General features: G+C 71.5%; 50 protein-coding genes (1 of these 50 cut by a window edge). 17 read left to right on the top strand and 33 right to left on the bottom strand.

Annotation, left to right across the window (positions count from 1 at the left end):
- Positions 1-222: 222 nt before the first annotated feature.
- On the top strand, positions 223-2,334 hold the full coding sequence (locus ACWDY5_RS27765) for a hypothetical protein (RefSeq protein ID WP_449725093.1): 2,112 nt from the start codon (positions 223-225) through the stop codon (positions 2,332-2,334).
- Positions 2,335-2,432: 98 nt separating this feature from the next.
- Positions 2,433-3,053: an FKBP-type peptidyl-prolyl cis-trans isomerase gene (locus ACWDY5_RS27760; protein ID WP_449725092.1), complete on the top strand. Its 621-nt coding sequence runs from the start codon at positions 2,433-2,435 to the stop codon at positions 3,051-3,053.
- 7 nt (positions 3,054-3,060) lie between these two features.
- Here ACWDY5_RS27760 and ACWDY5_RS27755 read toward each other — a convergent pair whose 3' ends face one another.
- Together ACWDY5_RS27755 and ACWDY5_RS27750 are read right to left on the bottom strand one after the other, a co-directional pair.
- Entirely contained in the window at positions 3,061-4,143 is a 1,083-nt protein-coding gene (locus ACWDY5_RS27755; RefSeq protein WP_449725091.1) for an isoaspartyl peptidase/L-asparaginase family protein, read from the bottom strand.
- A gap of 87 nt (positions 4,144-4,230) precedes the next feature.
- Complete coding sequence (locus tag ACWDY5_RS27750; protein WP_449725090.1) at positions 4,231-5,667, bottom strand: alpha/beta fold hydrolase; 1,437 nt, start codon at positions 5,665-5,667, stop codon at positions 4,231-4,233.
- A gap of 142 nt (positions 5,668-5,809) precedes the next feature.
- Here ACWDY5_RS27750 and pgl point away from each other — a divergent pair, with 142 nt between their 5' ends.
- Both pgl and ACWDY5_RS27740 read left to right on the top strand, forming a co-directional pair.
- The gene (gene pgl / locus ACWDY5_RS27745; RefSeq protein ID WP_449725089.1) at positions 5,810-6,556 is read left to right on the top strand and encodes a 6-phosphogluconolactonase; all 747 of its coding nucleotides are present in this window, start codon (positions 5,810-5,812) and stop codon (positions 6,554-6,556) included.
- 3 nt (positions 6,557-6,559) lie between these two features.
- Entirely contained in the window at positions 6,560-7,066 is a 507-nt protein-coding gene (locus tag ACWDY5_RS27740) for a hypothetical protein (protein WP_449725088.1), read from the top strand.
- Between the two features lie 54 nt (positions 7,067-7,120).
- Here ACWDY5_RS27740 and ACWDY5_RS27735 read toward each other — a convergent pair whose 3' ends face one another.
- Genes ACWDY5_RS27735 through ACWDY5_RS27725 form a run of 3 tightly spaced genes read right to left on the bottom strand, consistent with a single transcriptional unit; the run spans position 7,121 to position 9,021 of the window.
- On the bottom strand, positions 7,121-8,179 hold the full coding sequence (locus ACWDY5_RS27735; RefSeq protein WP_449725087.1) for a WXG100 family type VII secretion target: 1,059 nt from the start codon (positions 8,177-8,179) through the stop codon (positions 7,121-7,123).
- A 7-nt stretch (positions 8,180-8,186) separates the two neighbouring features.
- The gene (locus ACWDY5_RS27730; RefSeq protein WP_449725086.1) at positions 8,187-8,495 is read right to left on the bottom strand and encodes a type VII secretion target; all 309 of its coding nucleotides are present in this window, start codon (positions 8,493-8,495) and stop codon (positions 8,187-8,189) included.
- Between the two features lie 37 nt (positions 8,496-8,532).
- The gene (locus tag ACWDY5_RS27725; RefSeq protein ID WP_449725085.1) at positions 8,533-9,021 is read right to left on the bottom strand and encodes a YbaB/EbfC family nucleoid-associated protein; all 489 of its coding nucleotides are present in this window, start codon (positions 9,019-9,021) and stop codon (positions 8,533-8,535) included.
- A gap of 503 nt (positions 9,022-9,524) precedes the next feature.
- On the opposite strand from ACWDY5_RS27725, the gene ACWDY5_RS27720 reads away from it, so the two are divergent.
- A complete protein-coding gene (locus ACWDY5_RS27720; protein ID WP_449725084.1) occupies positions 9,525-11,258 on the top strand; it encodes a histidine kinase in 1,734 nt (577 codons plus the stop codon).
- A gap of 84 nt (positions 11,259-11,342) precedes the next feature.
- Positions 11,343-12,224, top strand: a complete 882-nt coding sequence (locus ACWDY5_RS27715) for an alpha/beta fold hydrolase (protein WP_449725083.1) — start codon at positions 11,343-11,345, stop codon at positions 12,222-12,224.
- Here ACWDY5_RS27715 and cutA read toward each other — a convergent pair.
- The 6 genes from cutA to gap all read right to left on the bottom strand — a co-directional run bounded on the left by cutA (position 12,191) and on the right by gap (position 16,833).
- A complete protein-coding gene (gene cutA / locus ACWDY5_RS27710; RefSeq protein ID WP_449725082.1) occupies positions 12,191-12,505 on the bottom strand; it encodes a divalent-cation tolerance protein CutA in 315 nt (104 codons plus the stop codon). The two genes, ACWDY5_RS27715 and cutA, sit on opposite strands and share 34 nt — an antisense overlap.
- 477 nt (positions 12,506-12,982) lie before the next feature.
- Positions 12,983-13,327 carry an RNA polymerase-binding protein RbpA gene (locus ACWDY5_RS27705; protein ID WP_252481650.1) on the bottom strand — a complete coding sequence of 115 codons (345 nt, stop codon included), beginning with the start codon at positions 13,325-13,327 and terminating at the stop codon, positions 12,983-12,985.
- Between the two features lie 110 nt (positions 13,328-13,437).
- The gene (secG, locus tag ACWDY5_RS27700; RefSeq protein ID WP_449725081.1) at positions 13,438-13,686 is read right to left on the bottom strand and encodes a preprotein translocase subunit SecG; all 249 of its coding nucleotides are present in this window, start codon (positions 13,684-13,686) and stop codon (positions 13,438-13,440) included.
- A gap of 123 nt (positions 13,687-13,809) precedes the next feature.
- Positions 13,810-14,595, bottom strand: coding sequence for a triose-phosphate isomerase (gene tpiA, locus ACWDY5_RS27695; RefSeq protein WP_252481648.1), 786 nt, complete (start codon positions 14,593-14,595; stop codon positions 13,810-13,812).
- Positions 14,595-15,815: a phosphoglycerate kinase gene (locus tag ACWDY5_RS27690; RefSeq protein WP_449725080.1), complete on the bottom strand. Its 1,221-nt coding sequence runs from the start codon at positions 15,813-15,815 to the stop codon at positions 14,595-14,597. The genes tpiA and ACWDY5_RS27690 overlap by 1 nt, the downstream gene beginning before the upstream one ends.
- A gap of 13 nt (positions 15,816-15,828) precedes the next feature.
- Complete coding sequence (gene gap, locus ACWDY5_RS27685; RefSeq protein WP_252481646.1) at positions 15,829-16,833, bottom strand: type I glyceraldehyde-3-phosphate dehydrogenase; 1,005 nt, start codon at positions 16,831-16,833, stop codon at positions 15,829-15,831.
- Between the two features lie 193 nt (positions 16,834-17,026).
- Between gap and ACWDY5_RS27680 the strand changes: the two genes are divergently transcribed.
- Positions 17,027-17,413 carry a hypothetical protein gene (locus tag ACWDY5_RS27680; RefSeq protein ID WP_449725079.1) on the top strand — a complete coding sequence of 129 codons (387 nt, stop codon included), beginning with the start codon at positions 17,027-17,029 and terminating at the stop codon, positions 17,411-17,413.
- A 113-nt stretch (positions 17,414-17,526) separates the two neighbouring features.
- Here ACWDY5_RS27680 and whiA read toward each other — a convergent pair whose 3' ends face one another.
- The 11 genes from whiA to ACWDY5_RS27625 form a co-directional block, all read right to left on the bottom strand.
- Positions 17,527-18,507, bottom strand: a complete 981-nt coding sequence (gene whiA, locus ACWDY5_RS27675) for a DNA-binding protein WhiA (RefSeq protein ID WP_252481644.1) — start codon at positions 18,505-18,507, stop codon at positions 17,527-17,529.
- Positions 18,498-19,499: a gluconeogenesis factor YvcK family protein gene (locus ACWDY5_RS27670; protein ID WP_449725099.1), complete on the bottom strand. Its 1,002-nt coding sequence runs from the start codon at positions 19,497-19,499 to the stop codon at positions 18,498-18,500. Before ACWDY5_RS27670 ends, whiA begins: the two co-directional genes overlap by 10 nt.
- A 32-nt stretch (positions 19,500-19,531) precedes the next feature.
- On the bottom strand, positions 19,532-20,410 hold the full coding sequence (rapZ, locus tag ACWDY5_RS27665) for an RNase adapter RapZ (protein ID WP_449725078.1): 879 nt from the start codon (positions 20,408-20,410) through the stop codon (positions 19,532-19,534).
- A complete protein-coding gene (gene uvrC, locus ACWDY5_RS27660; RefSeq protein ID WP_449725077.1) occupies positions 20,407-22,422 on the bottom strand; it encodes an excinuclease ABC subunit UvrC in 2,016 nt (671 codons plus the stop codon). The genes rapZ and uvrC overlap by 4 nt, the downstream gene beginning before the upstream one ends.
- An 87-nt stretch (positions 22,423-22,509) precedes the next feature.
- A complete protein-coding gene (locus ACWDY5_RS27655; protein WP_449725076.1) occupies positions 22,510-22,809 on the bottom strand; it encodes a hypothetical protein in 300 nt (99 codons plus the stop codon).
- A gap of 292 nt (positions 22,810-23,101) precedes the next feature.
- Positions 23,102-23,518, bottom strand: coding sequence for a Rieske (2Fe-2S) protein (locus ACWDY5_RS27650; protein WP_449725075.1), 417 nt, complete (start codon positions 23,516-23,518; stop codon positions 23,102-23,104).
- A gap of 32 nt (positions 23,519-23,550) precedes the next feature.
- Positions 23,551-24,603 carry a hypothetical protein gene (locus ACWDY5_RS27645; RefSeq protein ID WP_449725074.1) on the bottom strand — a complete coding sequence of 351 codons (1,053 nt, stop codon included), beginning with the start codon at positions 24,601-24,603 and terminating at the stop codon, positions 23,551-23,553.
- A 72-nt stretch (positions 24,604-24,675) separates the two neighbouring features.
- Entirely contained in the window at positions 24,676-25,644 is a 969-nt protein-coding gene (locus ACWDY5_RS27640; protein ID WP_252481639.1) for a M28 family metallopeptidase, read from the bottom strand.
- Positions 25,645-25,845: 201 nt separating this feature from the next.
- Positions 25,846-27,066: an SPFH domain-containing protein gene (locus ACWDY5_RS27635; protein ID WP_449725073.1), complete on the bottom strand. Its 1,221-nt coding sequence runs from the start codon at positions 27,064-27,066 to the stop codon at positions 25,846-25,848.
- 55 nt (positions 27,067-27,121) lie between these two features.
- On the bottom strand, positions 27,122-27,550 hold the full coding sequence (locus tag ACWDY5_RS27630; protein WP_449725098.1) for an NfeD family protein: 429 nt from the start codon (positions 27,548-27,550) through the stop codon (positions 27,122-27,124).
- A 100-nt stretch (positions 27,551-27,650) separates the two neighbouring features.
- Complete coding sequence (locus ACWDY5_RS27625; RefSeq protein WP_449725072.1) at positions 27,651-28,472, bottom strand: DUF3097 domain-containing protein; 822 nt, start codon at positions 28,470-28,472, stop codon at positions 27,651-27,653.
- A 47-nt stretch (positions 28,473-28,519) separates the two neighbouring features.
- Here ACWDY5_RS27625 and ACWDY5_RS27620 point away from each other — a divergent pair, with 47 nt between their 5' ends.
- A complete protein-coding gene (locus ACWDY5_RS27620; RefSeq protein WP_449725097.1) occupies positions 28,520-29,293 on the top strand; it encodes a hypothetical protein in 774 nt (257 codons plus the stop codon).
- Positions 29,294-29,300: 7 nt separating this feature from the next.
- Here the strand turns inward: ACWDY5_RS27620 and ACWDY5_RS27615 are convergent, their stop codons facing one another.
- The 5 genes from ACWDY5_RS27615 to asnB form a co-directional block, all read right to left on the bottom strand.
- Positions 29,301-30,350, bottom strand: a complete 1,050-nt coding sequence (locus tag ACWDY5_RS27615) for a ferrochelatase (RefSeq protein WP_449725071.1) — start codon at positions 30,348-30,350, stop codon at positions 29,301-29,303.
- A 67-nt stretch (positions 30,351-30,417) separates the two neighbouring features.
- Complete coding sequence (fabI, locus tag ACWDY5_RS27610) at positions 30,418-31,185, bottom strand: enoyl-ACP reductase FabI (RefSeq protein WP_252481634.1); 768 nt, start codon at positions 31,183-31,185, stop codon at positions 30,418-30,420.
- 60 nt (positions 31,186-31,245) lie between these two features.
- The gene (fabG, locus tag ACWDY5_RS27605) at positions 31,246-31,947 is read right to left on the bottom strand and encodes a 3-oxoacyl-ACP reductase FabG (protein ID WP_252481633.1); all 702 of its coding nucleotides are present in this window, start codon (positions 31,945-31,947) and stop codon (positions 31,246-31,248) included.
- 215 nt (positions 31,948-32,162) lie between these two features.
- Complete coding sequence (locus ACWDY5_RS27600) at positions 32,163-32,831, bottom strand: chitinase (RefSeq protein ID WP_308202813.1); 669 nt, start codon at positions 32,829-32,831, stop codon at positions 32,163-32,165.
- Between the two features lie 264 nt (positions 32,832-33,095).
- Positions 33,096-35,030, bottom strand: a complete 1,935-nt coding sequence (asnB, locus tag ACWDY5_RS27595) for an asparagine synthase (glutamine-hydrolyzing) (RefSeq protein WP_449725096.1) — start codon at positions 35,028-35,030, stop codon at positions 33,096-33,098.
- A 167-nt stretch (positions 35,031-35,197) separates the two neighbouring features.
- Between asnB and ACWDY5_RS27590 the strand changes: the two genes are divergently transcribed.
- The 7 genes from ACWDY5_RS27590 to ACWDY5_RS27560 all read left to right on the top strand — a co-directional run bounded on the left by ACWDY5_RS27590 (position 35,198) and on the right by ACWDY5_RS27560 (position 42,223).
- Positions 35,198-36,535 (top strand): MFS transporter, encoded by a 1,338-nt coding sequence (locus ACWDY5_RS27590; RefSeq protein WP_449725070.1) that lies wholly within the window; start codon positions 35,198-35,200, stop codon positions 36,533-36,535.
- Between the two features lie 141 nt (positions 36,536-36,676).
- On the top strand, positions 36,677-37,723 hold the full coding sequence (locus ACWDY5_RS27585; protein WP_449725069.1) for a trypsin-like serine peptidase: 1,047 nt from the start codon (positions 36,677-36,679) through the stop codon (positions 37,721-37,723).
- Positions 37,724-37,725: 2 nt separating this feature from the next.
- Positions 37,726-38,640 carry a hypothetical protein gene (locus ACWDY5_RS27580; protein WP_449725068.1) on the top strand — a complete coding sequence of 305 codons (915 nt, stop codon included), beginning with the start codon at positions 37,726-37,728 and terminating at the stop codon, positions 38,638-38,640.
- Positions 38,641-38,654: 14 nt separating this feature from the next.
- Positions 38,655-39,212: a DUF4333 domain-containing protein gene (locus ACWDY5_RS27575; protein WP_449725067.1), complete on the top strand. Its 558-nt coding sequence runs from the start codon at positions 38,655-38,657 to the stop codon at positions 39,210-39,212.
- Positions 39,213-39,222: 10 nt separating this feature from the next.
- Positions 39,223-39,888 (top strand): response regulator transcription factor, encoded by a 666-nt coding sequence (locus ACWDY5_RS27570; RefSeq protein WP_449725066.1) that lies wholly within the window; start codon positions 39,223-39,225, stop codon positions 39,886-39,888.
- Complete coding sequence (locus tag ACWDY5_RS27565; RefSeq protein WP_449725065.1) at positions 39,888-41,291, top strand: sensor histidine kinase; 1,404 nt, start codon at positions 39,888-39,890, stop codon at positions 41,289-41,291. Before ACWDY5_RS27570 ends, ACWDY5_RS27565 begins: the two co-directional genes overlap by 1 nt.
- On the top strand, positions 41,288-42,223 hold the full coding sequence (locus ACWDY5_RS27560) for a TAXI family TRAP transporter solute-binding subunit (RefSeq protein WP_449725064.1): 936 nt from the start codon (positions 41,288-41,290) through the stop codon (positions 42,221-42,223). The genes ACWDY5_RS27565 and ACWDY5_RS27560 overlap by 4 nt, the downstream gene beginning before the upstream one ends.
- 2 nt (positions 42,224-42,225) lie before the next feature.
- On the opposite strand, the gene ACWDY5_RS27555 is transcribed toward ACWDY5_RS27560, so the two are convergent.
- Together ACWDY5_RS27555 and ACWDY5_RS27550 are read right to left on the bottom strand one after the other, a co-directional pair.
- Positions 42,226-43,065, bottom strand: a complete 840-nt coding sequence (locus ACWDY5_RS27555) for an SDR family NAD(P)-dependent oxidoreductase (protein ID WP_449725063.1) — start codon at positions 43,063-43,065, stop codon at positions 42,226-42,228.
- Positions 43,062-44,018, bottom strand: coding sequence for a quinone oxidoreductase family protein (locus ACWDY5_RS27550; protein ID WP_449725062.1), 957 nt, complete (start codon positions 44,016-44,018; stop codon positions 43,062-43,064). Before ACWDY5_RS27550 ends, ACWDY5_RS27555 begins: the two co-directional genes overlap by 4 nt.
- A gap of 80 nt (positions 44,019-44,098) precedes the next feature.
- Between ACWDY5_RS27550 and ACWDY5_RS27545 the strand changes: the two genes are divergently transcribed.
- Complete coding sequence (locus ACWDY5_RS27545) at positions 44,099-44,788, top strand: TetR/AcrR family transcriptional regulator (RefSeq protein WP_449725061.1); 690 nt, start codon at positions 44,099-44,101, stop codon at positions 44,786-44,788.
- On the opposite strand, the gene ACWDY5_RS27540 is transcribed toward ACWDY5_RS27545, so the two are convergent.
- Entirely contained in the window at positions 44,785-46,083 is a 1,299-nt protein-coding gene (locus ACWDY5_RS27540; protein ID WP_449725095.1) for a helix-turn-helix domain-containing protein, read from the bottom strand. The two genes, ACWDY5_RS27545 and ACWDY5_RS27540, sit on opposite strands and share 4 nt — an antisense overlap.
- Positions 46,084-46,394: 311 nt before the next feature.
- Between ACWDY5_RS27540 and ACWDY5_RS27535 the strand changes: the two genes are divergently transcribed.
- The gene (locus tag ACWDY5_RS27535) at positions 46,395-47,600 is read left to right on the top strand and encodes a cytochrome P450 (protein ID WP_449725060.1); all 1,206 of its coding nucleotides are present in this window, start codon (positions 46,395-46,397) and stop codon (positions 47,598-47,600) included.
- Positions 47,601-47,637: 37 nt separating this feature from the next.
- On the opposite strand, the gene ACWDY5_RS27530 is transcribed toward ACWDY5_RS27535, so the two are convergent.
- The 3 genes in view from ACWDY5_RS27530 to ACWDY5_RS27520 are tightly spaced (at most 32 nt apart) and all read right to left on the bottom strand, a layout consistent with a single transcriptional unit that may run on beyond the window.
- The gene (locus tag ACWDY5_RS27530; protein WP_449725059.1) at positions 47,638-47,823 is read right to left on the bottom strand and encodes a hypothetical protein; all 186 of its coding nucleotides are present in this window, start codon (positions 47,821-47,823) and stop codon (positions 47,638-47,640) included.
- A gap of 32 nt (positions 47,824-47,855) precedes the next feature.
- Complete coding sequence (locus tag ACWDY5_RS27525) at positions 47,856-48,827, bottom strand: VWA domain-containing protein (protein ID WP_449725058.1); 972 nt, start codon at positions 48,825-48,827, stop codon at positions 47,856-47,858.
- A protein-coding gene (locus ACWDY5_RS27520) for a DUF58 domain-containing protein (protein ID WP_449725057.1) crosses the window boundary here: on the bottom strand, positions 48,827-48,959 show its 3' portion. 842 nt of this gene lie beyond the right edge of the window; the window shows 133 of its 975 coding nt (coding positions 843-975); the start codon falls outside the window, past its right edge; its stop codon occupies positions 48,827-48,829. Before ACWDY5_RS27520 ends, ACWDY5_RS27525 begins: the two co-directional genes overlap by 1 nt.

The raw sequence follows: 48,959 nt of genomic DNA, 5'->3' as shown, positions 1-48,959 counted from the left end.
AGGCATCCGGCAGCACGCACAGCCACACCCGGGGATCGCGGCGCAGGTTCTTCACCTTGAACGCGGTGGTCCGGCTGCTGACCACGATCGCGCGCCGAGGCCGCCGCCCGGCGGGCCGCCACCGCGGCCACCGAGGCCGATCGCGCCGCCCAGCAGGCGAAGTCGGCCGCCGATCAGGCGCACCAGGTCGCCGCGACCGCCAGGGCCGCCGACGACGAACGCGTGAAGCAGCAGGAGTCGCAGGCGGTCCGGGACGCCGAGGAGGCCGCCCGCGCCGAGGCCGAGGAGCAGGACCAGCGCCGCTGGCAGGGCGGTCAGGCCGAGACCTTCGACCAGGAGACCCAGCGCCTGCTCACCGAAGCCGCCAAGCAGGGACCCAACGCCCTGCGCGACGGCCGCGCGGCCGCACTGCGGCTGCTCGCCCGGGGCGGCCCCTGGGCGCAAACCGCGGCCGTCACCGCGCTGAGCGGCCCCGACCCCGCGGTGCGGCTGTTCGTCAGCACCGCGCTCGGCCAGGCCGTGGAACAGGACGACCGGGCCGGGCTCGGCATCATCGCCGGGTCCACCGACCGGCCGGCCCAGCAGGCGGCCGCCTTCGCCACCCAGACCGGAACGCACCAGCAAGTCAAGGAGTTCCTACGCCTGCGGAACTACCCCGGAAAGGTGAACGACGACCGCAAGCAGGTCAACCAGGTGATGGCCGCGGCCGGACCGGACTCGCTGGTCCACACCGCGGGCAACGAGGCCCTCAACGCCGACTCCAGGGGCGATGCCGAGGCGCTGCACCGGTTCCTGGAGACCGGCCGGTTCACCGCGGCCAAGGCCGATGACCGCAGGCAGGTCAACAAGATCCTGGCCGAGGCGCAGCGGGACGGACTGCGCGAGGTGGCCGCGGGCGCGCAGGCCGCGCTCTCCGGCCCGGACAGCTACGTCACCCGCTTCCTGCACGTGGAGCTGCCCCAGGCCAGGCTGCGCGACGCCGACACCGCCACCCACCGCGCGCAGATCGACAGCTACCTGGCCAGGGCCGACCAGTCCTCGGCACTGGCCAGGCAGAACGCCAACCTGGCCGCCGAGCACGCGGCGATCGCCCGCCAGGCCGCTGACGAAGCGGCGCGGTGGGCGGCCAAGGCCCAGGAGTCGGCCGAGCAGGCGAAGATCGCCGCCGACTCGGCCAAGGCCTCCGCCGAGGCCGCCCAGCGCTCAGCCGACCAGGCCGCGCAGTCGGCCAAGCGGGCCCGCGACGCCGCCGCCAACGCCGCCAAGAGCGCCCGCAGCGCCGACGCTTCGGCAGCCAGGGCCTCCGCCTCGGCGACCAGGGCGAACACCGCGGCCGCCGCCGCCCAGCGCGCCGCCGAGGCGGCCCGCGCCGACGCGATCCAGGCCGGCAAGGACGCCGAGGCGGCCGAACGCGCCGCCCAGGAGGCCAAGGACGCCGCGGCCCGGTTCCACCAGGTCAGCGAACAGCGGGAGAACGTCGGCGAGGTCCCCAAAGAGAAGGACGTCAGCCCCTTCGGCATCGAGAAGGTGCCGGAGAACATGAAGGACACCCCGACGGTCGACCCCAAGTCGGCCCGCTGCTGGGGCAGCGGCCTCGGCTTCGGCGCGAGCTCGGCGACCTGTTTCTACAAGGTCGACCACCACATCACCGGCACCCTGCGGTTCTTCACCTTCGACTGCCCGCCGGGGGCGACCGGCAAGGGACAGTGCCGCCGGGTGGAGGTGGGCACCAGCCCGATCGACTTCCACTACACCACCGAGCAGATGTTCAACACCGCGGTGGTGGCGGGCCAGGTGCTGCTCGCGCTGGCCAAGGGCATGATCGACGACTTCATCCGGTGCGCCACCGACACCGGCTGGGGCCAGGCCGAGGCGTGCGCGTGGACCGCGGCCGCGCTCTTCCCGCCTGCCCGGATCCTCCGGTTCGGAGAGATGCTGGCCAACTCGGCGCGGGCCACCGTCTGGAACTACCGCGAGGCCGCGCTGTTCCTGCCCGACGGCAAGACCGGGATCCACGCGACCCTGGACAACGCGGGCAGCATGTCGGTGGTGGTGGAGAACGCGACCGGGGTGGAGGCGGTCGGCGGCAAGTTCTTCAGCACCGTGATGGACCACTTCGGTTCCAGGGTCAAGGCCGTCGAAGGCAACTGGTACAACGGCGACAACCTCAGCACGTTCAACAAGCTGATCAGGGAGAAGAAGACCCCCGAAGACGCGGCCCGCGGCACCTTCACCGGGAAGATGGCGGGCAGGTACGGCTTCACCAAGGTCGAGGTGCTGAAACGCGAGGGCACGCCCGGCGAGTACACCAAGGTGGAGGTCCGGTTCTCCTGACCGGCGAGCGCTTGGCCCGGCTGCTCGCGCCGTGGATCTGAGCAGCGCACGGCCCCGGTCCGCCACCCGGCGGGCCGGGGCCGTCTAGGCTGCGTGCCGTGTCCACTTCTCACACGACCTCCCGGGTCCGGCTGCTCGCCCTCGGCGCGGTGACCGCGCTGGGCCTGCTCGCCGGCTGCACGCCCAGCGAAGAGCCCGCCTCGCCGGAAGAGCTGGCCAAGGCCAACCAGACGCCGACCTCGGCCACCAGCGCCGCGGCCCCGAGCACCAGCGCCGCGCCGAAGCCCACCGGCCCGGCCTGCGCGCTGGACGCGTTCAAGGTCGAGGGCGCGGCGAACGCCAAGCCCACGGTGACCGTGCCCACCGGCTGCTCCGCGCCCGCCGAGCTGCTGTCCAAGGACATCACCCCCGGCAACGGCCCCGCGGTCAAGGCTGGCGACTCGATCGAGGCGCACTACCACCTGACCACCTTCTCCGACCGCGCCTTCAAGCAGTCCTCCTACGACGCGGGCAAGCCGTTCCCGGTGCAGGTCGGCGCGGGCCGGGTCATCCCGGGCTGGGACCAGGGCCTGATCGGTGTGAAGGCGGGCGCCCGCCGCGTGCTGGTGGTGCCGCCGAACCTGGGTTACGGCGAGCGTGGCCAGAGCGACATCGGCCCGAACGAGACCCTGATCTTCGTCATCGACGTGCTCAAGGTGACCCCGGGCTCCGGTTCCTGACCTGACCTCAGCGGTTGGCCGGGGTCTCGTCCAGGAACACCTTTGTGACGACCCGGCCATCCGCGGTCAGGTAGCCGTGCAGCATGCCCGGCGTGCTGTGCGGCGCGTCGAACTCCCCGGCCCGGTTCAGCGCGATCACCCCGCCCTGGCCGCCGAGCGCGGGCAGCCGCTTGACCACCACGTCGAAGGCGGCCTCGGCCAGTGACCGCCGCCCGAACTCGACCAGGTTCGAGATGGTGCCCGCGGCCGCGCCCCTGATGAACACCTCACCGGCGCCGGTCGCGCTGACCGCGGCGGTGTCGTTGCGCGCGTAGGTGCCCGCGCCGATCACCGGCGAGTCCCCGAGACGACCGGTCATCTTGTTGGTCAGGCCGCCGGTAGAGGTGGCCGCGGCCAGGTCGCGGGACCGGTCCAGCGCGACCGCGCCGACCGTGCCGTGCGCCTGCGGGTCGGCCAGGTCCCTGGTCGCCGGGTTCTTGGCCTTCATCAGCGCGTCCCAGCGGGCCTGGGTCCAGTAGTAGTCCTGGGTGACCGTGGGCAGGCCGTTGCGGGCGGCGAAGTCGTCCGCGCCCTCACCGGCGAGCAGCACGTGCTTGCTCTTGTCCATCACCAGCCGCGCCGCCGAGATCGGGTTGCGCACGTTGCGCACCCCGGCCACCGCCCCGGCGGCCAGGTCCTTGCCGCGCATGATCGAGGCGTCCAGCTCGTGCCCGGCGTCCTCGGTGAACACCGCGCCCCGGCCCGCGTTGAACAACGGGTCGTCTTCCAGCACCTTGACCGCGGCCTCCACCGCGTCCACGCTGCTCCCCTTGCCCTGCAACACTTTCTGCCCCGCCCGCAGCGCCGCGGCAAGGCCGTCCCGGTAGGCCTTCTCCACCTCGGGTTTGGTGTCCTTGCGCACCAGGCCGCCGCCGGCGCCGCCGTGCACGGCCAGCACCACGTTCCGGGCGTCCGGGGCCGGCCTGCGGCCCTCGGCTTCGGCGACCTCGGCCCCGCCGGGTGCGGCCGGCTGCTCGGGCAGGGCGCTGCTCTGCGGCCCGACCAGCAGCAGCGCGGCCGCGGTCAGCACTACGGTGGCTCGTCCTCGCATGACGGTGTCCCCTCCTCGTCCAGGCTGTGGTGCTTCCTGCCTAGATCCAGCGAGGGCGCGGCGGCACCGGCCGTTGGTCGGTGCCGCTCACTCGACGGCGGCGCAGCGCGCGCCCTCGGCGGGCAGCCTGTCGTGGAGCAGGTGCTCCGCCAGCGCGGCCCTGGTGCAGGCGCTGCGCCGGTAGACCCCGTGGCCCCAGCCGTCATAGGTGAGCAGCGCGGTGCCGCCACGGGCCTGCCGGTGCAGGTTGACCGCCCACGCGTACGGGCTGATCGGGTCGTGCGCCGCGTGCAGCAGTAACAGCCGGGGCGCGGTGGTCAGCCGGGGCTCACGCTGCGGGCTGGTGGCCGCGGGCGCGCCGAGGCAGCCGGTCACCGCCAGCTGCCCGGCCAGGGAGCCCCGCAGGCGCGGCGCGATCCGCCGGGTCAGCTCGGTGATCCGGGTCAGGTCGGCGAGCGTGCGCACCGCCATCCGCCAGTCCTGGCAGAAGACGAACGGGAACGGGTTCGGCGCGGTCTCCGGCGGCGCGGCCAGCGTGCGCGGCCGCTGGTCCAGCACCGCCCTGACGTAGTCGGCCAGCTCCGCCCATGCCGGGTCGCGCAGGTGCATGAACGCCCGCTCGGTCAGCTCAGCCGAGGTGAGCATCCGGCCGGGATCGGCAGGATCCCTGACCTCGCCCCGGTCGGCCCCCGCCAGCAGGTCGTCCCACTCCCGCAACAGGTTCCGGCCGTGCAGGGCGCAGCCGGGGGTGCGCTCGCACCAGCGGACCCACTCGTGGAAGGAGTCCTCGGCCGCGGCGGCCTCGGTGGCGGCGAAGGCGGTCGCGCCCAGGCTGTGGTCCATGCCCGAGTCCAGGGCCATCGCCCGGACCCGGTGGCCGTACTCCTCGGCGTAGCGCTGGCCGTACAGCGAGCCGTAGGAGACCCCGAAGTAGCTGATCTGCCGCTCACCGAGGGCGGCGCGCAGCGCGTCCATGTCCCTGGTCACCGCCTTGGCGTCGACGTGCCCGGCCAGCGGCCCGGTCCGCGCCCGGCAGTCAGCCTGGACCTCCCGGTTGAAGGCGACCAGCCGGTCGAACTCCGCCTGGGTTCCCGGGTACCGCGAGGGCTGGCGCTGGAGCAGCTCCGCCGAGCAGCGCACCGGGTGGCTGCGCGCCACACCCCTCGGGTCGAACCCGACGATGTCGAAGCGCCGCAACACCTCCGGGCTGAACGTCGAGTCGGCCCGCAAGGCGAAGCTGACGCCCGAGCCACCGGGGCCACCGGGGTTGACCAGCAGCACGCCGATCCACCGCGCCGGATCCGAGGCGGCGCGGCGGGCCACGGCCAGGTCGAACTTCTCCCCCGCCGGATCGGCCCAGTCGACGGGCAGCCGCAGCGTGCCGCACTCGACGGTCTTGTCCTCAGGGCACGGCGTCCAGGCGATGCTCCGGTCCGGGCCGGGCCGCGCGGCAGCCGTGCCGGTGGCCAGCAGCAGCGCCGAGCCGGTCAGCAGCACGCCCAGCGCTCGGGTGGTCGACCGCATCGAGTCCCCCTTCCTCGTGGTGACCATGACCGCACCGACGCTCGCGCACCGGCCGGGTCCCCGTCTGCCACCCCGGGGATGATCCGCGACCCCGGTCCCCTACGGGCTCGCTCCGTAGGCCGATAGGGCAGGATGGATGACCATGAGCCGAGCGCAGGTAGTGGTGCACGCCAACCAGGAACTGCTCGCCGCCGCGGCCGCCGCGCGCCTGGTCACGGCGCTGGTGGATGCCCAGTCGGCGCGCGGCTCGGCCTCGCTGGTGCTCACCGGTGGCCGCACCGGCAACGCGGTGCTGGAGCAGGTGCGCCACCTGGCCGCCAGGGACGCGGTGGACTGGGGCCGGGTGGACCTGTACTGGGGAGACGAAAGGTTCTTGCCGGCCGGCCATCCGGACCGCAACGAGACCCAGGCCCGGGCCGCCCTGCTCGACCACATCCCGGTCGAGGCGGCCCGCGTGCACGCGATGGAGCCCAGTGACGGCCGCTTCGGCGACGACCCGGACGCCGCGGCCGCCGCCTACGCCGAGATCCTGGCCAAGGCCGGTGACAGCGCGGTGCCCGCCTTCGACGTGTGCCTGCTGGGCGTCGGCGAGGAGGGCCACACCGCCTCGATCTTTCCGGACTCCCCCGCCGTGCACGAGACCGAGCGCACCGTGGTCGCCGTCCGCGACTGCCCCAAGCCCCCGCCCACCAGGGTCAGCCTCACCCTGCCCGCGATCCGCGCCGCCCGCCAGGTGTGGCTGATGACCACCGGCGAGGCCAAGGCCGACCCGGTGGCCCAGGCCCTGACCGGCGTGTCCGAGGTCGACATCCCGGCCGCGGGCGCCCGCGGCGCCGAGCGCACCCTGTGGCTGCTGGACCGGACCGCCGCCGCGCGGGTCCCCGCCTGAGCCATGCCCTACCCCGGCGCGCACCCCGACCACGAGCAGCTCTACCGCCGCTTCCCCCGCCTGGCCTACACCGTGATCATCACCGTCCGGATCATCGCCGGACTCCTCGGCCTGGCCTTGCTCGTCCTGCTCGCCCTGACCTTCCGCCAGGAGCCCGCCCCACTGCACGGCCGGGCCACCCTGGCCGAACCCTGCACCACCGGTTACTGCGCGGTCAGCGTCACCTGGGACGACCGGAGCACCGAGCGCGGCAACCTGAGCCTCACCCGCGCCCAGCGCGAGGCCGGGGACATCGAGGTGTGGGGCCGGCAACCCAGCCTGTGGGGCCGCACCGAGCTGTCCACCGCGCCACTGGCCCCGCGCGGCCCGCAGTGGGGCTTGCGGATCGCCTTCCTGTTGGCCGGCGCGCTGCTGCTGGCGCTGGGGGTGTCCAGGCGGTTCGGGCCCGCGCTGGCCAGGCGGCTCAACCCGGCGGGGTGGCGGCGCGCCCGCCGCTTCTACCGCTCCTGAACGCGCGGAAGGCCCGGTCCGCCGGGACCGGGCCTTCGCGTCAGCGGGCGGGAGCTACTTCTCCCACCAGCCCTTCTTCTCGTTCTGCTCGATGTTCTCCGGGTTGAAGTCGTCCTTCACCGCGGTCTTGCCCGCCTCAAGGCCGACCTTGATCGGGGCCTGCCACAGGTACTCCTTGCCGACTTCCTTGCCGACCTGCTTGCCGTACTCGGCGGCCTGCCCGTAGTCGTCCTTCAAGCCGTCCAGCCGGGGTATCTGCTCGCCTCTGTTGCCTCTGAGCCCGCGCAACATGCTCTGGTTGGTCTTGCTGACGCTCTTGGACAGGTCGAACCCGCTGCGGCTGTACTTGCCGAGGCCGCCGAGGCCCTTGATCTTGCTGGCCGCCTTGGCCATGTTCTGGATCATCGTGGACAGCACCCGGTTCACGCCCTGGCACAGGCGCAGGAACTTGGTGAAGTACTTCATGATCTTCGAGACCGCCATGCCGACCCTGGCGATCACCCAGGACACCCCGGCGGCGATGGAGGCGCCGAAGGTGAAGAAGGCGGTCAGGCCGGCCGCGACCATGGCCTTGATGATCTCGGCGACCACGATCGAGATGGTGTCCCGCACGATCGCGCGCACCACGGCCATCGCCTGGCCGAGCCCGCCCGCGGCCTCGGAGGTGGCCTTGGCCTCGCCGCTGATGGCCAGCAGGCTGTCGTTGACGATGGTCATCTGCTCGTTGAACGCCTGCTGCGCGTCACCGCTCCAGCCGCCGATCTGCGCCTTGAGCTCGTTGCGGGTGTCGGTGGCCAGGTCGGTGATCTCCTTGGACACGTTGTGCCAGGCCAGCACGCCCTTCTTGACCTCGCCGTCGTCCCCGCTGACGTAGTCGAGGCACTCCTTGAGCGGGCCGATGTGCTCCATCGCCCAGCCGATCCCGGCCTCCAGCAGCGAGCCGAACGGGTCCATGACCACGCCCACCGCGTCGAAGGCCAGCCCGGCCGCGGAGGCGCCGGCCTCCGGGAACTCGCCCTGCACCAGCGCCGAGACCGTCTCCGCGGTGCTACCGATCGCACCGGAGCCGTCCAGGGACTTGGTCGCGCCGTCGAAGTTGGAGAACCACTCCATCGTCAGCTCACTTCTTCCCGTCGAAGGAGTCGCGGATGCCGTCCTCCGCTTGCTGGTAGGTCAGCGCGGCGTCCTTGAGCGACTTCGCCACGTCCTGCAGTCCCTGCGCGCCGTCCTCGATCTGCGCCCTGGCCTCGGCGGCCTGCTTGTTCAGGTCGCCGGCGAAGCGCATGCCGATCACGCCGTAGGCCTCGTGGCCCAGCTGGATGCCCGCCGCTGCGGTGGCCTGCGCGGACAGGCCTTCGCCGATGCGCTGGAGGGTGGCCGCGTACTTCTCCAGCTCGGCGCTCTTGGTGGTGAACTTGTCAGCCGTCATAACTGCCTTCCCCAGTGGGTGTGCCAGCCGAACCCGCTCAGCGCAGGATCGGGCCGCCGAAGTCGTCCTCGTCCTCGTCCCGGTCCGGCCGCGGCTGCCGCGGCGGCTGGGACGGGCGCGGCGGGGTGTTCGGTTCCCGCTGGGCCTGCGGCGGCTGACCTGGCTGGCCGGGGGCGTCCTCGTCCTCGGCTGGCGGCAGGTAGCCGCGCAGCATGGCCATGGTCTGGGTGGCGTCGCCGAACAGCGGCGTGACCACCTCCTCCAGCTGGCGGCCCGCCTGCGCCTGGGCCTGCTGGGCGAGCTGCACGAGCAGCTGGCCGAGGTTGCGCAGTGAGGCGTCCACCAGCGAGGGGTGGATCTGCACGTCCTTGAGCGTCCCGTTGACGTGCACCTCAACGCTGATCTTCCCGTCCGGGGTGCTGGCGCGGCCGCTCAGCTGCTGCAGTTCACCGGAGACCGCGTCCACGGCGGCCAGCCGGGCCCGGTTCTCCCGCTCCATGCGCGCTACCCACGCTTCGGGGTCCACAAACATTCACCTTTCACTCGCCCCCCGTACTTGCTCGTCGCCCGGTCAGACTAGGCAACGGCCCGCTCGGTTCCCTCGGACGGCGGTAACTGTGTGCCGATTTCCCGGGCACCGCCACCGGAGGTAATGGTCTGTACCATTTGCCTGGTCAACAGCGGGGGGTTACTGGACCGTTCGATGGCCGGACAACTGGTTCAAAGTTGTCAAACTGATGACACGCCCACGTTCGGAGCAACGAGCCGGTCGAGCGGCCGAACAGGGAACACGCTGCGTAGTCACGCATGACTTGGTCAATCTGACAAACTTTGACAAGTCCTCAGGCTGTCTGCCGAGTCAGCTGCCCGCAGATCATGACAAGCTGGACAGACTTGTCAACTGGCTCTGTTTTTTGGCAGCAAGCTGCCGTACGGTGGGGTCGATCGGACGGGTGACTCGGAGGTGCTGCTCTGGTCACGAAGAGGTTGTCCGGGCCCGGCCTGCGTCAGGCCGCCCCTAGGACAAACGTGAGCACGGAAACCCGCGGCGACCGCGGGCCGGACGGACTGCGCTGCCTGCGGCGCACGCTGACCGACCTGGGGTTGCTCACCCTGGCGGGTCTGGACGTCGTGGTGAACACGGCGCCCTCGACGCACTACACGTTCCTGCTGCCCGCGCTGGCCTGCCTGGCGCTGCTGTTCCGCAGGGAGTTCCCGCGCACCGCGCTGGCGCTGACCATTCCCGGCCTCGTGGTGGGCTTCACCGTGCTGGCCGCGATGGTCGCGCTGTACACGGTGGCCAGGTCGCGCAAGCTGGACTGGCAGACCGTCGCGGGCGCGCTGCTGGCCTTCGGTGGCTGCCTCACCCTGGGCCCGATGCAGGTCTTCCCCGACGTCGCCCCGCACGAGGCGCTCCTGCGCGCCCTGTACGCCGCGCTGCTGGCCGGCGCCCCGGTCACGGTCGGCCTGCTGGTGCGGGCCCGCTGCGAGCTGACCGGCAGGCTGACCGAACTGGCCGCCGGCCGGGAGAAGCAGCAGCGGCTGCACGACCACGCGGTGCGAGCCGAGGAGCGGACCCGGCTGGCCCGTGAGATGCACGACGTGGTGTCCCACCAGGTCACGCTGATCGCGATCCAGGCAGGCGCGCTGCAGATGGTGGCGGAGGACGCGGACTCCAAGGAGATCGCGCAGACCATCCGCAAGCTGTCCAACCGCACCCTGGAAGAACTGCGCAACCTGGTCGGCCTGCTGCGCTCCTCCACCCTGGACTGCGAAGCCGTGCAACCGACCCTGGAGGACGTGCCCCAGCTGGTCGCCGACTGCGGCCTGCCGGCCACGCTGACCATGGGCCCGATGCCCGGCCCGGTGTCCCCGCAGCTGGGCTGCGCGGTGTACCGGACGGTGCAGGAAGCGCTGACCAACATCGGCAAACACGCCTCCGGCGCTCCGGTCACGGTGCACCTGGGCCTGGCCTCGGGCAGCCTGCACGTGGAGGTCCGAAACGCCTGCCCCCGCCCCCAGGACGGCCTCGCGCCGCTGCCCCCCGGCGGCCACGGCCTGATGGGCCTGCGCGAGCGGGCGGCCATGCTCGGCGGCACGCTCACCGCACAGCCCACGGAGGACGGCGGCTACGTGGTCCGCGCCAGCTTCCCGCTCACCCCGGAGAACCTGGCCGCCCCCGCACCAGCCGCGCCGATCCCCCCTGCGCACTCGGCACCGATCCCCCCGGCCCCGGCCCATTACTCGGTCCCGGCCCACTCGGTCCCGGCCCACTCGGCTCCGGCGCATTCCGCTGCGGCGCATTCGGTTCCGGCGCATTCCGATCCGGCCCGCTCGGTCCCGGCCAGCTCAGTCCAGGCCGATCCGGCCCCTGCCCGCGCGGTCCCGGCCCACCCGGCTCCGGCCCGCTCAGTCCCGGCCGCGCCGGCCCGCTCGGTCTCGGCCGCTCCGGCCCGCTCGGTGCCGGCCGACCCGGGCCCCGCCCGCTCAGTCCCGGCCCATGCGGCTGCGGCCCGCGCGGTCCCGGCTCCGGCAACCGCGGCCCACACCACCGCGCCGCTGCCGATCACGGCCAAGCACTCCGCGACGTCGGCTCCCCCGCCTGCGCCCGACCCGGCCCCGCCACCGGTGCCGGCCCGGCGGACCACGCACGCCCCCGCCGCCGGACCGCCCGCGCTGACCTCAGCCGAGCACCTGGCGATGCTGCGCCACCCCCGGCCCCGCGAACCCAGCCCGGCGGAACTCCACCTGTCAGCCCAATGACACCGGGGGCAAGGTTCCCTGTCTCGCGGTGACAAGCCCTGACCGGCGCGTTCCGGGGGCACCGGACCGGCTCATGCTGAGCGCATGACCGACGTCCTGTCCCCCGGAACGCACACCATCGAGATCGGCGGCATCCGCCAGCGCTACCACGTGGCGGGCGTGGGACCGGTCTGCCTCGTCCACTCCGGCGGTCCCGGCATCCACTGGGAGTACCTGCGGATGCCGGAGCTGGAACGCCACCTGACCATGGTCTACCTCGAACCGGTCGGCACCGGCCGGAGCGGCAGGCTGCCCGACGGCCAGTACACGATGCGCCGCTACGCCGAGTTCGCCGACGGCGTCCTGGACCACCTGGACGGCCCCGAGGTCTACTTCCTCGGTCACTCGCACGGCGCCTTCGTCGGCCTCCAGTTCGCCCTGGACCACTCCGACCGCCTGGCCAGCCTGATCGTCTACGACGGCGCGCCGACCATGGACACCCCCGACTTCGACGCCGAGCTGACCGCGGGCGTCCAAGCCCGCCTGGCCGCCCACCCGGAGAGCCGGTACGTCCGCCGCGCCGCCGAGGCCATCGGTCAGACCAAGATCGAGGACAACGCCTCGATGCTGGCCTACCTGGCCACGATCCTGCCGCTGTACTTCGCCGACTACGCCGCCACCGACCTCTCCGGCTGGCTCGGCACCCTGGGCGCCACCCACGACCCCAACCGCGTGCAGGAGCAGTGGGACATCCGCGACGACCTGACCGCCATCCGCACCCCCACCCTGGTGCTGGTCGGCAGGCACGACTTCATCTGCGGCCCGCGCTGGGCCGCCGAGCTCGCCGACGGCATCCCCGAGTCCCGCCTGGTGGTGCTGGAACACAGCGGCCACTTCGGCCACCTGGAGGAACCGGAGCGCTTCTACCGCGCGATCACCCGGTTCACCGCCGGCTACCGGGTCTCCGCCGCCACCCAGTCCAGGTAGTCCGCCCCGCCCCCGACCACCGGCGTCACGATCAACTCCGGCACGTCATAGCTGTGCCCACCCCGCAACTGCGCCAGCAACTCCTCCACCCGCCCCGCCACGGTCTTGCACTCCACCCGCCACTCCCCATCGGTCTGGGTCGCCCCGTCCCAGCGGTAGACACTGGTCACCGGCACGATCTGGACACAGGCGGCCAGCCGCGCCTCGACGGCGGCGGCGGCCAGCGCGTGCGCGGCCTCGGGGGTGTTGACGGTGGTGGTGACGATCAGGTGTTCGGCCATGGGGTGGACGCTACCGAGGGTGGGACGGGGTGGGTGGGGGTGATCGCGGTAGTCCACCCACAACGACCATCGGGGCGGGTCGCGGTGCCGGTGGCGAGCCTAAGACGACCGGTCATATTCGCGACCTGCTCCCTTTAAGATGACCGGTCACATTCGCTGCCTGCGCAAGACGACCGGTCACATTGAGCGGCGCTTAAGACGACCGGTCATCTAGCGGGGCCACTGAGGTTGCCGAATATGACCGGTCGTCTTGAGGGGCGGGCGGATGCCGTGGTGCGGATGCCATAGCGGGGCTGGCGGGGCTGGCGGGGCTGGGACAGCAGAAGGCCCGGAGGCGTACCCGCCCCCGGGCCTGTCGTTGTTCTGACCCCTGCTTCTTACCCACTACCCGGCCATGCCCCCACGGCCGTCCCGCTCACTGCTGCAACGCGCGCCGGACTGCGACACCTACCCGACCCGCAAGGCTGCGCCCGCCGGCTAGCCCTCGCCGCGCTGGGCCCGCAGGCGGGCCAGCGCCTCCTCCAGGATCGCCTGGCCGTCGGCGTCGGAGCGGCGCTCCTTCACGTAGGCCAGGTGAGTCTTGTAGGGCTCGTTGCGTGGCGCGGCCGGGGGCGCCTGCTCGTTGCGACCTGCCGGGAGCCCGCAGCGCGGGCAGTCCCAGCTCTCCGGTACCTCGGCCTCCAAGGCGAACGACGGCCGGACCTCGTGCCCGTTGGCACAGAAGTAGGCCACCCGTTGCCTCGGCGCCGACTCCCCTCGTTCGGACTCGCCCATTGGGCCAGCACCGACTCGGGTGCCGCGGATCGCGTTACCGCCAGCCATCGACCCTCACTTCCCCCGTCATGTATTTGCCCCTGGTGCCTGTGTTCACTTGTCAAGTCCGGATCCGGACTGTCAACAGTGGGAACGGTCGACGGCCGGATCCGGTTCCCTCAGCCTGCCGCCGCTGGCGCGAGCTTCATCAACAGGCCGACACCGATGATGGAGATCAACCAGATCGCGCCGAAGAACAGCGTGAGCCGGTCCAGGTTCTTCTCCACCACGCTCGAGCCGGACAGGCTCGACTGCATGCCGCCACCGAACAGCGAGGAAAGCCCGCCGCCACGGCCGCGGTGCAGCAGCACCAGGAGCACCAGCACCACGCTGGCCACGATCAACACAATCTGAAGAGTCAGCTTCATCTCATCCTCGCCGTACCGCGGTAGACGTCACAGAGTACCGGTAAGAGCGGCCGACTTGGACCGCCCTCCGGATCATTGCCGTACGTAATGGCGATTGCACTACGTAATGGCCAGATCGCGGCCTTACGGCAGCGGGCCGCCCGCGGCGAGGGCGCAGAGCTTCGCGAACTCCTCGGCGTCCAGGCTGGCTCCGCCGACCAGGGCGCCGTCGATGTCCTCCTGCTTGATCAGCTCGGCGATGTTGCCGGACTTGACCGAGCCGCCGTAGAGCACGCGCACCGCGCCGGCCACCTCGGGGCCGTACTTCTCGGCGAGCTTGGCGCGGATCGCGCCGCAGACCTCCTGGGCGTCAGCCGCGCTGGCCACCCGGCCGGTGCCGATGGCCCACACCGGCTCGTAGGCCACCACGACCTGCTGGACCTGCTCGGCCTTGAGGCCCTTGAGCCCGGCGATGAGCTGGTCGGTGGTGTACTCCACGTGCGTGCCCGCCTCGCGGATCTCCAGCTTCTCGCCGATGCAGAAGATCGGCGAGATGCCGTGCTTGAGCGCGGCGCGCACCTTCTTGTTGACCAGCTCGTCGGTCTCGCCGTGGATCTCCCTGCGCTCGGAGTGGCCCACGACCACCCAGGCGCAGCCGAGCTTGGCCAGCATCGGACCCGAGATGTCCCCGGTGTAGGCGCCGGAGTCGTGCGGCGAGAGGTCCTGCGCACCATAGGTGAGCAGCAGCTTGTCGCCGTCCTTGAGGGTCTGGATGCTGCGGATGTCCACGAACGGCGGCAGCACCGCCACGTCGACCTTGTCGTAGTACTTGTCCGGCAGGGAGAACGCGAACTTCTGGACCAGCGCGATGGCTTCCAGGTGGTTCAGGTTCATCTTCCAGTTGCCTGCGATGAACGGCTTGCGCGCCATCAGTCCTCCAGGACGGTAACGCCGGGGAGTTCCTTGCCCTCAAGGAACTCCAGAGAGGCTCCACCACCGGTGGAGATGTGCGAGAAACCGTCCTCGGGCAGGCCGAGCAGGCGCACCGCGGCCGCGGAGTCGCCGCCGCCGACCACGGTGAAGGCCGAGGAGTCGACCAGGGCCTGCGCCACGGCGCGGGTGCCGCCGGCGAACTCCGCGACCTCGAACACGCCCATCGGCCCGTTCCAGAACACGGTCTTGGCGTCGGCGAGCTTCGCCGCGAACAGCCGCTCGGTGTCCGGGCCGATGTCCAGGCCCATCCGCTCGGCCGGGATGCCGTCGGCGGGCACGACCACCGGGTCCGGCTGGCTCTCGGCGCCGAAGTCGGGGAACTGCTCGGCGGTGCGGACATCGACGGGCAGCACCAGCTCCACGCCGCGCTTGTCCGCCTCGGCCAGAAAGCCGCGCACCGTGTCGAGCTGGTCCTCCTGCAGCAGGGACTTGCCGACCTCGTGGCCCTGGGCCTTGAGGAAGGTGTAGGCCATGCCGCCGCCGATGAGCAGGCGGTCCACCTTGGAGAGCAGGTTCTCGATCACGCCGAGCTTGTCGGAGACCTTGGACCCGCCGAGCACCACCACGTACGGGCGCGCGGTGTCCGCGGTGAGCTTGCGCAGCACCTCGACCTCGGCCAGCACCAGGCCACCGGCGTAGTGCGGCAGCAGCTTGGCCAGGTCGTAGACCGAGGCCTGCTTGCGGTGCACCACGCCGAAACCGTCGGAGACGAAGGCGCCGCCGGGGCCGGCCAGCGCGGCCAGCTCCTGGGCGAACTCGGCCCGCTCGGCCTCGTCCTTGCTGGTCTCGCGCGGGTCGAAGCGCACGTTCTCCAGCAGCGCCACGTCGCCGTCGGCGAGCCCGTCCACCGCGGCCTGCGCGGCCTGGCCGGTGATCTCGGTGATGCCGAGGACCTCGCGCCCCAGCAGGTCGCCGACGCGGACGGCGACCACGCCGAGGGAGAACTTCGGGTCCGGCTTGCCCTTGGGACGGCCGAGGTGGGCCATCACGACAACCCGGGCGCCGGCCTCGGAGAGCTGCTTGATGGTGGGCAGCGAGGCGCGTACCCGGCCGTCGTCGGTGATGACGGAACCGTCCAGAGGAACGTTGAGGTCGGCGCGCACCAGGACGCGCCGACCCGCAACACCCTCGGCCAGAAGATCTGCCAGGGTCTTCACAGTTTTCTCTCCGTCAGAGCTTGGAGGCGACCAGCGCGGTCAGGTCGACCAGGCGGTTGGAGTAGCCCCACTCGTTGTCGTACCAGCCGACCACCTTGACCTGGTTGCCGATGACCTTGGTCAGCGGCGCGTCGAAGATGCAGGACGCCGGGTCGGTGACGATGTCGGTGGAGACGATCGGCTCCTCGCTGTAGCGCAGGATGCCCTTGAGCGCGCCCTCCGCCGCCGCCTTGACCGCCGCGTTGACCTCCTCGACCGAGGTCTCGCGGCCGACGGTGACGGTCAGGTCGGTGGCCGAGCCGGTGGGCACCGGCACCCGCAGCGCGTAGCCGTCCAGCTTGCCCTTGAGCTCCGGCAGCACCAGGCCGATGGCCTTGGCCGCGCCGGTGCTGGTCGGCACGATGTTCAGCGCCGCCGCGCGCGCCCTGCGCAGGTCCTTGTGCGGGGCGTCCTGCAGGTTCTGGTCCTGGGTGTAGGCGTGGATGGTGGTCATCAGACCGCCCTGGATGGTGAAGGTGTCGTGCAGGACCTTCGCCATCGGCGCCAGGCAGTTGGTGGTGCAGGAGGCGTTGGAGATGATGCTCTGCGAGCCGTCGTACTTCTCGTCGTTGGCGCCCAGCACCACGGTCAGGTCCTCGCCCTTGGCCGGGGCGGAGATGATGACCTTCTTGGCGCCACCCTCGTCGATGTGCTTGCGCGCGACGGAGGCGTCGGTGAAGAAGCCAGTGGACTCGACGACCACGTCGACGCCCAGGTCCTTCCACGGCAGCTTGCCAGGGTCACGCTCGGCCAGCGCCTTGATGACCTTGCCGTTGACGGAGATGCCCTCGTCGGTGACCTTCACCTCGCCGTCGAGGCGGCCCAGGATCGAGTCGTACTTCAGCAGGTGCGCCATCGTGGCCACGTCACCCAGGTCGTTGAAGGCCACGATCTCAATGTCCCGGCCGCTGGCGGCCAGCGCGCGCCAGAAGTTGCGGCCGATACGACCAAAGCCGTTCACACCTACGCGAACCGTCACGGTGCGTCTCCTCGAGGTTCGTCCCGGCCGTCCAAGACCGGGCGCATACCGGCGTTTCCGCATTCACCCTAGCGGGCCGGAATCGTGCTGGTCACGGCCACCCGGGGAACTGGCTTGATCGAGACAGAGACCAAGGTCACCGAGAGGCCCCCGCCCTTGCCCTCCAGCAAGGTGGAGATTCGAGCATGGAGCCATGGACGACAACGGCATCCTGCTCTTCCACAACACCATGCGGATCACCGACGGCCACCTGGCCGGGTTCCGCGCCGCCATCGCCGAGGCGGTGGCCTTCGCCCGGCGGCACGGGCCGCAGCTGATGGTCGAGGTCTTCGTCGACGAGCCGCGGATGACCGCGCACAGCTTCCAGCTCTTCGCCGACTCCGAGGCGGTCCGGGCGCACTGGCGGCTGGCCGACCCCTACATCCAGGAGGTGATGGCGCACTGCCGGGTGGACCGCTTCGAAATCTACGGCGAGCCGGAGCCGGACGTGCTGGCCGGCGTGCGGGCGGGGATCGGCGGGGGTGAGCTGTCCCTGGCGCCGCGGGTAGCCGGGTTCCTCCGGTTCGGGACCGCGACCTAGCCCGGCACGACCCCACCGGGCCGGCTTTGCTGCCTGGGCGGCGCGGGGAGCGGGCTGGGCGCGGTCCTGCTCGCGCTCAGCCCGCTCCCGCACCGCCTCCCGCACGGGGTGCGCTAGGCGTCCAGCATGTCCGCGGTGACCGCGCTCTCGGTGTCGCCGACGCCGAGCTCCCGGGCCTTCTTGTCCGCCATGGCCAGCAGACGCCTTATCCTGCCCGCCACCGCGTCCTTGGTCATCGGCGGCTCGGCCAGCTGACCGAGCTCCTCCAGGGAGGCCTGCCGGTGTGCCAGGCGGAGCTGGCCCGCGGCGACCAGGTGGTCGGGGACCTCGTTGCCGAGGATGTCCAGGGCCCGTTCGACCCTGGCGGCGGCGGCGACCGCGGCGCGGGCGGAGCGGCGCAGGTTGGCGTCGTCGAAGTTGGCCAGGCGGTTGGCGGTGGCCCTGACCTCGCGGCGCATCCGGCGTTCCTCCCAGGCCAGCACGCTGGAGTGGGCGCCGAGCCTGGTCAGCAGCGCGCCGATGGCGTCGCCGTCGCGGACCACGACCCGGTCCGCGCCGCGGACCTCACGCGACTTGGCCTGGATGCCCAGGCGGCGGGCCGCGCCGACCAAGGCCAGCGCCGCCTCCGGACCGGGGCAGGTGACCTCCAGGGCGGAGGAGCGGCCCGGTTCGGTGAGCGAGCCGTGCGCGAGGAAAGCCCCGCGCCAGGCGGCCTCGGAGTCGCAGGTGCCGCCGCTGACCACGTGCGCGGGCAGGCCGCGCACGGGGCGGCCCCTGGGGTCGAGCAGGCCGGTCTGGCGGGCCAGCCCGTCGCCGTCCTTGACCACCCTGACCACGTACCGGGTGCCCTTGCGCAGGCCGCCCGAGGTGATCACGTGCACGTCGCTGATGTGGCCGAACAGCTCCTGGATCTCCTTGCGCAGCCTGCGCGCGGCCGACCCGGTGTCGATCTCGGCCTCCACCACCACGCGCCCTGCCACGATGTGCAGGCCGCCGGCGAAGCGCAGCAGCGAGGACACCTCGGCGCGGCGGCAGCAGGTCTTGGTGACGGTGAGACGGCTCAGCTCGTCCTTGACCGAGGCGGTCATCGCCATGGCCGGCCCTCCTTCTCTTCGCCGGGAGCCGGCCTGCCCGGACCGGGGATCTCGGCTAGTGCTTCCTGCAGACTCACCGCGAGCGCCGCCGGGTCGTGCCGGTCCGGGCTGGCGTGGTGACAGATCTTGCGCAGCGTGGTGACCGCGCCGAGGGCGGCCGCGGCCCGGCGCAGGCGGTCGGGGGTGGACACCGAGTCGGTATCGGCCACCACCGCGTCCACCCTGAGCCTGGGCGCGTGCTCGGCGAGCACGTGCAGGTGCTGTTCCGGGGAGAAGCCCTCGGTCTCCCCCGGCTGCGGGACCAGGTTGAGCACGACCACCTTGCGCGCCTGGGTGTGCACCAGCGCCTCGTGCAGCTCCGGGACCAGCAGGTGCGGCAGCACGCTGGTGAACCAGGAGCCGGGGCCGAGCAGCACGACGTCGGCGGCCTCGACCGCGGCCACCGCCTCCTCGCAGGCCCGGGGCGCCTCGTCGCCGGGCGCCGCGCCCTGCAGGCGGACCCGCTGCACCCGGCCGGGTGTGCTGGCCACGGCGACCTGGCCGCGGATCCGGCGCACCGACCTGGGGTCCTCGTCGAGCCCGACCACGTCGGCCTCGATGTCCAGTGGCACCCGGCACATCGGCAGCACCCGTCCACGCACTCCCAACAGTTTGCGCACCTCGTCCAGCACCGCCACCGGATCGCCGAGCACCTCGAGGAGCCCGGCCAGCACGAGGTTGCCCACCGCGTGCCCGGCCAGCGCGCCCGAACCGCCGAAGCGGTGCTGGAACACGTCCGTCCACAGTAGACGATCTTCATCCTGGTCCGCCAACGCGGTCAGCGCCTTGCGCAGATCGCCCGGCGGCAGCAGCCCGAGCTCGCGGCGCAGCCGCCCCGAGGAGCCGCCGTCGTCGGCCACCGTGACCACGGCGGTGACGTCGTCGGTGAGCCGCCGCAGCGCGGACAGCGTGGCCTGCAGGCCGTGGCCGCCGCCCAGCGCGACGGCGCGCAGCGGCCTGCCTGGCTCGTCGTCGGGTGCCAGCGTCACTCCCGCCCCAGGTCCCGGTGCACGACCTTGACCGCCATGCCGTCCTCCTTGGCCAGCAGCCCGGCCAGCTGTTCGGAGATCGCCACGCTGCGGTGCTTGCCACCCGTGCAGCCGATCGCCAGGGTCAGGTACCGCTTGCCCTCGCGGCGGTAGCCTGCGCCGATGAGCCGCAGCAGCTCGTGGTAGCGCTCCAGGAACTCCTCCGCGCCCTCCTGGGAGAGCACGTAGTTGCGCACCGCCTCGTCCAGGCCGGTGAAGTCGCGCAGTTCCGGGATCCAGAACGGGTTGGGCAGGAACCGCACGTCCATCACCAGGTCGGCGTCCATCGGCAGGCCGTACTTGTAGCCGAAGGAGAGCACGGTGACCCTGGTATTGGCCGAGGTCTCGCTGCCGAAGGCGTCCTCGATCTTGGCGCGCAGCTGGTGCACGGACAGCGCGGAGGTGTCCAGCACCAGGTCGGCCTCCTCCCGCAACGGAGTCAGCAGCCTACGCTCGTTGGCGATGCCGTCGGCCAGCCGCCCGTCGCCCTGCAGCGGGTGGCCGCGGCGGACGTGCTCGAAGCGGCGGATCAGCACCGCGTCGGTGGCTTCCAGGAACAGCACCTTGGGCTTGTAGCCGCGCGCGTCCAGGTCCTTGATCACCGCCGCCAGGTCGTCGGTGAAGGCGCGGCTGCGCACGTCCATCACCACCGCGACCCTGGAGATGACGCCCTGGGCCTGCGCGCCCAGCTCGACCATGGTGGCGACCAGTTCGGGCGGCAGGTTGTCCACCACGAACCAGCCCAGGTCCTCCAGGCACTTGGCGGCGGTGCTGCGGCCGGCTCCGGACAAGCCGGTCACCACCGCCACCTCGACGCCGGACTTCTCCTCGGTCACCCGTCCTCCTGCTGTCGCGGGACTTGCTTGTCGTCCTTGTTCTGCAACGCCACCAGCACCGCCAGTGCCGTCTGCCGCCCGACCCCGGGCACCTCGGTGAGCTGCTCGACGCTGGCCGCGCGGAGCTTGCGCACCGAGCCGAAGTGCTTGAGCAGCGCGGTCTTGCGGGACTCGCCCAGGCCCGGCACCTCGTCCAGCGCCGAGGTGGTCATCCGCTTGGACCGCTTCTGCCGGTGGTAGCGGATGGCGAAGTCGTGAGCCTTGTCCCGAACCTCCTGCAGCAGGTACATCGCCGCGCTGTTGCGGGCCAGGATCACCGGATCGGGGTCGGCGGGCAGCCAGATCTCCTCCAGCCGCTTGGCGATGCCGATGACCGCCACATCCTGCACGCCCAGCTCGGCGAGCACGTCGGCGGCGGCGTTGACCTGGGGCGCGCCACCGTCGATGACGAGCAGGTTGGGCGGGTAGGCGAACCGCTTGGGGCGGCCGGTGGCCGGGTCGATACCGGGCCTGGTCTCGGCTTCGGCCGCCTCGACCTCGCCGGAGACCGGGGCGGTCTGGGCGATCTCCTCGACGTCGGCGCGGTGCCGGGCGAAGCGGCGGCGCACCACCTCGGCGATGGAGCCGACGTCGCCGCCCACGTCACCGGTGTCGGCGTCGCCGCGGATGGCGAAGTGCCGGAACTCGGACTTGCGCGGCAGGCCGTCCTCGAAGACCACCAGGGAGGCCACCACGTCGGTGCCCTGGATGTGGCTGACGTCGACGCACTCGATCCGCAGCGGCGCGGTGTCCAGCGCCAGCGCGTCCTGAAGTTCTTGCAGGGCAAGGGATCGGGCGGTGAGGTCACCGGAGCGGCGCAGCTTGAACTGGGTGAAGGCCTCGGCGGCGTTGCGCGCCACCGTCTCGGCCAGCGCGCGCTTGTCCCCGCGCTGCGGCACCCGCAGCTGCACCCGGGAGCCGCGCAGCTTGGACAGCCACTCGGTGACGGCCTCGGCCTCCGGCGGCAGCTCGGGCACCAGCACCTCGCGCGGCACCGCCTCTCCCCCGCCGCCGTCGGCCTGTTCGCCGAGCTCGTTCTGCTCGCCGTAGAACTGGGTGAGGAACTGCTCGACCAGGCCGGGGGTGTCGACCTCCTCGACCTTGTCGATCACCCAGCCGCGCTGGCCGCGGACCCGGCCGCCGCGCACGTGGAAGACCTGCACCGCGGCCGCCAGCTCGTCCTGGGCGAAGGCGATCACGTCGGCGTCGGTGCCGTCGCCGAGCACCACGGCCTGCTTCTCCATGGCCCGGCGCAACGCGTCCAGGTCATCGCGCAGCCGGGCGGCCTTCTCGAACTCCAGCTCCTCGGCCGCGGCCTGCATCTGCTTTTCCAGGCGGCGCATCATGGTGTCGGTGCGGCCGGAGAAGAAGTCGCAGAAGTCCTCGACGATGTCCCGGTGCTCCTCGGCGCTGACCTTGCCGACGCAGGGCGCGGAACACTTGTCGATGTAGCCGAGCAGGCAGGGGCGGCCGATCTGGCTGTGCCGCTTGAACAGCCCGCCGGTGCAGGTGCGCGCGGGGAAGACCCGCAGCAGCAGGTCGATGGTCTCGCGCAGCGCCCAGGCGTGGGAGTACGGGCCGAAGTAGCGCACGCCCTTGCGCCGCGGGCCGCGGTAGACGTGCAGCCGCGGGAACTCCTCGCCGACGGTGACCGCGAGCATCGGGTAGGACTTGTCATCGCGGTAGCGGACGTTGAACCGCGGGTCGAACTCCTTGATCCAGGAGTACTCCAGCTGTAGCGCCTCCACCTCGGAGGACACCACGGTCCACTCCACCGAGGCGGCGGTGGTGACCATCTGCCGGGTGCGCGGGTGCAGGCCGGAGAGGTCGGCGAAGTAGGAGTTGAGCCGGCTGCGCAGGCTCTTGGCCTTGCCGACGTAGATGACCCGCCCGGTGCCGTCGCGGAACTTGTACACGCCGAAGGAGTCCGGGATGGTCCCTGGCGCTGGGCGGTAGGTGGACGGATCGGGCACGCGGTAAGCCTACGGCGAGTCACCGACACCGGATTGCCAGGTCTGGCCAGTGGCTCGCAAAGACAGGCGGAGGGAGGTGCCACGCCATCACCGTGACTTGGTGGACGCCTTCCGGACGAACGACTCCTCCGGCCAGAAGGTGTCGCCCAGCATCAGCTCATCGAAGAGCACGCAGACGGCTCCGGGGGTGTCCTCGGAATCCCAGACGGCCGAGATGTTCCGGCCACGTTCGTTCCCGTACCGGCTCAGCCAGTAGATCCTGTCGCCCGGCCTGAGCGCGAACGCCGATACGCGCTCCCGGTTCGACGACCTACGAGTACTCGGTTGTCCGAGCCGCGCGCCGAAACCGTACTCCGCGGTCGGCCGGGGCATCGCCAGAGCTGTCACGTGCGTCGATGTTGGTGTTGGGCGGTGGATCGTCGGCGGCGGGTTCGCGAGCCCACTGAGTCGCGTCGAAGCAGGCCGCCAGCCACTGCGCCTCGGCCGTGCCGATGTGCTCCGATGCCAGTCGAGGTCGCTGTGCAGCAGGGTTGAACGATGTGGTTGTGTCGCTCCAGAAGTGTCCGCAGCGCGTTGACCGCCGCACGGCTGGGTCTGCGAGCGTCAGGCGCCTTCGGCAACGGATCCCCCGGACATGGTGCGCCGCGACCGGACAGGTGGTCCGCATTCGCAACACGGGCTAGATCAGGATGATCCGCTCCCCGTCGACCTTCACCGGGATCTGGGTGAGACCCGCTTCGGCCGGCCCCTTGCGGAGTTCGCCGGTCTCGCCGTCGAAGGCGCTGCCGTGCGTCGGGCAGTCGATCACGCCGCCGACCGGTGGGCTGATCAGGTTGCCCTTGTGCGGGCAGCGCGGGTCGAAGGCGCGCACCGCGCCGTCCTTGGCCCGCACGATGAGCAGGATGCCGTTGCCCTCGGTCTCCACCAGCGCGCCGCCGACCGAGGGCAGTGCGGACAGCCGGGCCAGCTCGGCGCCGGGTTTGGCGGTGCCGGTGCCGCCGGTGCGCGGGGGCTTGCCGTCGCCGCAGGCGGCCGCGGAACCGGCCAGGGCGAGTAGTCCGCATAGGACCGTTCGGCGGGGTAACGGCGTCGGCATGCCGCACATCCTAAGAAAACCCCGGAATGTGTCTAGTCCTCGAAACGGTCAACTCTGGCGCGGACCTCGGGGGCGCAGCCGCGTTCGGCGGCGGCGCGGCGGGCGGCGTCCCGGTCGCCCTCCCAGAGCAGGATCTCCACCAGGGCGGTGTTGCGGGTCAGCTCGTCCTCGCCGGGCTGGCGCAGCCATCTGAGCACACGTTGGCGTTCCCGTTCCCAGGACTTGTCGTGGTCGGCGACCGCGCGCAGCCGCAGGAAGGCGTCCAGGCCGGGGCGGGCGCGGAAGGCGGTGCGGCGCAGCTCGACCGCGCGGTCCAGCCTGCCCAGCCGGACGCACTGGTCCACCGCGAGGTCGACCAGCCTGGGCACCGCGCCGGTGCCCTTGGCCGCGACCAGGCCGCGTTCCACCCAGGCCAGGGCCTGTTCGCTGCGGCCGGCTTCCTCCAGCACGGAGGCGATGCGCAGGTACTGCCAGGCGGTGGACAGGTCGGTGGCCAGGATCTGCACGGTGAGGTCGGAGTCGCCGGTGTGCGCGGCCAGCTCCTCGACCAGCTTGGTGACCGCGGCGCGGTGCCGGTCGTAGCGGCCGGGCTGGCCGAAGCGGATGGTGGGCAGGCCGCGGCAGGCGGACTCCGCGCCCTGCCGGTAGTAGGCGAGCCCGGCGCTGCCCAGCGCCTCGGTGTACTCGGCGAGCCGGACCTCGGGGCCGTCGGGGTGGGTGAGCTGGAGCCGGATCAGCCAACCGGCCAGCCGGTAGGGGTCGGGGCGGACCAGGCGGCAGGCGGTGGCGTGCGCGGCCAGCGCCCGCTGGGCCAGGTCGGCCAGCTCGTCCCACTGGCCGGTGACCTGGTGCGCGGCCCCGGCGAGCACGTCGACGACCTGTTCGGCGAACTGCACGGCCTCCTGGGCGCGGCCGTCGGAGACGAGGTCGTGCAGGGACTGGACCACCTGGTGCAGCCGTTGCCAGTGCGCGGTGTCGTCGTGGTGGCTGGGCGGGGACAGCGAACCGTGCAGTGCGCCGCGCAAAGCAGCGACATCGTGGAACTCGTCCCCTGCCCGGCCCGCCACGAACAGATGAAACCGCACGCACCGAGACCGGCGCGCGGGCTGACCCCGTTCAGCGCAACGGATACGACCAGGTGGTCCAGCGTGCTGCGGCTAGGCGGCCGAACGCAGCGCGGCCGGCGCGGTCAGGCTCCACACCGCGTGCGCGATCGCGTTGGTGTTGCGGGTCAGCGCGGTGGCGTTGACGTTGTTCACCCCGTCGCAGGAGCGGTGGTAGCAGGGGTCGAACGCCTGACCGGCGGTGCCGCCCCACTTCTGCGCCTGCGCCGCGGTCTTGCGGCCCTCGGCGCCGGTGAAGGTGCCGCCGGTGGCGATGCCCGCCCTGGCGAAGGCGGCGTGGTCGGAGCGGCCGCCGACGCTGGTCTGCTCGGTCTGCACACCGGCGCCGCGGAAGTAGTTCTCCAGCAGGGTGGTCAGCGCCGCCGAGCCGGTGGGCTGGCCGGCGCTGCTGTAGACGAAGTAGCCGGGGTTGGGCGAGCCGATCATGTCGAAGTTCAGGTAGGCCTTGATCTGGGCCTTCTGCGCCGCGGACAGGCTGGCCACCCACCGGGTGGAGCCGATCAGGCCCAGCTCCTCCGCGCCCCACCAGCCGAAGCGCAGGTGCTTGGTGGTCTTGAGCTGCTGCCTGGCCGCGGTCAGCGCGACCTCCAGCAGGCCGGCCGAGCCGGTGCCGTTGTCGTTGATGCCGGCGCCCGCGCTGACGCTGTCCAGGTGGCCGCCGAACATGATGGTGTTGTTCTCATCGCCGCCGGGCCAGTCGGCGATCAGGTTGTAGCCGGTGGCGCCGCTCTGGGTGAAGGTGTGGATGGTGGTGCGGTAGCCGGCGGCGTCCAGCTTGGCCTTGATGTAGTCCACCGAAGCCTTGTAGCCGGGGCGGCCGTGCGCCCGGTTGCCGCCGTTGGCCGCGGCGATCTTGCCCAGCTCGGTGAGGTGCGCCTGGATGCTCGCGGTGGGAATGGTCGGTGGCGCGGTGGGCGCGGCCGCGGTCGCGGTGCCGGCGATGCCGCTGACGACCAGTGCGGCGGTGGCCGTCACCGAGCCGAGAACGAGTCGGAGTTTCACGCAGACCTCCCGATCAGGCTGATCGCGCAGGGTTGCGATCAGTGTCACGGTGAGTCTCGAACGGGGGTGGCCGTGGGCGGTACCCGACTTTTGTCGGAAACAGTTAGCGGTATTGCGATGAATGCATACCCACGGTGAGTGAAAACGCCGAACGCCGCCCCCGGTTTCGCGGGAGCGGCGTTCGGCGGGAAATTCTCGGCGTTACTTGGTCTCGCCGTCGGACAGCTCGGTCGAGTCACCCGGCTGAGCCGGTGCCGGTGCCGGTGCGGCAGGCGCGGCGGGGGCGGCCGGGGGTTCCGGCGCAGGTGCGGGCTCGGGTTCGGCGACCGGGGCCAGCACCGGCGGCGGGACCGAGGAGCGGCCGGGCGGGGGCACGTCCTTCTGCGCGACCGCGGTGGCCTCCTTGACCGCGCGGGCGATCTCCGGGTCGGGCGCGGTGTCGAACCAGGACGCGATCGACTCGTCGTCCTCCTCCGGCTTGGACTCGGTGTCCGCCGGCGGGGCCTCGTAGCGGAAGACGCCGTCCTCGCCCTTGCTGCCGAACATCTTCGCGAAGCCCTGCAGCGCGTCGCCGAACTGGCTGGGCACCATCCACACCGTGTTGGAGTCGCCCTGCGCCATCTGCGGCAGCGTCTGCAGGTACTGGTAGGCCAGCAGTTCCGGCGTGGGCCTGCCCGCCTTGACCGCGGCGAAGACCTTCTCGATCGCCTTGGCCTGGCCCTGGGCCTGCAGGTAGCGCGCGGCCCGCTCACCCTGGGCCTTGAGGATGCGGCTCTGCCGCTCGCCCTCGGCGGAGAGGATCGCGGCCTGCTTGCCGCCCTCGGCGGCCAGGATCTGGGCCTGCTTCTGGCCCTCCGCGGTCTTGATCGAGGACTCCCGCTGACCTTCCGCGGTGAGGATCATGGCGCGCTTCTCCCGGTCGGCGCGCATCTGCTTCTCCATCGAGTCCTGGATGGAGGGCGGCGGGTCGATCGCCTTGAGCTCGACCCTGGCGACCCGGATGCCCCAGCGGCCGGTGGCCTCGTCGAGCACGCCGCGCAGCTGGCCGTTGATCGAGTCACGCGAGGTCAGCGTCTGCTCCAGGCTCATGCCGCCGACCACGTTGCGCAGGGTGGTGGTGGTGAGCTGCTCGACGCCGATGATGTAGTTGGAGATCTCGTAGACCGCCGCCCGCGGGTCGGTGACCTGGAAGTAGACCACCGTGTCGATGGACACCGTGAGGTTGTCCTCGGTGATCACCGGCTGCGGCGGGAAGGAGACCACCTGCTCGCGCAGGTCGATCCGGGCCCGCACCCGGTCCAGGAACGGGACCAGCACGTTCAGCCCTGGGGCCGCGACCGTGCGGAAGCGGCCCAGCCGCTCGATGACCGCCGCCTGAGCCTGCGGGATGACCAGCACTGCCTTGACGACAGCCACCAGCACCAGCAGGACTATGACGGCGACGACAATGACCGCGCCCAACCCAGCCTCCAACGCCTCAGCCTTCCGCCCACACGACCGCGGTCGCTCCAGCGATATCCATGACGGTGACGGCCCGTCCGGCCTCGATCACCTGCGTCTCGTCGTAGGCGCGGGCCGACCAGATCTCGCCACCGATCTTCACCTGACCACTGTGAGCGTCCACAGTGGACAGTACTATGGCCTTGCCGCCGACCAGCGCCTCGACGTTGGTCTTGACGTGGTCCCCGGCCAGCATCCGGCGGCGCAGCGAGGGCCGCACCGCGGCCAGCAGCACCACCGAGGTCACCGCGAACACGGCCACGTCGATCCACAGCACGTCGATCACCGCGGCCGAGCCCGCCGCGGCCAGGGCCGCCGCGCCGATCATGAGCAGCACGAAGTCACCGGAGAGCATTTCCGCTGCCAGCAACAGGACTCCGGCTACCAACCAGACCAGGGCCGCCATGACGCCCATCGTGTCAGAGTGCCGATGCCGTTGCCGACCGTGACCAGCCGCCGTGACCTACGTGTGATCTACCGGGCGATGGGTATCACCCGATCCGGGTTCAGTCCTGTGGACCGACAGTGACGAAGTCGATGAGCCGTTCCACCGCTCCGACCAACGGCGTCTCCAGGTCCCGGAACCCGCGCACCCCGGAGAGCACCCGCCGCCAGCCCGCCGGTGGCTCGCCCCAGCCCAGCTCATCGCACACGCCGGTCTTCCAGTCCTGGCCGCGCGGCACCACCGGCCACTGCCGGATGCCTGCCGAGGCGGGTTTGACCGCCTGCCAGATGTCCACGTACGGGTGGCCGGTGACCAGCACGTCGGGGTGCGCGGCGGCGGCGACGATCCGGGACTCCTTGCTGCCCTCGACCAGGTGGTCCACCAGCACGCCGAGCCGCCTGCGCGGACCGGGCTGGAACTCCGCGATCCGCTCGGCCAGCGCGTCGATGCCGTCCAGCGGCTCCACCACCACGCCCGCCACCCGCAGGTCGTGGCCCCAGACCCGTTCCACCAGCTCGGCGTCGTGAATGCCCTCCACCCAGATCCGGCTGGCGGCCGCGGTCTTGGCGCGCAGCCCGTCGACCCGCACCGAACCGGAGGCCGAGGTGCCGGGTCCGGCGGGCTTGGCCGCGGGTTTGACCAGCGTCACCGGCTGCCCGTCGAGCAGGAAGGCGGCCGGGCGCAGCGGGAACAGCCGCTGCCTGCCGTGCCGGTCTTCCAGGACCACGTTGCCGCCGTCGACGCGCAGCACCGCGCCGCAGAAACCGCTGGCCGGGTCCTCCACGACCAGGTCCGGCTCGGCCGGCACCTCGGGCACGGCGCGCCGCTTGGGGCCGCCGGCGAGCACATCACGTCCGTAGGGATCACCAGAGAAGGTGGGCACGAGGCACACCCTAGTAACCTCGTCCGGTGCCTTGTGCCAGCGCGACCATGGCGGTGTGGACCTCCGCGTGGCTGAACGGTTCCGCGGCCTCCGATGACGTGCTCGACGCCCTCCAGGCGTGGGGTGAGCTCCAGGAGGTCACCGCGGGGGACGAACACGCCGCCGAACGGTTCGACCTGCCGTTGCCCGACGACCGCCCGGTGGGCCCCGCCCTGCTGCTGGCCTGCCTGCGCCGGGCCGGGGCCCGCGCCGGCGCGCTGGTCCTGCCCGCCCCCGGCGACGTGCGCGGACTCGGCGGGCCTGGCCCGTTCCAGGTGGCCGCGTTGCGCGCCGAGGAGGCGGTGGTGCTGCCCTCGGCCGCCATGGGCCTGGTGCCGGAAGAGGTGGCCGAGGGGGTGCTGCGCTGGTCGGTGTACGCCCTGCCCGCGCCGCCGAACCTGGAGTACGTGCCGATCGGCGAGGCCGAGCACCGGATGGCCGAGGCGGTCCGCGGCGCCGCGGCCACCCTGGTCTCCCTCGATGTGGCCCGGCACCGTCCCGGTGTGCGCACCGAAATCGACGCGGCCCTGCGCGCTCGTCCCCGCACCCCGTGGCCGCAGGGCATGCCGGGCCGGTCGCTGCGGGTGCTGGAACGGGCCGCGGAGGTGGCCGCGATCGTGCGGGCCGCGATGGGCGACCCGGACGGCGGCACGGTGTCCGCCTCCGCCGCCAGGGCCAGGGTGGCCGCGCTGCGCCCGCTCTCCGACGCGGTCCGCGCGGCCCGCTATGCCGCGGTGGCCGAGGCCGTCCGCCTGTTCAGCGACCAGGCGGGACGGCACTAGCCAAGGGTCAGGCCGGGCGGCGGCGGGCCGGGGGTTCGCAGCACAGCGGCGCGCAGGGCGCTCCGTTGCGGGTGCAGCCCGCGGCCGGGAAGTCCGAGAGCTTGCGCGCGGGGACGCCGTCGGTGTGCTCGCGGATGAGCTCCACGACGAGTTCGGCGAAGCGCGGGTCCGGGCCGGGGGTGGCGGCGCGGGCGAAGGCCATGCCGAGCTCGGCGGCGCGGTCCTTGGCCTCGGCGTCGAGGTCCCAGATGACCTCCAGGTGGTCGCTGACGAAACCGACCGGGCACACCACGACCGCGGGCACGTCCTGCTCGTGCAGGGTGTCGAGGTGGTCGACGATGTCCGGCTCCAGCCAGGGCACCTGGGGCGGGCCGGAGCGGGACTGCCAGACCACGTCGTACTCGGTCACGCCGACCGCGGCGGCGACCAGCCGGGCGGCCTCGGCGACCTGCCGGGAGTAGCGCTGGCCGCCTTCCTCCGGCGGACCGGCGGCCTGGTCGGCGGAGCTGGGCACCGAGTGCGCGGTGAAGACCAGGCGGGCCTGCTCGCGGTGCTCGGCGGGCAGTTCGGCGGTGGCGGCGCGGACGGCGTCGGCGAAGGCCGCGATGAACAGCGGGTGGTCGAAGAACTGGCGGAGTTTGACCAGGTCCAGCGCGTCGTCCACGGCGGAGCGGGTGCGCAGGATGTCCTCGTCGTACTGCCTGCAGGCCGAGTAGCCACCGTAGGCGCTGGTCGGGAACACCAGCGCCGAGCGGATGCCGTCGGCGACCATCTTGGCGGCGGTGTCCTCCGCCATCGGGTGCCAGTTGCGGTTGCCGAAGTAGACCGGCAGGTCCAGGCCGTGCCGGGCCAGTTCGGCGCGGACCGCGTCGATGATGGCCAGGTTCAGCCGGTTGATCGGCGAGACGCCGCCGAAGTGCAGGTAGTGCTGGGCGACCTCGTCCAGGCGTTCGGGCGGGACCCCGCGTCCCCTGGTGACGTTCTCCAGGAACGGCCGGACGTCCTCGGGTCCTTCCGGCCCGCCGAAGGACAGGAACAGCAACGCGTCGAAGCTCACCGCACAATCCTGCCCCCGCCCGGTTTCGCGCACCGGACGGGGGCAGGGATTGTCAGGCAGTTGTCAGTCAGTCACCGACGGCGTGCATGCCGCCGTCGACCATCACCATGGAGCCGGTGGTGGCCGGGAACCAGTCGGACAGCAGCGCGCAGATGGCCTTGGCGGCCGGGGTGCGGTCCGAGGTGTCCCAGCCCAGCGGGGCGCGCTCGGTCCACAGGTTGTTGAAGTCGCTGAAGCCGGGGATGGACCGCGCGGCCATCGTCTCCAAGGGGCCTGCGGCGACCAGGTTGACCCGGATGCCCTGCTTGCCGAGCTCCCTGGCCAGGTACTTGGTGCAGTTCTCCAGCGCGGCCTTGGCGAAGCCCATCCAGTTGTAGCTGCTCCACGCGACGCGGGCGTCGAAGTCCATGCCGACGATCGAGCCGCCCTCGCCCATCAGCGGCAGCACCGCCTTGGCCAGCGCCTTCATCGAGTACGCCGAGGTGTGCACGGCGACCGAGACGTCCTCCCACGGCACGTCCATGTAGTTCTCGCCGAGGCAGGACGGCGGGGCGTAGCCGATGGAGTGCAGCACGCCGTCCAGCGCGGGCACGTGCTCGCGGATCTTGTCGGCCAGGCCGTCCAGGTGTTCCTGGTTGGTGACGTCCAGTTCGATCACCGGCGCGGGCTTGGGCAGCCGCTGCGCGATGCGCTCCACCAGCCGGAGGCGCCCGAAGCCGGTGAGCACGACCTCGGCCCCCTGCTCCTGCGCGATCCTTGCGGCGTGGAAGGCGATGGACGCCTCGGTGATCACTCCGGTGATCAGCACCCGCTTGCCTTCGAGCAGTCCGGTCACGTGCTCTTCCTCCGAGTCGAACTGAAGTTGATGACGACGGCCCTAGCCTGGCAGAACAGGTCAGTGACCCATACCCATGCCCCCGTCGACCGGCAGAACTGCGCCGTTGACGTAGGCCGCGCCGTCGGAGGCGAGCCAGGTGACCGCGGCGGCGACCTCCTCGGCCTTGCCCGCGCGGCGGGCCGGGACCACGGCCATCTGCTCCTTGAGCGAGTCGGCCAGGTGGGCGGTCATGTCGGTCTCGATGAAGCCGGGCGAGACCACGTTGGCGGTGATGTTGCGGGAGCCCAGCTCCCGGGCGATGGAGCGGGCCACGCCGACCAGGCCCGCCTTGCTCGCCGCGTAGTTGACCTGCCCGGCCTGGCCGGAGAGGCCGACCACCGAGGAGATGAAGATCATGCGGCCCCAGCGCTTCTTCAGCATGCCCGAGGCGGCCCGCTTGGCCACCCGGTAGGCGCCGGTGAGGTTGGCGTCCAGGACCTTGGTGAAGGAGTCCTCGGACATGCGCAGCAGCAGCACGTCGTCGATGATCCCGGCGTTGGAGACGAGGACCTCGACCGGGCCGTGCTGGGCCTCGACCTCGCCGAAGGCGCGGTTGACCGCCTCGGCGTCGGTGACGTCGCACTGGACCCCGAACAGGCCCTCGGGCGCGCCGGAGCCGCGGTGGGTGATGGCGACCTTGTCACCCTGCTCGGCGAAGGCACGGGCGATCGCCAGGCCGATGCCTCGGTTGCCGCCAGTGACCAGTACCGACCTTGACACCGTTGGTCCTCCATGACTCGCGGGATGCGGACGGCGTCAGGCTAGTCGGTCGCCCCGGACCTGCTGGAAAAGGCATCGAAGACGCGCAACCGGCAGATCTGGCAGGCCCCTCGCCGCCTCGCACCCCGGTGCCCGGCGGAAGGGGTCACGCGGAACCGGGAAAACGGGGGTGCGACCTATTCCGGCCGCACCCCCGAATGGAGCAATGAATTACCTCAGCAGTACAAGTTCCCGCCCGGCGCGACACCGATGATCCCGGTGAAACGCTGGTAGTTGCTGACCCGGCTCTGCACCTGTCCCGGATTCTTGCCATTGCATTCCAGCGAGCCGTTGATGCTGCGGATGGTCTCGCCGAAGCCGCGGCTGTTCACCATCGCGTTGTGCGGGGTCATCGAGCCGGGGCCGTTCTGGGTCATCCAGTACCAGATCGCGGTGCGCCAGGAGATGGTCGCGTCGTTCTGCACCAGCCAGGGGTTGCCCAGCAGGTTGACCCGGAGGTAGTCGCCGGCGGCCTTGTAGTTGAAGTTCCAGCTCAGCTGGATCGGGCCGCGGCCGTAGTAGGCGGCCTGCCCGGCGGGACAGCCGTAGGGCTGGCTCCGGTCGCAGTAGTGCGGGTAGTTGGCGGTGTTCTGCTCCACCACGTGGCGCAGGCCGCCGGTCTCGTGGCTGACGTTGGCCAGGAAGGCGGCCAGCTCCTGCTTCTGCACGGTGGCGCTGCCCTGGTTGGCGAAGGCCCCAAACGTTTGGGCGGCGTTGCGCAGGCCGGCGTAGCTGTAGAAGCCGTTGCGGCCGGGGAACATCTGGTTGAACTGGGCTTCGCTGATCATGAACGCGGTGGGCGCCGCGGCGGCCGGCACCACGGCGGCGAACCCGGCCGCGGCCATCAGCGCGACCAGCATTCCGAGCAGACGACGTTTCATCACACACTCCTCGCTGCACAGGGAAATGCGCGGGCAGGGACCCGCGAATTCGCAGCAGGACTTCACCGGCACCACGGAAGGGCAAAGCGCAGGGGTGGCCCTGAAAACCACTTCCGGGCGGCGGTGGCGGCAGGTTCAGCTCGACTGCGCGACCCATTTCGCCACAGTCGGGTGGTGTGATGGAAGTGACTTAAGTAGGTAGTTGGTCTGGACCACCCGGTCGGCCGGTCAGAGCCGGACCGGGTAGACCGATTCCGGCACCTCGACCTTGATCCGGTGTTCGATGAAGATGCCGTGCCAGATCATGAACATCAGCACCGCCCAGAGCTGGCGGCTGCGGTCCTGCTGCCCGGCCTTGTGCTCGGCGAGCAGCTGGAACACCGCCTTCTTGTCGAGCAGGTCCTCGGTCTTGGAGTCGGCGATGATGCCCCAGGCCCAGTCGTGCATCTCGTCCTTGAGCCAGTGCCGGATCGGCACCGGGAAGCCGAGCTTGCGCCGGTTGAGCACGTGCGGCGGGATGATCTTGGCGAGGGCCTGGCGCAGCGCGTACTTGGTGGTGCCGCCCGCCAGCTTCTGGTCCAGCGGGATGCTGGAGGCGACCTTGAAGACCTCCATGTCCAGGAACGGCACCCGCAGTTCCAGGGAGTTGGCCATGGTGACCTTGTCGGCCTTGGTCAGGATGTCGCCGCGCAGCCAGGTGTAGAGGTCGATGTGCTGCATCCGGGCCACCGGGTCCCAGCCGCGGGAGATCTCGTACCAGGGCGCGGTGACGTCCTGGAAGCCGATCCGCTCGTCGTAGTGCCGCAGCACCGCGCGCAGCTGGGCGTCCCGGAAGTTGCGCGCGTTGCCGTAGTAGCGCTCCTCCAGGGTGAGCGAGCCGCGGCGGAGCAGGTCCTTGCCGCGCACGCCCTCGGGGATCTTGGTGGAGACCTTGCCCAGCACCTTGCGCACGCCGCCGGGCATCTTCTCGAACGGGGCCAGCGACAGCGGTTCGCCGTAGACGGTGTAGCCGCCGAAGAGCTCGTCCGCGCCCTCGCCGGAGAGCACCGCCTTGACGTGTTTGCGGGCCTCGCGGGCGATGAACCACAGCGGCACCAGCGCCGGGTCGGCCACCGGGTCGTCCAGGTACCAGATGATCAGCGGCATCGCCTGCATCATCTCCCTGGCCGAGACGGTGCGGACCACGTGCTTGACCCCGATCGCGGCCGCGGTCTCGGCGGCCACGTCGACCTCGGAGTAGCCCTCCCGCTCGAACCCGGCGGTGAAGGCGATCAGGTTGGGGTTGAACTGTTTGGCCAGGGTGGCGGTGGCGGTGGAGTCGATGCCGCCGGAGAGGAAGGCGCCGACGGTGACCTCGGGGTCGGAGATCATGTGCTTGCCCACCGAGTCGCGCATGACGTCGGCGATCCGCTGGTACAGCGCCTCGGCCTCGGCCTCGCCGCGCACCGGCTGGGCGGTGAAGGCCGGGTTGAAGTAGCGGGCGGTCTCCAGCTGCCCGCCGGGCCGGACCCGGAAGGCGGTGCCGGACTCGATCCGCCGGATGCCCGCGTGCAGCGACTCGGGTTCGGGCACGTACTGCAGCACCAGGTAGTGCTGGAGCGCGGTGCGGTCGAGCTCCTCGGCCACGCCGAGCACGCCGGAGAGCTCCAGCAGGCTCTTCTTCTCGCTGGCGAAGGCGATGCCGCCGGGGCCCGCGGAGTAGTAGAGCGGTTTGATGCCGAACTGGTCGCGCGCGCCGAAGACGATCCGTTCCTGGTTGTCCCAGATCATGAAGGCGAACATGCCGCGCAGCTTGGGCAGGATGGCCGGGCCGAGGTGGTGGTAACCGGCCACGATGGACTCGCCGTCACCCTGGGTGTTGAAGCGGGTGCCGAAGCGGGCGGTCAGCTCCTGGCGCAGCTCGCGGTAGTTGTAGATCTCGCCGTTGAAGTTCAGCGTGTACCGGGCCGGGTTCTCCGGCGGGCCCCAGACCAGCGGCTGGTGCGAGTGCTCCAGGTCGATGAAGGCCAGGCGGTTGAAGCCGTAGACGACCTCGGCGCCCTGCCAGGTGTCGTGCTCGTCGGGACCGCGGTGCCGCTGGCAGCGCATGGCCGCCGCGACCGCGCCGCGCGCGTTCGCCGCCGCCGCGGGAGTGGCGCAGATCAGTCCCAGCACTCCACACACGTCGCTGCTCACCTCAAAGTCGTCGTCGGGCCGGTGGTTCGAGTATCCCGGGCGCGCGCCGGGTGTTCGCCAACGGGTTACCTCAAGGAGAGGTAAGTTCTGCCAGCCTCCGCTTGCCGATCACGGTGCCGCCACCCACCGTGACAGGGGTCTCAAGGAGGACTCACATGTCGGTAGGCGTCAGCGAGGACGCGCCCCGCGACGGGGGCAAGCAGGGTGAGCGGCGGGTCGTGGCCAACGTGCTGCGCGGCTCCATCGGCAACCTGATCGAGTGGTACGACTGGTACGCCTACACGGCGTTCAGCATCTACTTCGCCAGCTCGTTCTTCCCGAAGAACGATCCCACCGCCGAGCTGCTGAACACCGCGGCGGTGTTCGCGGTCGGCTTCCTGATGCGCCCGCTGGGCGGCTGGATGCTGGGCCGCTACGCCGACCGGTACGGCCGCCGGGCCGCACTGACCCTGTCGGTGACGCTGATGGCCGTGGGCTCGCTGATCATCGCGATCACCCCGTCCTACACCACGATCGGCCTGGCCGCGCCCGCGCTGCTGGTGGCCGCGCGGCTGTTGCAGGGCCTGTCGGTGGGCGGTGAGTACGCGACCTCGGCGACCTACCTCTCCGAGGTGGCCTCGCCCGGCAAGCGCGGCTTCTACTCCAGCTTCCAGTACGTCACGCTGACCGCGGGCCAGCTGCTCGCGCTGGGCGTGCAGATCGTGTTGCAGCAGGTGCTCACCGACGAGCAGATGCACTCCTGGGGCTGGCGGATCGCCTTCGTCATCGGCGCGGCGGGCGCGGTCGTGGTGATGTGGCTGCGGCGCAGCATGGACGAGTCGGAGAGCTTCAAGAAGGTCGCGCAGTCCGAGGACGGCAAGGCCCCGCAGCGCGGCACCCTGCGCGCCCTGCTCCAGCACCCCAAGGAGTGCCTGCTGGTGGTGGGCCTGACCCTGGGCGGCACGGTGGCCTTCTACACCTACACCACCTACCTCCAGAAGTTCATGGTCAACACCAGCGGGATCAGCAAGCAGAACGCGGCCTGGATCAACTTCCTGGCCCTGGTCGTCTTCGTGGTGATCCAGCCGCTGGCCGGCAAGCTCTCCGACCGGATCGGGCGGCGGCCGCTGCTGCTGTTCTTCGGCGTCTGCGGCACCCTGGGCACGGTCCCGCTGCTGACCGCGCTGGCCGGCACGAACTCGCCGGTGGGCGCGTTCTTCCTGATGCTGGCCGGGCTGGTCATCGTCACCGGCTACACCTCGATCAACGCGATCGTGAAGGCCGAGCTGTTCCCGACCAACATCCGCGCCCTGGGCGTTGGCCTGCCGTACGCGCTGACCGTGGCCATCTTCGGCGGGTCCTCGGAGTTCGTGGCGCTCTGGCTCAAGCAGGCCGGGATGGAGTCGGTGTACTTCTACTACGTGGCCGGCTGCGTGCTGGTCTCGCTGGTCGTCTACGGCAGCATGCGGGAGACCTCGAAGTCCTCGCGGCTGGAAGAGGGCTCTTTCCGCTGATCAACGGGACGAGGCCGAGCCCGCCGGGTGGCGTCTGTCGCCCACCCGGCGGGCTTTTCGCCACTTCCCCGGGTGCGGTGGCTCCGATCGGGCTAATCTGCCCGCGGTATCCGCGTTTCACGGCCATCTGGGGTATTGACGATGCGACATCTGAGTGCCGTCGTGGCGGTGTTGTGCACCGCCGCCGCGCTCACCGCCTGCGTCCAGGTCTCACCTGGGCAGCCGAAGGCTGGGCCCTCCACCCGCAACATCGCGGATGAGATCAAGGGCGGCCCGACCTCGGAGCTGCGCAAGACCTTCTCCTCGACCCCGCAGCAGGTCAACGACTACTGGAACAGCGACCGGCTCAAGGACGCCCGGCCCAAGCAGCCGGGGCCCAGCGAGGGCGGCAGCGATGTGCCGAAGGAGAACCCGGGCGCCCAGGTGGTGATCCAGCCCAGCGACGGGGTCATCGGTCAGGTGAAACCGGACTCCAACGGAACCAATCCGCGCGGTGACGCGTGGTCGCGGGCCGGGCTGAGCGAGACCACGGTCGGGCGGCTCTACTACACCTTCGGCGGAAAGCCGTATGTGTGCTCCGCGTCGGTGGTCAGCTCGCCGTCGAAGAGCCTGGTGGCCACCGCGGGCCACTGCATCTGGGAGACCCAGGGCGAGAAGATGTGGGCCGACAACGTGATGTTCGTGCCGGGCGACCGGGCCGGTCAGGCCCCGCACGGCAAGTGGGCGGCGGAGTCGATCTACACCACCCGCGAGTTCATGACCAAGGCGGAGAGCACCGACCGGGGCACCTCCGGCGAGGGCTGGGCCTACGACATCGCCTTCCTGCGGATGCGGCCGCTGAACGGGCAGAAGATCCAGGACGCGCTGGGCGCGCAGGGCATGGCCTTCGGCGTGATGGCCGAGGGGTTGACCGCGATCGGCTACCCGACCGCGCCGCCCTTCGACGGCAAGGTGATGCGGTACTGCTCCTCGCCGAACTGGGTCAAGGGGCCCTTCGGCGACTACACCATCAACTGCGTGATGACGCCGGGCTGTTCGGGCGGGCCGTGGTTCACCCGGTTCGACCCGGGGCGTGGCGCGGGGATCGTGGTGTCGGTGTCCTCGGTGGGCAACGCCAGGACGCTTTCCGGCGCGGTGCTCGGCCAGGTGGCGCACAACCTCTACAAGCAGGCGGACTCGGGAGCATGAGGATGAACCGGCGAAGCGGGCGGGCCACCGGCGTGGCCTGTGCCCTGGTGCTGGCGGTGACCGCGTCCGGGTGCAGCAGCGCCTCCCCCGGTCTCGCGCTGGCCGACCAGCAGGCGGTGAGCGCCTACATGGCCAGTCAGTTCGACGGCGCGTTCAAGAAGCTGGACCAGGAGCTGGTCAAGCCGAGGGACGAGAAGTCCACTGTGTACTGGCACGGGCGGTTCAACGAGAAGAAGACGGACAAGGAGATCGACATCTTCCGCTACCAGGCGGCGGACAAGGGCAAGCCGGAGCCGCCCGCGATCTTCACCAAGTCCCGCACCAGCAAGGAGATGAAGGACAACCTGGACCAGTACCACCCGAGCGGCTCGGAGTGGGACTACCTGCTGCTGGGTGAGCGGTTCCGGTCGCTGGCCACCACGCCGTGGGTGCGGTTCCCGACCTTCACGCCCAAGGACGGCTTCAACGTGTGCCTGCTGACCGGCGTGCAGACGGTGTGCGCCATGCAGGACGCGATGAAGGCCACGCAGAAGTCCTCGCCCGCTGGGCTGGTCAAGGAGTACCGGCAGCAGGCCGACGGCAGCGCGGAGCTGCTCACCGGGGTCACCCTGAAGTCCTTTGTGGACGCTCGGGTGCTGAGCTTCCCGGAGGACTACAAGAAGCAGATGACGCCGCCGATGCTGGAGTCCTTCCTGCGCACCACGGTGGTGCTGGACCCGCAGGGCCTGCTGAAGAAGATCGAGATCAACGGGATCGTGGACAAGGGCGGCCCGAAGATCGAGATCCAGGTGGGCTACGAGATCCTCGGCAAGGCCACCGCGAAGGACTTCCCGCCGGAGCCCTCGCCGCTGGACCGCACCGATCTGCCCGATGTGAACGCCCGCAAGGATTTCTTCAACCGGCTCGCCGCGCTGTAGAACCGAGGTCAGAGATGAACAACCCGTACCAGCCGCAGCAGCCGCAGTGGGGCCAGCCGCAGCAGCCGAACCCGTACCAGCAGCCCCAGCAGCCGCAGTGGGGCGGCCAGCCCGCCCCGCAGCCGGGCTATCCGCAGCAGGGCGCGCCCACCCCGCCGCCCGGCTACCCGCAGCCGCAGGGCCCCGGTGGTCCCGGCGGCGCGCCGTACGGCTCCGCGCCCTACGGCGGGCCGCCACAGCAGCCGAAGAAGTCCGATGGCGGCATGAAGAAGCCGCTGCTGTACGGGATCATCGGCCTGGTGCTGATCGGCGTGGTCTTCGGCGTGCTGGCCGTGCTGGGCGTGTTCACCAGCAAGGTGCTCGACACCAAGGCGGTGCAGCAGGGCGTGCAGAAGGTGCTGACCGAGAACTTCGGCATCGCCAAGGTCACCGGGGTGACCTGCCCGAACCAGCCCGCGATCAAGGCGGGCAACACCTTCACCTGCACGGCCAGCATCGACGGCAAGCAGCGGCAGGTGCCGGTGAAGGTGACCAACGACTCCGGTGAGTACGAGGTCGGCCAGCCCAAATAGGCTGCCACACATGAAGGTGCTGCTGGTGGAGGACGACGACGGGGTCGCCGAGGCCCTCGTCGAAGTCCTCACCGCGCACGGCCACCAGCCGCGCCGGGTCCGGCACGGCGCGGACGCCCTCACCGGCCACCGCGAGGCGGACCTGGTGCTGCTGGACCTGGGCCTGCCCGACGGCGACGGCCTGGAGGTGCTGCACAAGCTGCGCCGGGTCTCCTCGGTGCCGGTGATGGTGCTGACCGCCCGCGGCGACGAACGCTCCGTCGTGCGCGGGCTGCGCCTGGGGGCCGACGACTACCTGGTCAAACCGGTCCGGCTGGCCGAGCTGCTGGCCCGGATGGACGTGGTCACCCGCCGTGCCGCGCACCGCGCCGGCGCGGCCGATCCGCCCGGGGAGATCACCGCCGGCGACGTGCGCATCGACCTGGCCGGCCGCCGGGTCGAGGTGGGCGGCGAGCTGGTCTCGTTGACCGCCAAGGAGTTCGACCTGCTGGCCGCGCTGGCCCGGCGCGCGGGCGCGGCGGTGAGCCGCCAGCAGCTGATGGACGAGCTGTGGGGTGACGCCTACCTGGCGATCTCCCGGTCGCTGGACGTGCACATCGCGCAGCTGCGGGCGAAGCTGGGCCGCCCCAACCTGATCAGCACCATCCGCGGCTTCGGCTACCGGCTGGAGCTGTAGTGCGCGGGCGGCTGCTGGCGGCGCTGCTGGCCTTCGCGGTGCTCGCGGTGGCCGCCTTCGCCTGGCCGCTGCTGATGAGCACCGCGGCCGAGCGCACCCAGCAGCTGCTGCTCTCCCGCACCGCGGACCTGGACCGCTTCGCCGCGCTGGCCGACACCGCCAACGCCACCGCCGACCTGGGCACGCTGACCGCGGAGGTCCGCCGCTACGGCGAGCTCTACGGCGAGGCGGTGCTGGTGGTGGACACCCGGCGGCAGTCCCTGGTGGCCACCGGCGACCTGCGCCCGGCCGACCCGGCGGTGGTTCGCCTGGTCGACGGCGCGCTGCGCAACGAGCGAGCGTCCACAGTGGACTCGTTGACGCCGTGGTCGGCGGAGCCGGTGCTGCTGGCCCGGCCGGTCGGCACCGGCATCCGGGTCACCGGCGCGGTGGTGCTGCGCGCCTCGGTGACCGCGGCGGCCGGGGACATCGCGCGCCGCTGGGTGGTGGTGCTGCTGGGCGCGCTGGCCGCCGCGATCGCCTGCGCCGCACTGGCGCTGGGGGTCTCCCGCTGGGTGCTGCGGCCGTTGCGGGAGCTGGAACGCGGGGTGCGCGCGGTCGCCTCCGGGGAGCCGCACGCCCAGGTCGCGGTGCACGGGCCCAGTGAGCTGCGCACGGTGGCCGCGGCCTTCAACCAGATGTCCGACGCGGTCTCCGACGCCGCCGAACGGCAGCGCCGCCTGGTCGCCGAGGCCTCCCACCAGCTGCGCAACCCGATGACCGCGCTGCGGCTGCGGGTGGACGCGCTCGGCCCCTCGGTGGCCGAGCCCGCGCAACGCTCCTACCAGTCGGTGCTCGGCGAGGTGGACCGGCTGGAGTCGTTGCTGGACGGGCTGCTCACCCTGGCCAGCGCGGAGAACCGGGCCGCTGAGCTGCGCGCCCCCGCGACCCCGGAGGAGCCCGCGGCCGACTGCGAGCCGCTGCTGGTGCTGGCCGACCGCAGGGATGCCTGGTCGGCCGCGGCCGATGCCGCCGGGATCACCCTGCGGGTCGGTGCTGCCCCGGCCACCCCGGTGCTGGCCGCGTTCCCGGCCGAGGAGCTGGCCCAGGTGCTGGATGTGGTGCTGGACAACGCGATCAAGTACGCCGGGTCCGGCGCCACGGTCACCCTGCGCCTGCTGGCCGAGCCCGAAATGCTGCGGCTGACCGTCACCGACACCGGCCCCGGCCTCTCCGCCGCCGAGCTGGCGCTGGCCACCGAACGGTTCTGGCGGTCCCAGGAGCACCGCGGCAGCCGGGGCAGCGGGCTGGGCCTGGCCATCGCCGAACAGCTGCTCACCGCGCACGGCGGCAAGCTGACCCTGCACCGGGCCGAACCGCACGGCCTGTCCGTCCACATCGGACTCCCCAGGGCGGCCGGATGAGCCTGTCCCGCCGTGCCTTTCTGCTCGTCCCGCTGGCCGTCGCGGCCTGCACCGCCGCCGACTACACCGGTCCGCCCCGGCCGCTGTCCATCGGCGCGGGCGAGCCCGGCGGCCCGTACCTGGCCTTCGCCACCCGGCTGGCCGTCGAGGTCTCGGCGGCGACACCGAACCTGCGCTGCACCCCGGCCCAGACCCAGGCCAGCGTGGACAACCTGCGCCAGCTCGGCGCGGGGCAGGTCGACCTGGCGCTGGCGCACGCCGATGCCTGCGAGGCCGCCGCCACCGGCACCAGCCCGTTCACCGAGCGGGTGTCGCTGCGCGCGCTGGGCCGGATCTATGAGAACTACCTCCAGGTCGCGGTCCCGGCCGCCAGCCCGGCCCGCCGGATGGCCGACCTGGCCGGCCGCCGGATCGCCATGGGCGCACCGGGTTCCGGCGCGGCCCTGCTCGCCCAGCGGATCACCGCCCGGCTGGGCCTGACCCCCGGCCCGCAGCTGCGCCTGGCCGAGGCGGCCTCGGCGCTGGCCGAGGGCTCGGTGGACGCCCTGGTCTGGTCCGGCGGCGTGCCCACACCTGCCTTGGAACAGCTGGACATCCGCACTCCGATCCGCCTGCTACCGCTGGAAGATGTGCTGCCCGCGCTGCGTGCGGCGCACGGCCCGGTGTACGAGCAGGTGTCGGTGCCCAGCGGGGTGTACCGCGCGCCCCGGGCGGTGCCGACCATCGGGGTGGCGAACCTGGTGGTGTGCCAGGAAGATCTGCCTGCCGAGGTGGCGGCTGCGGTGACCAGGGTGCTGCTCACCAGGGCGGACCGGCTGATCCCGCAGGAGGCGCTGGGCATCCAGTTCCTGGACCAGCGGACGTTGATCAGCACCGCCGCGATCCCCCTGCATCCGGGGGCCGCGGCGGTGTACCGCGAGCTGCACGGCTGAGTTCAGCGTTGCTTCGGGATCGCCGGCGGCACCACCGGGTCCGCGCCGGTGACCGCCCTGGCGAACCGGTCGGTCACCACTGGCGAGAACTCCGGGTGGGTGAGCACCCAGAACCGCTGTTCCCGCACCGCGTCCAGCACCGCCTCGGCGACCTCGGACGCGGGCTTGCCATTCTGCACCGCGGCGCTGATCGCCTCGCTGGACTTGGCCATCAGCTCCGCCTCCGGCCCCTCCCCCACTGCGGGCGGGGTGCTGGCGGCGATGTTGGAGCGGGTCCAGGCCGGGCACAGCACCGAGGTGCGCAGCGGGGAGCCGGTGAGCACCAGCTCGTGCTGCACCGTCTCGGTCAGGCCGACCACCGCGTGCTTGGTCGCGGCGTAGGCGCTGGTGCCCATGCCGGCCAGCAGGCCGCTCATGGACGCGGTGTTGACGATGTGGCCCTGGTCCTGGCGCATCATCCTGGGCAGGAAGGCGTGCATGCCGTGGATGACGCCCCACAGGTTGACCTCGATCGCGCGCTTCCACTCCGCCAGGCTGATCCGCCAGAACAGGTTGGAGGTGCCGATGCCCGCGTTGTTGCACAGGACGTGCGCGGCGCCGAACTCCGCGTAGGTCCGCTCGGCGAGGGCTTCCAGGTCCTCGGCCTTGGCCACGTCGGCCCGGACGCCGATGGCCTTGTCCCCGAAGGACTCCACCAGGGCATCCAGCGCATCACCGTCCACATCGGACAGAACGAGCTGAGCGCCCTGGGCGGCGAAGGTGTGCGCCAGCGCGGTGCCGATGCCACCGGCCGCGCCGGTGATGACGGCGACCTTGCCGGTGAGCTCCCGCAGCGCGGTCACTGGGCCGGGTCCAGGACGAGCTTGCCGACGGTGCGGCGGGCGCGCAGGTCCTCGTGCGCGGTGCGGGCGGCCGACATCGGGTACTCGCCGCCGATCTGCGGGCGCAGCTTGCCTTCCCGCACCAGCTCGACCATCTCGTCGAAGGGGGCCTGGACCAGCTCGGCCGGGTTGCGCAGGCAGTCGATCAGCCAGAAGCCGACGATGGACAGCGAGCCGCGCATCAGCTTGGCGGGCAGCACCGGGGTGGGCTGCACCCGGCCCGCGCTGCCGTAGGCCACGATCCGGCCGAAGGGGGCCAGCACGCTCAGCGAGGCGTCGAAGACGGGCCCGCCGACCATCTCCAGGACCACGTCGATCCGCTTGCCGCCGTTGGCTTCCCGCAGCCGCTCGGCCAGGCCGTCGGGGTCGCCGTCGACCGCGACGTCCGCGCCGAGGTCCAGGGCCAGCTTGCGCTTGTCCTCGGTGGAGGCGGTGGCGATCACGGTGCCCGCGCCGAAGACCTTGGCCAGCTGCACGGCCAGGGAGCCGACACCACCGGCGGCGGCGTGCACCACCACGGACTCGCCGGGCTGGATCCGGGCCGAGGTCTTGAGGATGTGCCAGGCGGTGGTGCCCTGGCAGATCAGCGCCAGCGCGTCGCCGTGCGAGATGTCCTCCGGCACCTCGAACAGGCGCTCCGGCGCGGCGACGACCTTGCTGGCGTAGCCGCCGGAGTCGATCAGCGCGATCACCCTGCGCCCGTCCGCGGAGCGGCCGATGACCTCGCCGCCGGGGATCAGCGGCAGCTTCGCCGGGGCGAGGTAGGAGTTCTCCACGTTGTGGGTGTCGCCGTAGTTGACGCCTGCGCGGTCGACCTCGACCAGCACCTGCCCCTCCGCAGCGACCGGGTCCGGCAGCTCGACCAGGGTCATGACCTCGGGTCCGCCGAACTCGGTGATCTGTACCGCGCGCACGTGCCGCTCCCTCTGCCTGCCCCAGTGCCGACTTCTAACTTACGCCGTACAGTACGCTGTACAGTAAGGAGGAGGCAACCATGACCGAACAGCTCCAGCGCAAGCGGGCGCCCCGCAACACGCTCAACCCCGAGCTGATCGTGCGCACCGCACTGGAACTGATGGACGCCGGGGGCGTCGACTCCTTCGGCATGCGCGGGCTGGCCAAGCGGCTCGGCGTCGGCCCGATGGCCCTCTACACCTACTTCCGCGGCCGGGACGAGCTGCTGGACGCCGTGCGCGACCACGCGATGGCCCAGCACCCGATCCAGCTGGGCGGGGACACCTGGCAGGAGCGGGTCCGGCTGACCTGCCGGGGCATCCGCGGCATGATGCTGGCCCACCCGTGCCTGGTGCAGCTGTTCACCGCGCGCCCGCTGGCCGGGCACGAGGTGCCGCACGCGGTGGAGGCGCTGCTCAGCGTGCTGCGCGCGGCCGGCTTCGACCGCGACTCCGCCACGCGGGCCTACCTGACCCTGTTCAACCACGTGCTCGGGGTGGCCGCCTGGGAGGTGCAGCTGAGCCGTCAGCTGGCCGACCGGGAGGGCCGCCGCCAGCTGCGCGAGACGATGGACTCGTTGTCCCACAACAGGTATCCGACCCTGGTGGACCTGGTGCCGGAGCTCAACCGCAGCAACGGCGACGCCCAGTACGAGTTCGGGCTGGACCTGCTGATCACCGGACTGGAGCGGGTCCTGGCCCAGCGGGAGGCCGGGCCAGGCGCGCCCTAAGCCGCGTACTGCGACTGCACTGAGGTGATCTCGTGCACCAGCTGCTGGCAGTCCGGGTCCCGGCGGCGGGCCGCCTCCTCCTTCAACGGAGTGAGCCGGTCCAGCACCCGGCGGGACTGGAGCTGTTCGGCGGCGGAGACCGCGGCGACCGCCGCGGGCACGCCAAGTCGGTGGTCCCCCGCGCGCAGATACCCGGTGGCCAGGGCGATCCGCTCGAAGGTCTGGCTGCGAGCGGTCAGCTCGGTGCGCAGGCCGATGGAGTGCTCGAACAGCGGGATGGCCCGGAACGGGTCGCCGTCGCGCATCTCCAGGTGCATCATGCCCTCGCTGGCGGCCAGGTCCGCGGCGGTGAAGAAGGCGGCCCAGCTGGGCCGTTCCGGTTCGCCGTACTCCTGGGCGCGGGCGAAGTCCCGGCGGGCGCGGGCCATCGCCGAGGCCGCCAGGCCGGGCCGGTTGAGGCGGCCGTAGGCCCAGGCCTGGTTGGCCGCGAGCACCGCGCCCGCGTGCGCGTCGGCGGCGTCGGCGGCCGGGATCTCGCCGAGCTGGAACAGCTTCAGCGCGTCGTTGACCGCGCCGTTGTGCAGCTCGATCCGGGCCGCGGCGTAGAGCACGCTGCACATCAGCCCGTGGTCATCGGCCTGTTTGGCCAGCTCGACGGCCTGCACGTAGTGGTAGCGGGCGGCGTCGGCCAGGCCGACGTCGAAGGAGGTCCAGCCGGCGAAGCGGTGCGCGCCGGCCACCGCGCTGAGCAGCCGCTCGCGCACGGCCTCCGTGCAGTCCGCGGAGAGCAATCGTCTGCACCAGGAGACATGCGCGATCGCCGCGTCTCGGACCGACCCCCCGCCCTGCTGGTAGTCCAGGGCCTTCAACGCCCCCGTCGCAGCCTCGATCCGCCGTACGTCCTCCAGTCCCAGCCGCCCCGGCACGGGGGTCGGGCTGGCCACATCGCGCAACGGCCCCAGCTGCCCCCAGCCGAAGTCCAGCGTCGCACCGACGACAGCGCTCGCGGCGGCGGCGAGGAACCTGCGGCGTTGCACGTCCTCGTCCTCCCTCCCGCCGGATGGCCCATCCGCGGCTACTCCAGGTGAGTAACCCATCCCCATGTAACCACGCGGAATGCCTAAGCCATCACCTATACGGGCGAGCACGTCATAGGCCATCACCTGACGGCCCTTGGTGATCTCGGAGACCTCGGACTGCGACTGTCCGGTCCGGGCGGCAATACGCTTCTGAGTGATGCCGAGACGGCGCAACAGCTGGTAAACGCGTGAGATGTCACGGCGCACCAGCGCCATGCGCATCTCCGGTTCATCCCAGGTCGAGGATGGGATTGGTGGATCGCGATCCTCTGCACCGCTCATAGGGCCCCCTACCCATGGCGTGGCTCACATCGGGCTAGTACCGAGAGTAGCGGTATAGACCACTTGCCCACCCACCCGTTCGGCGTAAACCGGGGGAAATAGGGCAAAAATTCTGCCTCTTCGTGCCCGCCGCCACCAGAGCCAGGCGGCGGGAACCGACTCCACCCGATCGCGCATTGACGGCTCACCCACACCGGCCTAACTTTGTAAGCGAGTGCTTACAAAGCCACGTCGGGAGCTCGTACATGACCACCACACCTGCCGCCGCCACGGATCTGGACCCGATCCCGTACCCGTTCAACGAAGCCGAGGGCCTCGGCCTGTCCGACCTCTACGAACAGATCCGCAACACCCCCGGCATGCTGCGCGTGCGGCTGCCCTACGGCGAGCCCGCCTGGCTGGCCACCCGCTACGCCGACGCCCGTTTTGTGCTGGGCGACAAGCGGTTCAGCCGCGCCATGGCCGAGACCAGGGACGCGCCCCGGTCGGTGCCCGTGGTCCGGCCCGGCGGCATCCTGGGCATGGACCCGCCGGACCACACCCGGCTGCGCACCCTGGCCGCCAAGGGCTTCACCATGCGCCGGGTCGAGGCGCTGCGACCCAGGGTGGCCCAGCTGGCCGAGGACCTGGTCGCCGGGCTGGTCGAGAAGGGCCCGCCTGCCGACCTGGTGGAGGAGTACGCGCTGCCCATCCCGGTGGTGGTGATCTGCGAGCTGCTGGGCGTGCCGCCGGAGGACCGGCCGCAGTTCCGGGTGTGGAGCGACGCCGCGCTGTCCACCTCGGGGCTGACCCCGCAGGAGATGGAGCAGAACCAGGAGGACCTGCGCGGCTACATGGCCGGGCTGATCGCCGAGCACCGCGAGCGGCCGCAGGACGACCTGATGACCGCGCTGATCGAGGCGCGCGACGTGGGCGACCGGCTGACCGAGCTGGAGCTGGTCGACCTGTGCGTGGGCATCCTGGTCGCCGGGCACGAGACCACCGCGACCCAGATCCCGAACTTCCTGTGGATGCTGCTGGAGCACCCGGACCAGCTGAAGAAGCTGCAGGCCGAGCCGGAGCTGATCCCGAACGCGGTGGAGGAGCTACTGCGGTTCGTGCCACTGGGCGTCGGCGCCAGCTTCCCCCGCTACGCCACCGAGGACGTGCACGTGGGCGAGGTGCTGGTGAGGGCGGGTGAGCCGGTGCTGGTGTCGGTGGGCTCGGCCAACCGGGACGCGCTGAAGTTCACCGAGCCCGGCGTGCTCGACGTGACCAGGACGAACATCCAGCACCTGGGCTTCGGGCACGGCGTGCACCACTGCCTGGGCGCGATGCTGGCCAGGATGGAGCTGCAGGAGGCGCTGCGGGTGCTGCTGGCCCGGCTGCCGGGGCTGCACCTGGCCGGGGACATCACCTGGAAGAACCGGATGATCGTGCGCGGACCCAGGACCATGCCGATCGCCTGGTGAGCCAGGCACGCCGGGGCCGGGAAGTCGGCGCTCCCGATCACTGTCCGGCCCCGGCGTCGCCGCCACGCTCGCGAAGAACATCCAGCACCTGGGCTTCGCGCACGGGCGCACTGCCGCGCGAGCTGCCGGGCCTGCGCCTGGCCGGTCCGGTGACCTGGAAGTCGCGGACCCTGGTGCGCGGCCCGCAGGTCCTGCCCGTGGCCTGGTGCGGCCACCTCGCCACGGCCGGGGAGACCGGCCGTGGCGAGCGGTGGCTCAGGGCAGGCGCTGGCCGATCAGCAGCGAGGTGCCCGCGGCGATGATCAGGGCCAGGGTGCCGAGCATCAGCCACGGGCGGCTGGCGTCGTCTTCCTTGGTCTCGTAGCCGATCTGCTCGCCCAGGGTGTCGTAGACCTTCTGCAGCTGTTCGGCGGAGTCCGCGCGGTGGAAGTCGCCGCCGGAGGCCTCGGCGATCTCCTTCATGGTCTCCACGTCGGCCGGGACCTGGGTGGTGCGGCCTTCGCTCTCGATGGTGCCGTAGTCGGTGCCGAAGGCGATCGCGGAGACCGGGATCTTGGCCTTCCCGGCCCGCTGCGCGACCTCGACCGGGTCGGCGCCCACCGTCTTCTTCCCGTCGGTCATCAGCACGATGCGCGAGGGGGGCGGGCCGTCGGCGCCGGTGAGCAGCTTGCCGAAGGACTCGATGGTGGCCATGGCCGCGTTCAGCGCGTCACCGGTGGCGGTGGCCGGGCCGAGCTTGAGCGTGTCGATGGCCTCGGCCACCGGTTTGCGGTCCACCGTGGGCGAGACCAGCACCACCGCGGAACCGGCGAAGGAGATCAGGCCCAGGTTGACGCCCTTGGTCAGGCCGTCGGTGAAGGACTTCGCGGACTTCTTCGCCGCGTCCAGCCGGTTCGGCGTGATGTCGGTGGCCTGCATGGACAGCGACACGTCGATCACCAGCATCACGGTGGCCCGGTTACGCGGCACCCGCTGCTCGGAGGTCGGCCCGGTCAGCGCGATGGTGAGCAGCAGCAGCGCGACCCCGAGCAGCGCGGGCGGCACGTGCCGGACCCAGTTCTGCCGCTTGGGGATGACCTTCTCCAGCAGCTCCAGGTTGGTGAAGCGCATGACGTAGCGCCGCCGCCTGCGCTGCACCAGCAGGTACACCACGACCAGCACGGCGACCGCGATCGCGAGCAGGAACCACCACGGCGCGGTGAACCCGCGCAGGCTGAGCCCGAACATCAGGCCACCCCTCCCGACCAGCGGCGCTTGCGGGCGACCACAAAACGGACCGTGTCGGCCACCCAGTCGGAGTCGGTGCGCAGCACCAGGTGACCGGTGCCCGCGCCGCGCAGCACAGTGGCCACCTGCTCC

This window comes from Crossiella sp. NPDC003009 (genome assembly GCF_053591555.1).
Note: the sequence above shows the minus strand (reverse complement) of the source record. Positions and strands in the feature narration are given on the sequence as shown.

Coding starts and splice junctions, on each gene's coding strand:
- ACWDY5_RS27755 (WP_449725091.1), bottom strand. CDS start 4,143: ATGCGAGGACGAGCCACCGTAGTGCTGACCGCGGCCGCGCTGCTGCTG.
- ACWDY5_RS27750 (WP_449725090.1), bottom strand. CDS start 5,667: ATGCGGTCGACCACCCGAGCGCTGGGCGTGCTGCTGACCGGCTCGGCG.
- pgl (WP_449725089.1), top strand. CDS start 5,810: ATGAGCCGAGCGCAGGTAGTGGTGCACGCCAACCAGGAACTGCTCGCC.
- ACWDY5_RS27740 (WP_449725088.1), top strand. CDS start 6,560: ATGCCCTACCCCGGCGCGCACCCCGACCACGAGCAGCTCTACCGCCGC.
- ACWDY5_RS27735 (WP_449725087.1), bottom strand. CDS start 8,179: ATGGAGTGGTTCTCCAACTTCGACGGCGCGACCAAGTCCCTGGACGGC.
- ACWDY5_RS27730 (WP_449725086.1), bottom strand. CDS start 8,495: ATGACGGCTGACAAGTTCACCACCAAGAGCGCCGAGCTGGAGAAGTAC.
- ACWDY5_RS27715 (WP_449725083.1), top strand. CDS start 11,343: ATGACCGACGTCCTGTCCCCCGGAACGCACACCATCGAGATCGGCGGC.
- cutA (WP_449725082.1), bottom strand. CDS start 12,505: ATGGCCGAACACCTGATCGTCACCACCACCGTCAACACCCCCGAGGCC.
- ACWDY5_RS27705 (WP_252481650.1), bottom strand. CDS start 13,327: ATGGCTGGCGGTAACGCGATCCGCGGCACCCGAGTCGGTGCTGGCCCA.
- secG (WP_449725081.1), bottom strand. CDS start 13,686: ATGAAGCTGACTCTTCAGATTGTGTTGATCGTGGCCAGCGTGGTGCTG.
- tpiA (WP_252481648.1), bottom strand. CDS start 14,595: ATGGCGCGCAAGCCGTTCATCGCAGGCAACTGGAAGATGAACCTGAAC.
- ACWDY5_RS27680 (WP_449725079.1), top strand. CDS start 17,027: ATGGACGACAACGGCATCCTGCTCTTCCACAACACCATGCGGATCACC.
- whiA (WP_252481644.1), bottom strand. CDS start 18,507: ATGGCGATGACCGCCTCGGTCAAGGACGAGCTGAGCCGTCTCACCGTC.
- ACWDY5_RS27650 (WP_449725075.1), bottom strand. CDS start 23,518: ATGCCGACGCCGTTACCCCGCCGAACGGTCCTATGCGGACTACTCGCC.
- ACWDY5_RS27630 (WP_449725098.1), bottom strand. CDS start 27,550: ATGGCGGCCCTGGTCTGGTTGGTAGCCGGAGTCCTGTTGCTGGCAGCG.
- ACWDY5_RS27620 (WP_449725097.1), top strand. CDS start 28,520: ATGGCGGTGTGGACCTCCGCGTGGCTGAACGGTTCCGCGGCCTCCGAT.
- ACWDY5_RS27600 (WP_308202813.1), bottom strand. CDS start 32,831: ATGGCCGCGGCCGGGTTCGCCGCCGTGGTGCCGGCCGCCGCGGCGCCC.
- ACWDY5_RS27590 (WP_449725070.1), top strand. CDS start 35,198: ATGTCGGTAGGCGTCAGCGAGGACGCGCCCCGCGACGGGGGCAAGCAG.
- ACWDY5_RS27585 (WP_449725069.1), top strand. CDS start 36,677: ATGCGACATCTGAGTGCCGTCGTGGCGGTGTTGTGCACCGCCGCCGCG.
- ACWDY5_RS27580 (WP_449725068.1), top strand. CDS start 37,726: ATGAACCGGCGAAGCGGGCGGGCCACCGGCGTGGCCTGTGCCCTGGTG.
- ACWDY5_RS27575 (WP_449725067.1), top strand. CDS start 38,655: ATGAACAACCCGTACCAGCCGCAGCAGCCGCAGTGGGGCCAGCCGCAG.
- ACWDY5_RS27570 (WP_449725066.1), top strand. CDS start 39,223: ATGAAGGTGCTGCTGGTGGAGGACGACGACGGGGTCGCCGAGGCCCTC.
- ACWDY5_RS27560 (WP_449725064.1), top strand. CDS start 41,288: ATGAGCCTGTCCCGCCGTGCCTTTCTGCTCGTCCCGCTGGCCGTCGCG.
- ACWDY5_RS27545 (WP_449725061.1), top strand. CDS start 44,099: ATGACCGAACAGCTCCAGCGCAAGCGGGCGCCCCGCAACACGCTCAAC.
- ACWDY5_RS27540 (WP_449725095.1), bottom strand. CDS start 46,083: ATGGCGCTGGTGCGCCGTGACATCTCACGCGTTTACCAGCTGTTGCGC.
- ACWDY5_RS27535 (WP_449725060.1), top strand. CDS start 46,395: ATGACCACCACACCTGCCGCCGCCACGGATCTGGACCCGATCCCGTAC.
- ACWDY5_RS27525 (WP_449725058.1), bottom strand. CDS start 48,827: ATGTTCGGGCTCAGCCTGCGCGGGTTCACCGCGCCGTGGTGGTTCCTG.